Here is a 57,671-nt window from a genome sequence, read left to right as displayed (position 1 = left end):
TTACCTTTTTTGCTTGAGTCCCCGTTTCACCATCGAGTTGAAGCGGCAGCCCGACGACAATCTGTTCAACATTGTGGGCAGTAACCAATTGCTGTAACTCTGCTAGCAGCGCTTTTCTACTTTTGCGTCGAATAGTGCAGAGTGGATGGGCAGCTATGCCTAACTCATCGCTAATGGCAACACCAGTTCGTGCATCGCCAATGTCTAAACCAAGGATTATCGACATATTGATAAAACATAATTCGTAAGTTTAGGAGTGAACATAACCACCATTATCACTAGTAGTCACTTGCCGAAGCCGGTGTTGGTTCTAGCTTTTCATCGAGGTACTGAATATTTGGATGATAGCATTCATCGAATTTGATGTCAAGTCCAAACACATAAACGAATGAACCTGCGAATGAGTGACGAGAAAAGTGTTGATGCAGAATGGAATTTGGGTTAAAATGGCTAAAATCAGCGATTTTAGCCATTTTGGCGTCAGCTACTACCACCTTCTTCCGTAAAATGTCCGATAACTAATCTTATCGGACATTATATCCCCGCAAAATATCCGATAAGTGAAACGAATCACAAAACTACGGCGTTCTAACCCGCATAAACACTGAATTCTTAAAAAATATGTCCGATAAGGAGAGGTGAAATATGGACGATTTGTTACAGGATTACCGCGATTATCTATATGACCAAGATAAGTCCGAGCAGACTATCAAGGCGTACATGACAGATCTTAGCTCATTCTCACGTTGGTTCCAACAAACCACAGGAGAACCACTGAATCTTGAAAACATTACGCCGATGGAGATTATCGACTATAGAAATGCAATGCTGGACTGGGATAAGAAGCCATCGACCATTAATCGCAGTTTGATAAGTATTTCAAGCTTCTGCCAGTGGGCACAGCAAAACGACCTCATTGCCAGTAACCCCGCTGAAGGCATACGAAGTGTCGCGGAAGAACCGCTTGCCCCACGAGCTTTGGAACGTAAAGAGCAGCTAGCGTTATTGCGGGCGGTACGCAGATCAGGCAATTTGAGGGATTTAGCGATTATTACAATGCTGCTGCATACCGGCATACGCGTTGGAGAACTTTGCAATCTGAGAGTTTCTGATATTAGAATATCAACGAATAGTAATATGATTACAGTGCGTGAGGGTAAAGGAACGAAACGCCGCAATGTGCCCTTAAACTCAACTGCCATAGGTGTTCTGAAGGATTTTATAAAATCATTTGATAACAATGAAGAGGTCATCTATATAGCCGGATCTAATCCTGAAAGGGAGCGTTTTCTGTTTTACGGGCAGAAGCGGATGCCGCTGACAGATCGTGGCGTTCGATATGTGATACAGAAATATGCGTATAAAGCAAAAATAGACAATCTGTCTCCGCACGTATTTAGGCACACCTGTGCCAAAAATCTTATTGATGCTGGGCAGTCGATTGATAGAGTCGCAAAGATATTAGGGCATTCCAACATTAATACTACTTCAGTTTATACTATTCCTACAGAACGTGATTTGCATATTACCATGGAAAGCATTTCTCAGGATTAGTATTTTACATAATACTGCATGTTCTTTTTCTGCGGATAATTTCACTTTACATTCGTGCATTTCATTGGTATACTATATTTAGTGATGTAGATATTATTTTTAACGCAGCTTGCCCATGCCAATAATTGCGAGGATTCCAATGAAAGAATATCGCCAGTCTAAAGATTCACTAAAGAAGCAGATAAGCCTATTGCTACCTCTTGATATTTATGAGGGCACAAAACGGGATGCCCAGAAGTATAGCCGTTCTATGGCATATCATATCGTCGAAACACTTCGGGTTACGTTTGACAAATCCATACAGGAAGTACAAGCAGAACGCGAAGAAGCAGCTAAGATGACTATCCTAGAGCAGATGAAACAACAGGCAGAGGAGGCGGGCAGCCCAGAAGAATTCATCCAAGCGTTAGAAACGGTATTCAACCGGTTTGCAGAAAAGAAGCGCGCGGAAGATTTTACTGAAGCTTTCCAAGAAGATATCATCACCTTTGCTGCCATGATACTGGAAGCGGAAGAAGAAATCTAAAATGTAAGGATCAGAGACTATACTATAAGGAGAACTAAATATGGCAAAGTATCGTGCAGGAGTCATTGGTCTGGGCTGGATGGGAATGCTCTACGATATGGCGGAAAGAATCGGTGACTTTTTCAACATTGATGACGCTGATCGCCCTACGCCCGACCTGGAGATTCATCGCAAAATCTATCATCATGCTCACCCCGGGAAAGAAGGTCTACCCACTAGTTATGCGGAGGCGCTTTGGAATCGCCCGGAGGTAGATTTGGTTGCGGCAGCTGATCGCGACGAGAAACGGTTAATGGCATTTAAGGAACGATACGGTATAAATGCGCTCTACACTGATGCGGTCGAAATGCTGCGCACCGAACAACTGGATCTCGTCGCTGTTGCCACAAACGTAAAGGGACGAGCTGACCTAACCTGTTTGGCAGTCAAGAACGGCGCAAAGGGGATTGTAACAGCCAAGCCGATGGCGCACACGCTTGAGGAGGCTGACCGCATGGTAAACACGTGTGCCGATGCCAGTGTACCTCTCAACTGTGGTTCCATTTCAACGACGCATCCGTCGTTCGCGAAGGCAAAGGAATTGGCTACGAACGGTGCAATTGGCAAGCTCATTTCGATCGAAGCGCCGCGGCCTGGTGCACAACACCAGAGCTGGTCTTACTTTTTGGATAGCGATCCTGCGTGGGTTATCGGTATCGGTGATCAGGAGCGCCGTGGTACTGGCACGGATGAATTCAAAGGCCCCGGTGGTAGCGATGAATTCGCTGGTCAAGGGATGATGGTTACGGAAAGTGACTTGGCGGTTTATTTTCGACCGGGTGCACCGCATCTGCGCTTAACCGGCACGAGCGGTGAGATAGTTATTCCCACAATGGCGACAGGATTTAGGTTATGGCAAGATATCGAAACAGCTTCCGGCGTCAACAGGGTGGAGACACCGTGGCCCGATCCGCAGTTTGTTGGTCCCTACGGATCAATCTACGGACTGGCGGATGTCATAGATTGCATAGAAGGCAGGCTAGATGAGCCTAAAAACTCGGGCAGGAGGGTTGCCATAGCAATTGAGGTCGAAATCGCGCTAAAGCAGTCCGCTGCGCAGGGAGGTGTGCGGGTAGATTTACCCTTAACAGACAGATCTTTGGCGCTTAATTATGATTGGTTCCGCTAGGCTCCAAGAAAGGAAGGCTGAATTCCGATGATTTTTCGGGCTGGATTAGCAGGTCATCGCTCGCGTACGTATCTCTGACCAAAGAACCCACCAATACCGAGTAGTATCACCGCGATTACAACTTTCACCAGCCACAAACGGGATGTATAAAGTATAGAGACCAGCAGCAGAATTGCCACGAGCAGCACGAGGAGGGCCGTGTACAGCCTTTCAAATTGCTTGGCTTTCTTAGTGTCTTCCGAATTTCCCATTACACTTCCCTTTCACCAAAGCAGAATAAAGAGCAAGTAGCAGGCAATGGCAAGGTAAATAATCGCCCACAGTCCCGGACGTTGGAACCAGCGTAGCCCCGTTTTCGGCACCTCAAAAGGATATCTTGGTCGAATTGGTGCTTCCCGCAATGTTTTTTGAAGCCATGTACCTTCAAGCACTTTCAAACGACTCGCCATCAATTCTCGGAGATCCGTTGTTGGCTCGTTCTGAGCGTAGACTAAACCTTTTATTTGTTCTTCCTCGACGGGACCGCGCAACCAATCAATAACCTTTGAAGCAATCAGCATACTCCCCGCTGGCAGTATCAAATTCCACAGATAAGCCCACCAAGTGTTGGTATACCAAACAGGTAGTGCCCAACCCTTCGCGTCCGCTATAATCGCCGAGATACCGTAAATCAGGCCTATTGCAAGCCCGATGATGCCTGTCCCTCGATGTACCCGTGTAAAAACGCCCATCAGGATAACCGTCATGAGCGGCACCTGTATCGCTCCAGCCAAACGCAGATAGAACAGCACCATTCCACCTTTAAGAAACGGCACATATAGAAATCCAAGTAAAATGATAAAAGGAACCGTTATTCTACCGACGCGGGTATAGTGGGCATCGGAGCCAGTCTTTATGATGAAACGGGCGTAGATGTCCCGAACAAAGAGGCTTGAGATCCCAATGCCGATAGAATCGAAGGTTGAGTATCCTCCAGCTACTAGTCCGGCTAGTACCAAGCCGATTAGACCTGTCGGCAGATAGCTTTTGAGCATCAGGGGATAGGCTTGGTCACTCATCTCTAGTGTGGGGAAGTCCGCCCGTGCCAAGGGGCCTAAACTGACGTTAAACCACAGACACACCGCTGTCGCGACGCTAGCAACGAGAGCTGCCATCTTGAAATCCCATTCGGAACGTGCACCCAAAAATCGGATGGCTTCGTATTGATTAATCAGCACATACATCGTTAATACGACGATAAGCCCAAAGACCACCAAAACGGGAGGTACGCCGGGCGGAGAATATCCGCCTACATGTAGCAGGGTTTCGGGCAGTTGAGCATCTATTGTGGCAAGTTTCTGATTCAACCCTTTCCAGCCACCGGCACTCACCCACACCACACCCCAAAGGACAAAGGCTGCAACGATCATGCTAACGCTTTGCAGTGCGTCGGTGACAACTCCCGCTTTCAAACCACCCCGCACAATATACAGAATCGCAGTGAACGCAACGGCAACGACAATGAGCCAGCTCCAGCGCCTCTCAATATCCGCCACAATATTAAGGACCAGAAAGGTGGAAAAGAAGATGTTGCCCAACACATTGGTCCGAGATTGAATGTTGATCAGGACGGATAGAAATCGGGCTGCAGGACCGAACCGGAACTCAAGCCATTCCGCATTGGTAAAAACTCCGGATCGATACATTGGCACAATCACAAAAAAGCTCAGGACGAACCATCCGACGGCGATCCCTAGCCACCATTGGGACAACTGGGATAGCCCGAGTGTGTAGGAACCACCGACAATCGCCACATAATCGCCGCTATCTACCGCGGTCGAGAAAGCGGATAACCCAACGACCCACCAAGGTATAGATTTGGCTGCCAGATACCAGTCAAAACTCTCGCGCTGCCCTCTGAAGACAATGATTCCGTATAGGACAATGCCACCGTTGATTACTAGAACGAGCAGCCAATCAATTAGGGTCATAAGAGTTCCTCCGTCCTTCGATATTAACAGACAACTGCAGATGCAACCACGTTGGAAACCCGGCGGAGCAAACTCCCATTATCCACCATTTGATTTGTCAGAATCACACATAGTAGCTCTTGCTCGGGATCTGCCCATGCCACCGTGCCGGTTGCACCGGTGTGACCAAAGGTCGTGGGGGAGACTAGTTCGCCGAAGTAATTCCACGCCTTTGAAGCCGCCAATCCCCAACCTAACCCCCACGGTGCATTCAGCGTCTCGTTCTGATCCGTTGTCATGGCTTTCACTGCAGCCGGACTGAAAACACGTTTTCCAGCGTACCCACCACCATTGAGCATTGCCTGTAATAGGATTGCAAGGTCTGGTCCGGTGCTATGTATCCCGCCCCACGGATTGCCGAAATCGCGCCAATAAGCACTATTTGGTCCGAAACGCTGTTGGTCTTCGTTTTCTTCCATGGACGTCCCACACCATACTGTTTCGTGGATCTTAAATCGCCCAAGACCCAATGCGGTATCCCTCATTCCAAGTGGCTGGAAGATGTCTGCTTCTTCAAAATCTCGTAGCCGTTGTCCTGTAACCCGTTCTACAATCTCTGACGCTAGCAGGATGCCTTTGCTTTGGTAACTGAAATTTGTGTTAGGTGAGTAAAGCAGCGGTGTTTGAGCCGCACGGCGGACGAATTCGCTTAACGGCGCGTGGGCACGGCGTAACTCTGTATTTTCAGGGAGCATGTCCGGCATACCCGAAGTATGCGATAGCAGATACCGGACACGCACCTTATGGCGTTCACCACCCTGAAACTCCGGCAGATAGAGGGAGACCGGATCGTCGAGCGAAACCTGCCCCCGATCAACCAACAACATCAAGGCGCAAGCCGTAACCGGTTTGGTTATCGATGCTAACAGGAAAACTGAATCTGGCTTGACTAAATTTGAATCTGTGTTGGGTGTCAGATGCCCATAGCCTTTCGCGTGGACGATTGTTTGATTGCGTACCACAGTCAACGCCGCTGCGGTGATTCGCCGATTAGTAATTTCGGACTGGAGAATGTTTTCCGCCCGCAAGAGCACATCTTGTGACATTCCGACATCTGAGGCGGCTCCGATTTTGAGTCTATTATGGATTGTTGACATAGTTTACCCGATGGTTACCTTTCTTCAAGAGCACTAAGTATATTTGCAGCTGGTGATGGTCGACTATTGGATTCTGAGATGTTCTCGCCATACAGCTTCAACCCTGTCCGATTCTCTGGATTTTCGTGGAACGGTCGCCTACCATTTTCCCTCGACAACATAGGCTTCGCACTCACCGGGCCAAGGGGGCATCGTCACTGCAATCGCTGCCAAAGGTTCATCACCGAATGCTCGGAACTGGAAGTGAGTTCCCAGAGGGATTGTAATGCAGATACCGGCGTGCACCGGGATTACTTTTTCGCTCTGACCTTGTCTCCGCCACATTTCGCCGCAGCCACTGAGGAAATACCAGATTTCTTCAACGGTCCGATGCGTAACGGCACCTGATTTTTCTCCCGGTGCTAGTTCAAAATGAGCCATACTACCCGCTGCAAGCTCCAGTAAGACACGGACATTTGAGCCGTCCGGGGCGATAGCATCGGGGGTGTCCGGCAGGTATTTCGTACTAAAATCCTTCATGTTATCGTTTCCGCACCGACTAGGGGGATTGGCAAACAATCTTATCTACCCTTTAAAGCTAGTACGCATATCTCTCAATGAGTGCCTTGCTCTTGACCACTCCTACGTGATCGTCTGTTTGACCCTCGTACTCGATCCCGAAGGGATTGGTGTATCCGACCGCCTTAAAAATTTCCATGACACTCTTACAGTCAATTTCGTTCGACTCCCCATTTTCATCGAAACTGAGGAATTTCGCATGGGTTGCCCAACTATAAGGGGCGACCGCTCTCAAGTTCTCTACTTTATCGTCCTCGGGCCTCCAGTTGAGAAAGTCCGCTAGCACTCGGCAATATGCGCTATCCACCGCTTCCATAACCTGTACAATGTTATCCGGTGAGACAGATACACCGCCATGATTTTCCATCATTACACGGATGCCCGTATCTTCCCCAACGGATGCGAGCTCCCGGAAACTCTTGATGCACTGCCCAATCTCTGCCTGCGTTGCATTAGCACCGTGGCTCCCACCGCTGTTGGCACGAAAAGCATTGCATCCCAGTTTCTGGCAGATACCAAACCATTTCTTGTGGTTCTGTACTGCTTGCTCTCGCTCATCTTCGTCGAGGGCAGACAGGTTACCGTGACCATCAACCGCAATACTGAGCATCCTCACTCCAACACTGTCGGCTCGGCGACCGAGCTCATCGACATATGCATCGGCAATCCCACTTTCTGCCGGATTGTCCGGGTCCTCGTATCGAAAGAAAGGACTGTTTAGCTCCACTGCATGGATGCCGAATTCATCGCGTGACAGTTGTGGATAGTCGAGTAGGGAAAGTGGGTTCTCCTGATCTCTGAAACGTCGGTTAATACTCCAGCCTCCAAGAGAAATCTCCATAGTTAGACTCCTAATTTTTTTGAATTAAAAATATAATAGAAATAGATTTAGTTGATTAAAGCTAGCTTATAAAAGGGGAAAGTTGACCTATCGAGATGCCGCCCTGCCTTCGTATTTGCGGCGGAGACACGGAAAGATCCAGAACAGTCGAGGCTATTCTCGTCGCTGTTTGTCCACCATCAAGGATAATGCCGACTAGTGCGCCAAGTTCGGATTGGACTTCCTCGGCTGAAGTCGCTGGTGGTTCGTCGGATTTGTTTGCGCTAGTTGTTGCAATCGCACCGCCAAAACGCTGAAGAAGTGCAAGTGCTAGCGGGTGGTCTGGCATGCGGATACCAACTGTATCCCCGCCTGCCGTAACTTCGGGCGGCAGCGCCTTTGCTTCGACAATCAGCGTCAATCCTCCGGGCCAGAATCGTTCCGCAAGTTGAGAAAAGGTTGATGGCAGATTTTGAGCGACGCGTTCAACATCGTCGGTGGATCCAACCAAGATTGGAATCGGCTTGTCGATGGGTCTGCCTTTGATCTTATATAGCTTTCGCACGGCTTCCGGTTGAAAAGGATCTACACCGACGCCGTATACCGTATCGGTTGGAAACGCGACTACACCACCGCCATTCAAAGTCGCGATGGCTTGGTTGATGTGAAGATCATCGGATTGGTTCATAATTCTTGGAGGTTCGGGCACTAGAAGTTGAGATTGCGGAGATTAAATCTTACGTTTTATACAATAGCTGCAGATGCAAATGCGTTCAAGTCGAGGGCGTCTCTCAATCCATCCTGATATTTGTGATGGGCCACTCCGGCGATCATCGCACCGTTGTCGGTGCAGAGTTGAATGCGGGGATAGTAAACTTCGGCACCGATTTCCGTCCCCGCCTCACGCATTGATTCGCGCAGCTGGCGGTTCGCTGCGACGCCTCCTGTTAAAGTAATTGCCTTAAGGTTCTTTGCTTTCGCCGCCCGGATAGTTTTTCCCACAAGCACCTCCACAACCGCTGCCTGAAAGCTCGCCGCGATGTCCGCAATCGGTGGCAGAGTACCGGCTGCGGTCGCCTTTTCGACAAAAAATCGGACAGCAGTTTTGATTCCACTAAAACTAAATTGGTAGTTATCACGGTCAAGCATCGGACGCGGAAACTGGATTGCGTTGCTGTCACCCTCTTTCGCCAAATCATCAATTATCTTGCCGCCTGGGAAACCGAGTCCAAGATATTGGGCAACCTTATCGTATGCTTCGCCAGCTGCGTCATCTTGGGTTGTGCCGAGAATTTCATATTTCCAACCCTCTCGTACCTCGACCAAAAGGGTATGCCCACCTGAAACAGTGAGACAGACGTGCGGAAAAGGCAGCACTTCATGCTCCATAAAGTTTGCGTAGATATGTCCCTCAATGTGGTTAACCCCCAGAAGTGGTAGGTTATGGCAGTATGCGAGCGACTTTGCAGCAGCAACCCCGACGAGAAGTGCGCCAATCAAGCCGGGACGGTTTGTCACAGCGATTGCGTCAAGTTCATCGAACCGCAAGCCGGCTTCCGCCATTGATTGATCGACAATATAGTTTATCACTTCGACATGTTTGCGAGAGGCAATCTCAGGTACGATCCCACCATATTTTGCGTGGAGTTCTATCTGTGAAGCGACGATATTAGATCGGATTTCTCTACCGTCAGTGACAACTGCAGCAGCGGTTTCATCACACGAAGTCTCAATTCCAAGAATATCCATCTGAATTCCTTATGGTTGCCTACATATCTGTGGAAATCTCTTATAGTGTTTGTTCAAGGTTATCATATAACCGGCAAGTTTTCCAAGCAAAATCAGCACATTCACATCACTTCAGCTCAAAGTGGTCTAGGAGTAAACCTTTACCTCGCTAAACCAATTGTACCAATTTGCTGTACTATATCATCACCCTGGCTTGCGGAGATAACAAAGATATAAATCCCTGTGGCGAGTGTCTCATTATCCGCATTTTTGCCATTCCAACGGAATTGATGTGATCCAATCACCGCCTGTCGGACCTGTGTGTGAACTAGATCGCCAGCGACATTGAAGATTTCTAGTTCTGCCTCCTCGGCTAGTTGGAAGCCAGGGATTGTGTAGGAGAAGATTATTTCGTTGTGCTCTAGGCGCATCGGATTCGGAAAGGCGCGAACTCTTGCCAATTTTAGCTGCCCAGATCGCGTTTCAACCGCATTGACGGTCAAGAGATATGAATCTACTTCGCTGAAGCCAGATAGGGATTCAACTGAAATGAGATATGTATCAGTTTGCTCTGGCTGAAAAATAACCTGTAGTTCTGTTGTTTCAGCCCGCTCTGCGGTAGCGATGTACCGACCACTTTTATCAAGTATAGAGAATTGATAATCCACCGTCTCAGAATTAACAATCAGGGTAGCTACGATTGCCTGTCCCGGTATCGCATTAAATTGATAGAGATCTCTCACATCATTTTCATCGGCGATAAAGGACTCGTAGGTCTGGTCGAATTCAATGGGAAAAGCCTCGGTCAAAGCATCATTTGGCTCATAGGTATCTCCAAACGCAACAGAGATCGCTATTTCCTGTCCCTCGAAACCGATATTCGTGATAGAAATTTTCGAGATTGTTCCGTCATTGGCATTGCTGTTAGGACTGGTTGCCGGGGTAAAAGATGTTTCGTTGTCGTCAGCGGAATACGCCGCACCATCGGTAACCGTGCGAAGATCTATGGTATCCGGATCGCCGGGAGGGATACCAAAATGCCTCGGATCGTTCGGGTCTTCAAGCCAAATCTGACTTGCAGCGTCAACCACTCCGGAAGGACGTACGTCGGTTTCATCAATATGCCAGATGAGAATTCCGGATTCGGGCAAACGGGTGTCGAACAACGCTCCCGATTTCCGGTGCCGGTTCTCAATGAGGAAGAATTCTGTACTATCGCCAAATTCGCTAATTTTGTCGGGAATATCGACTTTGAAGAGTTTGTTGTCGTGTGGCGGCAACTCAAAACTAGGTATGGACAGGTTAGTCACATTCTCCTTGATCTCTACAGGTTGAATCCAACCGACGCGTCCGTTTTCCGGACGCGCATCGAAGTCCCATTTTAGGTAACCGCTGATATGGCTCGGTTGTAATCCATTTCCAATCCCATCAATAATTTCGCCCTGATAGGGGCCAAACTGCCCCATCAGTCCCCACTTATGGTCACGGGGACCGGTAAAATTACCACCATACACATCGGGGGCGCCAAAATCGTGGAAAAACTCGTGGAAGTAAATACCCAGATGGGGCTTATCGAAACTAGGTTCCTCACCGACTAGAACCGCCGTGCTTACCCATACGCCATCAAACTCTCTATTCACATTCTGCACCAAAATTGACCAGATATCATTCATCTCGGTGGTGGAGGCTTGATCATCTCCTGAGTGGATAACAAAAACGTGGTCAACTATACCGTCTCCGTCACGGTCATAGGCAGAAAAATCCACCATTTCATCTACCGCTGCACACGCTTCACGAACTAATTCTTGAGAGCGTCTGACGTTGATCTGACCTTCGCCATAATAACTCATCGCCTTCTGTGCGCGGATCCATTGATTGCCTTTCGGAACAACTCCTCCCATCGGCCCTGGCTGTATGTCCATCTGTCCGTAAGAAACTTCTCTGTAGTAAGTATGCAGCGAAACGCCTTCGTCCGCAAAGAGGTACTGATTGAACGCTGCACCCGGGCGTTGACCGGGTTGATCTGAGAAGTCGATTTTTATCGCCAGCACAAACTCGATGCCATCTTCTTGCAGCACGCTTTGTTCACGAACAAAACAGCAGCCCTGTAACGCATTGCGGAATTGATCCTCACTTGTGGGTGCCCTAGGTATCCAATCGTGTGTAGCAGGATTGTAACTGTAGAAGAGATAGGGGTTGGGTGGTGCAGCTGTACATGGAGGAATTAGAATAAACAGAGATATGATACCTAATAAACAAAATATGAAATATGCGACTCTATTTTCCAATCAATGCTTCCTTTCTTGAATGGCTAAATGCCACGCATAACTTTTTCAAGCTTATCATCGTAAATCTTTTATAGTTTAACATCCGCATCATTCGGTTTGCCCGTAAATTTTCTCGTGTCTCATTTCCTGTTTGACAAATCGCCTCATAAGTCCTTATAATTTCATATTCCTTTTCGACGATCTTGTAGGCCTGCATAATCCCACCATGTAAGGCTAATATGAACTGGAGCTGATTCAGGTTATGGTGAAAATTGGCGATATAGCGTTAGGAAAATTTCCGCTGTTATTAGCCCCGATGGAAGATGTAAGCGATCCGCCCTTTCGTGCAGTATGCAAGGTGAGTGGCGTGGATCTGATGTACACGGAATTTATCTCTTCCGAGGGACTAATCCGAAACGCTCGGCAAAGCGTCATGAAACTGGATATCTTTCAATCGGAACGTCCGATAGGCATTCAGATTTTCGGAAGTGATGTTGAGTCAATGAAAGCAGCGGTTGGGATTACTGAACATGTGAATCCAGATTTAATCGACATCAATTACGGCTGCCCTGTCAAGAAAATTACCTGCAAAGGCGCAGGTGCAGGGATACTGCGGGATGTTCCGAAAATGGTTAGGATGACCAGCGAAATAGTCAAATCGACGACGCTGCCTGTCACTGTAAAAACTCGGCTCGGTTGGGATGAAAAGACACAATACATCGTTGAGGTCGCGGAAAGATTACAAGATGTGGGGATCCAAGCGATTACGATTCATGGGCGAACCCGCGTACAGATGTATAAAGGCAGTGCGGACTGGACACTAATCGGAGAAATCAAAGACAACCCACGTATGACGATTCCCGTTTTTGGGAATGGGGATGTAGATTCTCCGCAGAAGGCACATAAGATGCGTCAAGCCTATGGTGTTGATGGGATCATGGTTGGACGAGCAGCTATCGGTTATCCATGGATTTTCAGAGAGATTAAACACTATTTTTCTACCGGACAACTGCTTGATCCACCTTCTATCAAAGAGCGATTGGGTGTCTTAAGACAGCATCTAGAACTCTCGATTAAATGGAAGGGAGCGCGGCATGGCATTTTAGAGATGAGAAAGCATTATAAGAACTATCTGAAGGGTATACCAAATGTCAAAGCATATCGAGAGAAATTAGTAACTCTTAAGAATTATGAAGAAATTGTCGAAGTCATAAATGATGTACAAAGGCACGTTGAATCTATGATGTTTACCTTCGGTCCCGCTGGACAAAGGCATCAAGAATTCACGAGGGCAGCTTTCTAATACAATTTTCCGCTATAGGTAAACATTATCGTCGTTATCAAAGTTATTCATAACGAAGGCACCTAAGTTGCCATTATGAACGAGAATTGCTGAAGAATTGATCTGGAGGTATCTAATTATATAATGTCTGACAACCAAGACGCAGGTGTGTCGATTGTTCCCATCGGTGGTTTAGGGGAGTTCGGCTTAAACATGATGGTGTACCAGTATGACGACGATATCGTCGTCGTGGATGCGGGCCTAATGTTTCCGGAAGCCGATATGCCCGGCGTAGATCTGGTTTTTCCAGATCTCACATATCTGCGTGAGAACCGAGATAAGATCAAGGGTATTATCATCACCCATGCACATGAAGACCATGTAGGCGGACTTGCCTTTTTTCTCCGCCAGATTAATGTACCCATTTATGGTACTGAATTAACGCTTGCTCTAGCCAAAGGGAGGCTACGCGAATATGGCGCCTTGGGAATGGCGCAGTTGAACGTGATAGATTCTGATGATACGGTGCAGCTGGGCTGTTTCAACCTTGAGTTTATTCACGTCGCACACAGCATCCCTGATACTGTTGCAGTCGCCATTCATACCCCCGTCGGAATCATCGTCCATGCCAGTGATTTCAAGTTCGATCAAACCCCCGGTGATAATCGCCTGACCGAAGTCCACAAACTCGCCGCACTCGGCGAGAAGGGTGTTCTACTGCTCATCTCTGACAGTACCAACGCAGACCGACCGGGCTTCACACCGTCCGAACGTTCAATCTATGCCGACTTGAGTGGGGTTTTTCAACGAACAGTAGGCGGGCTTTTCCTTGCCACCTTTTCGTCGAGCCTACATCGCGTCCAACAGTTCATAGACCTCGCGGTTGAACATCGGCGTTTAATAGCGGTCTCCGGACGTTCGATGATTAACAACATCCGGACAGCTTCAGAGTTGGGATATTTAGATGTCCCGCACAATATCCTGATTGATGCACGTGAAGCCAATCGTTTTGCGCCCCATGAGGTTGTTGTGCTCAGCACCGGTAGTCAGGGGGAGCCGAGATCCGGAATGGCACTCATTGCAAAGGATGACCACGCGTTTTTACATATTGAGCCGGGGGATACCGTTCTGATTTCTGCGAGAATTATCCCAGGCAACGAGCTATCTGTCCGTCACATGATTAATCACCTGCTGCGTCGGGGCGCGCATGTCCTACACGAAAGAAATGCCAATATTCACGTTTCAGGACACGGTGCCCAGGAAGATCTTAAATTGATGATGAACCTTGTTCGTCCTAAGTTTTTTATTCCAGCACACGGTGAATACAGCAATTTGGTGCAACACGCAGAACTTGCAGAGGACGTTGGAATTACTTCAGCCAATATTACCGTTGCCGAAGATGGTGACTTAATCTCTTTGACCCCAGAGTTCTGTGGTGTGCAGGGGAAGGTGCCGGCAGGGCGAGTTCTTGTGGATGGGAAGATTGATATGGGTGTTGAAAACATCGTGGTGCATGACCGTCAGCAACTGGCTCAAGATGGCATGGTCATTCCGATCGTGGTTCTCAACAGTAACAGTGGCGACGTTACCGCGGGGCCGGACATGGTTTCGAGAGGGTTTGTCCACATGGATGAATCCGAGGATTTAATGAACGAAGCCAAAGAGATTGTCATCCACGCAATCAACCACTTAAGTCCGGGGAGTAAGAGCGAAACAGAAACAGTACAGGAAGAAATTCGGGTGGTACTGCGGCGTTTCTTCAGGAAGAAAACAGATCGCCGTCCGATGGTCCTTCCTGTGGTGATGCGGGTTTGATAGCGTCCGTTCAGGTGTATGATAGATGAGATCAAGATTGGCGACAAAGCTTTTTCAACCGCTAAATTTGCGACGAGAAATAGGCGAACTACTACAGATCGAAAATGACTTGAGCCATCCACCGATCATCCGGGAGTTGCTCGACGATTAGCTGATGATAGGTAATACTCTTGATCTCTGTATAGACGACGTGCTTCGCAAAATCCACGGGTTCGCCATAGGCAACTGCCACCAACCTGTACGGGGCTTCGGAAATTTGCCGAATCTCAACCTGCCGAAAGAAAATCTCTTCGACCTCATGCCGAAAATTTAACTCATCTAGCCACGCTACCATCAGTTCTTCAAGGGATTCTGCGAATACCTCAATCTGCGTCTGTTTTGTTGTTCCGACCGTGCTAAGATCTGCGATAGATTCAAGTAGTCCTTGCGCTGCGTTGATGAATAGTTCCTCCAGTGTGCCTCCATAAGCGCGGATCCCGATATCGCCGGTATGCTCTAGATATTCGTATCTTTCCATTAACTCTTTTCCCTTGCAGAAACACTACGACAAATATCCTTCAATCAGAAGATCTGCCCCGATGTGGGAGGTTTTGACGCTACGGAGTTCAAAAGCCTCTGCCAAACGAGCGATGCCTGCACCCCCAATGGGACCCGGTGCATCGTTACCACCTATGAGTTTTGGCGCAACAAAGAACATCAGTTTATCAACGACTCCTGCTTGTAGGGCAGCGGCATTGACTTCTCCCCCACCTTCAATCAGCACACTTGTGATTTGCTTTCGACCAAGTTCTCGCATCAATGCCCTCAAACAGACTCGTCCTTCCTGCTCTTCGATGATGAGAACATCGGCACCTGCGGATTTCAAGGCTTCAATTTTTTCTTGGGGTGCGTTTTTTGTGACGGCGATTAGTGTGCCCGCATTACTATTTGGATTAAACACTTTTGCTCCCGGCGGCGTGCGACCACGTGAGTCAACAATAACACGGATAGGGTCCGCGTTCGTTCTGTCGGGTAGGCGCGTGGTCAGCGATGGGTTATCCTGCAGCACGGTCCCAACACCGACGAGAATCGCGTCAACCTCTGCACGAACCTCATGCCCTTTTGAACGCGATGCTTCTGAGGTAATCCACTGCGATTCGGCTGAAGCGGTGGCAATCTTTCCGTCTAGGCTGATTGCGGATTTGAGAATAACAAAGGGGCACTGGGTCGTGATGTACTTGATGAAGACTTCATTAAGTTGCTGTGATTCCTCCTCACAGATGCCCACCCGAACACGTATTCCCGCTTCCTCAAGTTGACGTAATCCCTTGCCAGCAACCTGTGGGTTCGGATCTTTCATCGAAACGCACACATTGGCTAGCTTCGCCCGAATGAGCGACTCGGTGCAGGGCGGCGTCCGTCCCCAATGACAACACGGCTCAAGCGTCACGTACATCGTCGCGCCCTCCGCAAGGTTTTGGGCTTGGTTCAGTGCATGAATCTCTGCGTGAGCATCTCCTGCTCTTTGGTGATAACCTTCGCCAACGATTTGACCATCCCTGACAATCACTGCACCGACCAGCGGATTCGGACTGGTGCGTCCACTTGCCTTCGATGCTAACGCTAAGGCGTGTTCCATAAATTTTCGATCTGTTGTTGACCATTGGCTGTGGTTAGGCATGGAGGTCTCTACCAATCTTCGGCTGGTACCGTAGGATCGCCACCGGGGTTCATTAATTCATACATTATATCACGACCCATTTTACAAAGCAAAAGGAACGAACAAGCATCAGCCAAATTTATCGCACATAACGGGACTCGGAAATGGTATAATTTAAGGAGGGGCCGCCGGTCAATCCACGAAAGCACTCATTCGTTTTGGTTGAAGAAATCTGGTAGTCGCGGATTAAGTAAGGTTGTGTTATCTATCCAAAACTACGATTGCTGTAGCGTTAAAAAATGAAATTACTTGAATCAATGCCACATTCGATTAGAACAAAAACGCGAGAGCTACTCCCCACGGGAGAGGAGGAGCTTATCCGTGTATCCACTGACCTGAATCAGGAAGGAAGGTTTGGGGAACAGTGGGTGGTTGTTACGGATAAACGTCTCCTGATTGTCCCAACGGCGAGGGTTGACGGCGTCATCGAGGTGCCGATTCAAGAGTTGATTCTTGTGCAAACCGAAGCCTTAGTTGGTGGAGGGCACCTCAGTATTGAACGGAAGGGTAAACCAACCATCATAGTTCCTTATTCTAGTTCTCTCGCGGAAAAGTTTTCTGAGGTCGCCCGAGGACTTGAGCAGCTTCGTAAGGAAGAACCATTCTTAATCAACCCACAACTTGAGCGCACACGATGCGGAGAGTGTGGTAGGCTTCTCCCTGAAAAGAACGGAATCTGTCCTAACTGTATCCGGCGGCTTGCCACGTTGCAGCGGATTGCTAGTTATCTAAAGCCTTACAGAGGGCATGCTATCCTGCTAGCAATTGTTTCCCTGATGGAGATGGGTACAACCGTGGTTCCCCCAATGCTGACTCGAGAAATAGTAGATAGTGTCCTAGTGCCAAAAGAGGGCAACACCAATACTATGTCTGAACGGCTAACCCTACTCGGTTTATTAGTCCTCGGTTTGGTTGGTATACGCGTGGTAAACTGGGGACTGCAATGGGCACACGGTTGGACGGTCAGTTGGTTGGGGGCGCGTATCACCGCTGATATCCGAAACCGGCTTTATCAGCAACTTGAATTGCTTTCGCTTCAATTCTACGACCGGCGGCAGGTTGGCGCGGTGATGTCCCGCGTGACGAGAGACGCAGGCAGGTTGCAGGAATTTCTGGTGGAGGGACTACCCTACTTGATCATAAGCGCATTGACGGTTGTCGGCATATTAGGTGTCTTGTTTTGGATGCATTGGCTGTTGGCGCTGCTTGTCTTAATACCTATCCCGTTTATGATGGGCTGGGGCGTTATGTTCTGGAAACGGATGCGGCTTTACTTCAACAAATGGGATCAGGCTTGGTCAGATCTTATGACAACGGTGAGTGAAGTATTATCCGGTATCCGTGTGGTAAAGGCCTTCGCCCAGGAGGCAAAAGAAATAGTCTCATTTGGAGTGAGAAATAAGAAAATCCGGCAACTCGCCATTCGGACGGAGATTAACTGGGAGATTTTCTTCGCCACGACAACCCTCTTGACTAGTTTTGGGATACTGATTGTGTGGCTTCTCGGCGGACGCGAGGTAATCAGAGATACACTGACATTAGGGACACTGTTGACGTTCTATGCCTACATGTGGATGCTCTATGATTCGATAGAGTGGTTTGGAGAAGTAAACAGTTGGATGACACGCGCATTTGCGGGTGCAGAACGCATTTTTGAGGTCATCGACACACCAGCTGAAGCATACAAAGACCCCACTGCACGCTCAATATCCAACATCAAGGGTCATGTTAGGTTCACAGATGTCACGTTTGGTTACGATAAGAGTAAACCTGTACTCCATGAGATTAACCTTGATGTTGTACCCGGTGAGATGGTCGGGCTTGTGGGTAGATCGGGGGTCGGCAAGACGACTACTGTAAACCTGATCTGTCGGTTCTACGATGTAGATCAAGGCATAATTGAGGTTGATGGTGTGCCAATCCAGAAGATCCGCCTTGAGGATTTGCGGAGTCAAATCGGCATCGTGCCGCAGGAACCATTCTTGTTCAGCGGTACTGTTGCAGAGAATATTAGCTATGGCAAACCCGGCGCTAGCTTTGAAGAGATTATGGACGCGGCTATCGCAGCGAATGCTCACAGCTTCATCGTTGCCAAGTCCGATGGCTATGACAGCCAAGTCGGGGAACGTGGCGGCGAGCTATCGGGTGGAGAGAAACAGCGTCTTGCTATCGCTCGCGCGATTCTCCACGACCCCAAAATTCTGATCCTTGATGAAGCAACTTCGTCCGTGGATGTCGAGACGGAGCAGCACATTCAGGACGCCATCGCCCGACTGACTGAAGGACGCACCACCTTCGCCATCGCCCATCGCCTATCCACGCTGCGGAATGCGGATCGGCTGGTCATACTTGAAGGAGGTCGCATTGTTGAGGTGGGAACACATAATGAGCTGATGGAGAAGAGGGGAATTTTTTACGAATTGGTGCAGCTGCAGCAGCAGACTTCAGAGATTATTGCAGTCAAGGCGTAACCGTCCCAGAAGATTGTGGGACTGGATCTCTAAATCCACGTCAAAATGGTGGTTAAAACAAGGAGACAGAAGTGGCGAAATATCGAGGCGCAGTCATAGGACTTGGGTGGATGGGCATGCTCTACGATTTGGCAGAACGTATAGGAGTATGGCACGTTGACGATATCGACCGTCCAACGCCTGAATTAGACATTCACCGCAAATTTTACTATCACAATCGGCATTTATCCAGAAAGTCGATGCCGACTAGCTACGCTGAGGCGCTGTCGGATCGGCCGGAAATAACACTGGTCGCTGCTGCTGAACGCGACCACCACCGGCTCGCAGTATTCGGGGAACGCTACGGTGTGGAAGCCTTATACGCCGACGCGAAGGAGATGTTGCGACAGGAAAAACCGGATATCGTTGCGATTTCTACTAATACCAAGGGACGAGCTGATCTGACCTGTTGCGCCGTGGAGAGCGGTGCAAAAGGCATTGTGACAGAGAAACCGATGGCTTGCACGCTTGAGGAGGCAGATCGGATGGTTAAGGCATGTGCCAATGCCGGTGTGCCTCTCTGTTGTGGGGCTATTTCGACCAGCCATCCCTCGTTTCGAACGGCAAAGGATTTGGTGACAAACGGTGCGATTGGAGAGGTGCTGTCCATTGAGGCAGAATCGGATAAAAATCTGTCCCAGCACCAAAACTGGTCGTATTTTGTCGATAGTAATCCCGCTTGGGTCATCGGTTTGGGGGACCTGCCCAAACGTAAGTCGGGCAGTAACGAATTTCGTGGCCAGGGCATGATGGTTACCGACACAGGGCTTGTTGTGCATTTCAGGAAGGGTGCTCCGGCGGTACGTATCACCGGTACAACGGGTGAACTTTTCCACCCAGAGCACTACTCCGACTGGACGCTGTTTCAGGAGATAGAAACCCCCACTGGACGGTACAAGATAGAAATGCCGTGGCCCGGTGCTAAGATGCAGGTGGGCGGTGGTTCAATCAACGGACTAGCCGATGTTATGGACTGCTTGGCGGGTGAGCTTGACGAACCAAAAAATTCGGGCAGACGGGTCGCTGTCGCGCTAGAAGTCGAGATTGCGATAAAATTATCTTCGGCTCAAGGTGGCCAGCAGATTGACCTGCCTCTAGGGGATCGCTCCCTCGGACTTGAGTACGACTGGCATAGATAGCAAAAGGACCAAGTTTTGATTCTTAGTAGATTGGCGCTTAAAACTGTGTTCATATTCACTGCGATTTGCTGGATTATACCTCCATTGAGTCTTGCCAAGGACGGAAAATGGAGCCAAAAAGCGGATATGCCGACCGCCAGATTTGCACTATCCACCAGTACAGTGGGAGAGAAGATTTATGCCATTGGAGGAAGAGTCGGAAACACGCTTCTATCTAGGACGGAAGAATATAATCCTCTGACAGACAGATGGATTAAGAAAACTGACATGCCTACCCGGCGAGAGGGATTTTCAACGAGTTCGGTGGCTAATCACATTTATGCGATCGGCGGGGGAAACCTTGGCGGGATGTTTGCTGTCGTCGAAGCATACGATTCTACGACGGACAGTTGGACGCGAAAAGCAGATATGCCTACCCCACGATGGGGGCTGTCTAGCAGCGCCGTCAACGGGAAAATCTATGCCATTGGGGGCGATAAAGTTGCGCTGACGACCGTCGAGGTGTACGATCCAACGACGAACACATGGGCGCGAGGAGCGGATATGCCTACGCCAAGGTGGGGGCTGTCAACTGCTGTGGTCAGTGGGAAAATTTACGCCATTGGGGGAACACCAAATGGGCTAGAAAGCCTTGGCACCGTCGAAGTCTACGACCCAGCGACAAATACTTGGGCACCGCGGCAAGGCATGCCCACGCCACGTTGGGGGTTTTCAGCCGCTGCTGTCAGCGGTAAGATTCTTGCCGTTGGAGGAACACAAAACGGCCGTGATGGACTTGGGAACGTGGAAGTCTATGATCCGGTGACAGATACCTGGACGAAGGCGCCGGATATGCCTACCGCAAGAGGAAACCTTGCTACTAGCGCTATCGACGGGAAGGTTTATGCTATCGGAGGCTCGCAGGGATTGCTGCGGCGAGCGCTTTCAACCGTAGAAGCGTATGATACGGGATTACCACCTCAAAGCGTCCAACCGAGACGAAAAATCACTACGATATGGGGCAGGCTGAAAATTGAAAAGTGAAACGAACACGCAACCTATACTTTCTCAGACGCCAATCAAGCCTGACAGGTATTGGTAAGCATCAGCGACGTATCGTGGCAGATTTTCTGGATCTTCGACCTCTAATTCTACAGCAAGTGGTCCGCAGTAGTCGATGGCGCGAAGTTCATGGACTAAGCCCGGCATATCGACTTCCCCGTCTCCAATCGGGACGGATTGAGAACCGAGGTGATCTTTCACATGGACGTTGTAGATTCGGTCGGGATACTTGCGGATAAGCGCTTTCCAGTCCACGCCTGCCACATGAAAATGCCCTGTATCAATTGTGATGCCGATTTGCTCTGTGGTGATATGTTCAAAGATTTCGTCGTAATCCGCTTCATTCTGAAATTGAGATTCCACGTGCGGCTCCAATGCCACTCTCACAGGGACATCAGCGATTGACTGAGCAAGTTTCTCAAGCCCAGCGATTGTGTTTCTCAAACCATCAGTTTGCCGCCTCCCACCTGAGAACACAAGCAGTGGACACTGTAGTTTCACGGCTGCTTGAACGTTGAGCAATAAGTCTGCGATTGAACTCTCTGCTGCGTCGACGGAATCGGTCGAAATTGCTGACGCATAAACCTCCGTCAATCCTTTCAGGCCTACTTCAGCTGCCTGAAGGCGCAGCCCTTCTGTATCCAACCACCGGATAAGCCCAGGTGTCCAAGTAATTGGTCCTGCCAACCCCCAGTAGGCATACCCCGCTTTCGGTGCGTGCTTCAACGTTTCTGAAATTTCATCCAACGGTGGATTGCGTAACGCACAGGTCGTACAAGATAGAATTATTTCGCTCATAAGCTCTCCTTGAATTGATTAGGTTTGTGCTGAAATTCTGATTTTGACTTGCCTGTTCACCTATTTCTGGCGTCGCTGATTTCCGTTGACACCACCCGACAAATCTGTATAATATTCGGCGACAAATATGCTAAAACCACTGAACCAATCTTAATGGAAACAAGGTTAAAACAGCGAAAACATGACACAGGCGAAAGCATTCGCACCCGGCAACCTCTCTTGCGTATTCAAGATCATTCCTCACCTAGAAGCAACCAAGATGCACTCGCTCGGCATGGGGTTTACCATTACAGAAGGCGTTGTTGTAACGGTTGCCCAGCATAGTAGCCAGACCACTGTCCAGTTTAACGGCAGCGAGATTCGTTTCCCTACCGTTGTATCCGTTGTCCAGAAACTGACATCTCAGCCGATGCGGATAGAAATCGATTCGCCCTTACCGCTCGGATGCGGTTTTGGACTAAGTGGAGCAGCTTCGCTCGCTACGACCTACGCACTTAACGCCTTACTAGAATTAGGCAAATCTGAGGAAGAATTGGCGATGACCGCCCATGTGGCGGAAGTGGAAAATCGAACAGGGTTAGGAGATGTATGCGCCCAATACCACGGTGGCTGTCTCGTTAAATTGAAGAGAGGTTATCCCCTTGCTGCGGAGCGACTGCCGATTCCAGCTCAACCCGTCTATTACCGATATTTTAGTTCTATCCAGACGAAAACCATCCTCGAAAGCGCCGAGCGGAGAGAGCGTATCAACAGAGCGGCAGATGAAACATTGCAGGCTTTAGAGATACTCACGAAAGCGGAGTCAGTTGACTTTAACGCCTGTATTCAATTGTCCAAACAATTCTCCCTCAATAGTGGATTATTAGAGGATACGCGCGTGCAAGAAACCATCCGTGAAATCGAGGATGCGGGCGGGATTGCGTCTATGATTATGTTGGGTAATGCAGTGTTTAGCACTCACCCTTTTGAAGGCGCGACCGAAACACAACTCTCTAGTGGTGAAAAAGGCAGGCTATTATGAGCGATGTTCCTGAAAGTCATCCCCGGTATGCATCGTTGAAGCTGAGGGATACAATAGTCGCCGGCGTAGAGAGTGGAGTGACCTCCATCCACGGATTGATGGCACATGGGCGTGGCGAAGCGTTTGACTACCTCATCGGAGAAAAAACACATCCCTTCGCTATGGATGCAATCCGCGCCGGGGCAGCCATCCTGCTGGACGCCGAACATCCCGTAATCTCCGTTAACGGTAATGTTGCGGCACTGGTGCCAGGTGAATTGGTGGCCTTCTCTAATGTCCTCAAAGCCCCGTTGGAGGTGAACATTTTCCACACCTCAAAAGAACGGGAGGTTGCGATACGAGAGCATCTCGAGAAGCATGGGGCGGTTCATGTATTGATGCCTACAACGGAGGCACAACTTTCGTTTATTGATTCAAATCGGAAGTTCGTCCATCCAGAAGGTATCTCTCGTGCCGATGTCGTGTTCGTTCCACTTGAGGATGGCGATCGCTGTGAAGCACTGCAGAAAATGGGTAAAACAGTGATAACGGTTGACCTCAACCCAATGTCGCGGACTGCCCAGGCGGCTGGTGTGACTATTGTGGACAATGTGGTGCGGGCTTTGCCGCTGCTAATTCAGGAGGTTCAAACCTTACAAAACGCCACGCTAACGGAATTAAAGAAAATCATCTCCCAATATACCAACGCCAAGAGCCTGCAAGCCGCAGTCCAATGCATTCGCCGAGAACGGTGACTACGCGGCAGTAACCTCCTCATTCGCGCGTTTGACGAGTGCGTTCATGTAGGCGATGGTATATGCTGTCCCACTTCGATCTCCCACCATAGATGGGATGTGGTCTGGAATCGCAACGCCCTTGAAGTTCACTTCGCGCATCACTTTCATCACTTGGTACATGTCCTGATATCCATTGTCCACAAAGGTCTCGACAAAGTGTGGCAGCGGTTGGTCTACATTTCGGAAATGCACCTTGAAGACCTTGCCCCATTCACCAAAGAAGCGCATGGACTCTAGGACATCCTTACCCATCAACTCGCCCCCCTCTAGCCAGCAGCCAACACAGAGACACATTCCAACGTTGGGACTGTCGGCGATTTCGAGCGCTCGTTTGTAGCCTTCAAAGCTGCTGAAGATACAGCGTGGGATGCCTGCTAGCTTTGGCACGGGTGGGTCATCAGGATGGATGCCTATCATCACTCCGGCTTCTTCCGCGACAGGAGCGGCTTCCTTGATGAAATGGGTGTAGTTGTCCCAAATTTCCTGTTCCGAATATTCGCGTCCGTGTGAGAGCGGCATCCGATAACTTTTGTCTCGCCAGTGTCCTTCTTCCGCTTTATCGAGGTCAAATCCCCTTGCGCTGGCACCACCACGGGTTGTTTCACGCTCCGTGCTCCAGATCCCATTTCCCATGTGAGCATAGGTGGTATATGGAATTCCGGCGCGACCAAGATCGCGGATATAGCGCTTGTACTGCTCGATCTTCGTATCGCGGTTGGGTAGGTTCAACACAATTGCATCCTGATTATGGACATCACTATTGCCGAAACCGTAAATCTTTAATCCGGCGTTCTCGAAAATCTCGCGGCGACTCATGAAATAGTCGTAATTGGCGTGTTCCCCATCTGTCCAGAGTACTACATATTCGACCCCCATCTGCTGGGTGAATTGTAGATCCTCCTCAGTTGGTTCTGGGGACATCTGTGCTGTTACTTTGATACCCGGCTCGATATTGTCCATTGGGTGTTTTGCCATGATTACATTCTCCTATAGTTGGAATCTAAAGTGAAAAACTGTCGGTGCGCTATTTTAGCAGAACGCGTAAACAGCGTCAACACAGATTGAAATTTTCGTTGGTGCCTTCAATCAAGATCCTAGAGAGGTACCAAACGCAACGCATTTTCATAGAAAATTTTCTTCCCTACCTCATCAGGCAGTTCAAGCCCTTGTAAAAACAGTTGGAGCGCCTGACCATGTTGATCGCGACCAAAAAGTAGGCGATCTGCATTATGGGTGAGAAATTCGCGCGCGTGGCCTATATCCCGCTGCAATGCGCCTAGTCCGGATCCAGCCGACAGGTCTGCGTAGAGGTTAGGGTAAATATCGAGAAGTCGTTGTACTTGACCACTAGGTGTAATCGGCCCACGCGGATATGTCGCTGGATCGCTGTCGGCATCGCCACTGATATATCGCCAGAAGCCGGGGGCATGACCAATGAAAGTCGTTTCCGGGCAGGCTTGCAAAGTGCGTTCTAGCGGAGCCGCGCCACCGCCATACCAGTAGGTTTGGTAAACCTGCCCACCGTTCTCGTTTGGCAGATAGGGAACATCCATATGTAGCACTACCGGGCACTTGAGTTCGCCGGCTCTGCGGAATAGTTCCAATGCACGTGGGTCATCCAATAACATTCGGTAGCTCCACTCTCCACAGACCCGCACCCCGTGCATGTGATAGGCGGCTTCGAAAAGCGCAGGGGCATCTCCCTCCGAGGGGCAGGGACAATATCCGGCAATAAAACGATCCGGATATGTATCTCGCGCTCCTAGTAGTTCCTCCAACGTAGCACCCGCATGCGTCCCGTCCGGTCGGACATTGCAGGGATTAAAAGCATGACAGCTGCCCGGCGCATCCTCCGCCGGTGGATGATACCAAGTTAGAAGCCAAGTTACGTCGATTCCGAATTCATCCATTTCGGCAATGACGCCAGCAGGATTGCGCCCGTGATAGTATGCGTGCTGGTGTGAGTCGATAATCATATTTTCCTCCGTCTACACTGGTTTAAGGTGGGAATGACATAAATACTTATATTGCGTCATTTTTTTTATTGTTCTAAAGAATAACCTATGTTAAGATGGTAACATAGTTGGCGTAAACTACCACCAAATTTTCCCACCGGTCCCTATTTCCATGGCGATTGGTCTTTTTAGGAAACAATCATGAGAATACTGATCCACTTTGCCTTCGACGTAGCGCAGATCGAAACCTTCCAACAGATTGCACACAAATACGGCGACCACGAAGTCTGTCACGCCACCAACGAAGAGGAAGCCCTCCAATTTGCCCCCGATACGGAGGTCATATTGGGGCTTTTTCTGCCCTCCGTGTGTGCGGTGGCTCCGAACCTACGCTGGATCCAATCCAACAGCGCAGGCATGGACAACTTTCTGTTTCCGGAAATCATCAAGAGAGATGATGTGACAGTTACCAACATGGCAGGGCTCTACGCAAGCCAAGGCGGCGAACACGCCTGGGCGTTGCTTTTGTCTCTTGCGCGAGGCATCCCACACGTCATGGGGAGTGATGGACGTCGTGCGTGGCAGATGCCAGCGGTTGAACTGACAGGCAGTACGCTTGGTATAATCGGTTTGGGCGGCTTTGGTATGGAGATGGTGCAGCGGGCTCGCGGTTACGATATGACAATCTTGGCTGTAGACCCGGTACGCCAGGACAAGCCGGACGAGGTCGCTGAGCTAAAATCTGCAACGCGGGAAAATCTGCACGAGTTACTTAGGCGTTCGGACGCGGTTCTCCTCGCTTGCCCCAAAACCCCGGAGACCTATCATCTGATTGGAAGCGTAGAACTCGCTGCTATGAAACAGACTGCCTACCTAGTCAACGTCACTCGCGGCGGTATTATTGACGAAGATGCCCTCGTTGACGCACTAAAGAATGGCGAAATTGCCGGTGCTGGCTTAGACGTGACAGAAATTGAACCACCCCCGCCGGAGAGTCCACTCTGGGATGCTCCTAATCTTATTATCACACCGCACAGGGCCGGTTCCTCGCAACATCGTCCGCGCAAAACTTTCGAATTTTTCTGCGAAAACTTGGAACGCTACCTGAAGGGGGAACCGCTGCGGAACGTTGTCGGTAAGAGACGTGGGTTCTAATTGTGGCTTATTTTAACAGGACCTCTTAAAGGCGGATCAATATCCATTCAGAGAAGTTGTTGTATCCTGTTTCCTTTTGACAGCGTTGCGATACGGTGCTATAATCGCAGCTATCAATTATGTTCTCATCCATGGAAACAAACGCATCGAACCAAAAGACTGGAGGTTACAATATGAAAGGGCAAAAAATCTTTTGTCCATCACCGGTGGTTCAAGGGTTAGTTATACTGGTTTTTGTGCTAGGGTGTGGCCTTAATGCCTTTGCACAAGAAGCAACAACAACCGAAGATACCCGATTGTTTGACACCGCCAAAATATGGATTTTCCTCGCCGTGCTCCTGTACTCAGCCACAGTAGTCTATTGTATCTACCATGCTCGAAGTGGGAAGGAACTGTTTATCCGTCGTATTCCCGGACTTGAAGCGGTAGATGAGGCAATTGGTCGAGCGACGGAGATGGGACGTTCGATTATGTACATCCTTGGCTTGGGAGGTGTCAGCAACGTTGCAACCATCGCGAGTATGAACATCCTCAGCCAAGTGGCACAGAAGACCGCGGATTATGAAACGCCGCTGCGAGTCCCGTGCAATGATCCTATTGTAATGAATGTAGTTCGGGAGATGGTGCGAACCGCTTATCTCAATGAAGGACGACCTGATGCCTATAATGAGGAGAACATCTTCTTCCTCACAGAAAGTCAATTCGCTTATGCTGCGGGTGTTGATGGAATGATGGTTCGGGAAGAGCCGGCGGCAGTTTTCCTGCAAGGTTCGTTTTTTGCTGAATCGTTGATTTTGGCGGAAACCGGCAATTCCATCGGGGCAATCCAGATCGCCGGAACCGACAAGGAGCACCAACTACCGTTCTTCATCGCCGCGTGTGACTATACACTGATTGGTGAAGAACTATACGCAGCTAGCGCGTACCTGTCTCGAGAACCGATGCTGCTCGGTAGTCTCAAGGGGCAAGATTACGGCAAGGTGATGATTTTTGGTGCTATCGTGATTGGCGTCATTCTCGAACTTTTCGGGATTACTTGGATGACGACCTTCTTCCAGCGAGTTAAGTAGCGTTTTACGTTTCAGGCTTCAGGAGGTGTTATGAGACGACAAGTTCCGTTAATCCTTTGTTTCGCATTTGGTATTGTGATGGCACTTACCGAATTTAGCCCGCACCCATTTTCTCAAGGGCTCAACAAGGAGGTCATCGATTGGGCATTGGTTATCGGTCCATTCGCACTTGTACTAGCTATCGCAACCTTGATACAGACCCACTGGGTCCGCATCCGTCGGCGCAGTGAATATTGGCAATATAGCTTTCTGGTCTTCATTGGAATGATCGTTATGGTTGCGATTGGCATTCCGTTTGGCCAAAGGCATCCGGCTTTTGTGTGGCTGTTTGAAAACGTGCAAGTGCCAATGGATGCAACGATGTTTTCACTTCTCGCATTTTTTATCGCCTCTGCTGCCTATCGTGCTTTTCGGGCCCGCACCCTTGAGGCGACCCTGCTACTTGCTGCGGCACTAGTTGTCATGGTTGGGAATGCCCCCGTTGGGGATCTCATCTGGAACACGATAATGCCATTTGGAGAGAACTTGCCTTCTGCAGCGCGGCAGTGGATTTTAGATAATCCGAATCTCTCCGCACGACGGGGTATTATTCTTGGCATCAGCCTCGGTGTGATTTCTCAGTCAATTCGTATCATCTTGGGTATTGAACGTTCATATCTCGGAGGCGTAGAAGGAGATTAAAAAATGATCGAAAAACTAATGAACATAGATCGGCGAATTGTCTTCATTTTGGTTGCATTGGCGGTAATTATTCCTTCCTTGCTGTCAGTCAGTTTTCCTATCACTGTTTCACAACCGACGCGTAGTACCTACGACTATATTGAAGCGCTGCCCGCCGGTTCAACCCTCATGATTGGATTTAACTACGGCCCCTCGTCGTTAGCGGAACTCCACCCGATGGCAAAAGCGGTGATACACCACTGTTTTCGGAACAAGATTCGGATTATTGGCATGACGCTTCTGGCGGAAGGGGCAACGTTGGGAGATGGAATGTTGTCGGAGACCGCCGCCGAAGCGGGAGCGGTTTATGGTGAAGATTACGTCTATTTGGGCTTTCGGCCGGGCGCAACGCAGGTGCTTCTAGGAATGGGTACGGCAATCGATTCCGTTTTTGAAGCCGATTATGCCGAAACCCAACTCGCGGAAATTCCCATGATGACGGATATCAAAAATTATGATCAGGTTGATCTGGTTCTCGACCTAGCATCGGGCAGCTCCACGGAATGGTGGATTGTTTATACAAACACAAGGTATAACCAGCAGATAGCCGCGGGTGTGACTGGGGTGATTGTGTCGCAGATGTACCCGTACTTACAGACAAAGCAGCTGATCGGTTTGATGCCCGGCCTCTTAGGCGCTGCAGAGTATGAAAAGCTAATTGGGAAACCCGCAAAAGGGACCGAAGGCATGAGCATCCAATCCTTCGCACATCTACTGGTTGTCGGGCTTGTGATTCTAGGTAATATCGCCTTCTTTATCCAACGGCGTCAAGCTGAATAAAACAGGAGGTTTCATACATGGCGGAATTGATTGGTACCTGGGTGGCTGCACTACTTACACTCTGCATCTTTAGTTTTCTGTATCGAGATAATCCGTTTTACCGATTTGCGGAACACCTGTTTGTGGGGGTCTCGGTGGGCTACGGTATTGTGCTTACAATCCACCAAGGTTTTATACCGTTCGCGTGGAAGCCCATTGCACAAGCTGTCACGCAGCAGCAGTGGGTTGGCTTGTTGAGGCTTATTCCAATCGGTATTGGCGCGTTATTCTTTACACGTCTTGCCCCGACACACGGGTGGTTAATTCGGTATCCAATTGCTATCCTCATCGGGGTAGGATCCGGTTTAGCAATTCCAAATGTAATGCGAGCTGACATCTTTCAGCAGGTGCATGGGACGTTGGCTCCATTTGCACAGATTCATGCGGGCGAGTTAGGTCCGTTTCAAATCTTTGGTGTCATTCTTATGCTTATCGGTGTGATGTCAACGTTGACCTACTTCTTCTTTTCTGTGGAGCATCGGGGCGTGGTTGGCGGCGTTTCAAAGATTGGTATTGTCTTTCTGATGATTGGCTTCGGTTCAGCATTTGGTAACACGGTGATGGGTCGTGTATCTCTGCTCATTCAACGGGTTGACTTCCTACTAGCCGATTGGTTACATCTGATTTAGCCTCTGAGGGACGGCATGTGGCATAAGAGGAGACAATAATGGGCATCAGAGCAGGTATTGTTGGACTCCAGAGTGTTTATTGGCCCCATGCCTTCGCGAATTGTCTGAGCAGTATTTCCAACGCCGAACTAGTGGCGTGCGCAGATTTGGACTATGATTCAAACCTGATTTCTACCTCCCTCGGGAAAACACCAGCAGAATTTGCTGAAGCGTATGGTCTCCAAGTGTATCATGACCCGGTCGAGATGATTCAAGAGAAGGAGTTGGATGCGGTTTGTATCTGTGCCAAGAACACCGAAGCGGTTCGTCTTGTCGAACAGGTTGCCCCTTTGGGTGTGGCTATCTACATCGCCAAGCCGATGGCGACTAGCGTCGATGCAGCGGAACGTATCGTAAAAGCGGTGCGGGAGCACGGAGTGATTGCCACCTCCGGCACAACGGAGCGCTTCGACGGGGGTATCCGCGAAGCATATCAGCGTTTCAAAAACGGGGCGATTGGCGAACTGATTTCGATTCGGGCGTTGCATCAACACGGAAACATAAATAGTTTTCCAAAGGATGATTGGTATTGGGAGGAAGCAGAAGGGGGACCAGAACTGTCTCTGATTTGGTATGCTGCCGATGTGATTAGATGGTTCGCAGGTTCAGAAGTAACAAGGGTTTATGCAGAATATGACAATTACCTTTCAGATCGCTCACCCTTTATGGACAATGGTAAGATTATCCTACGATTTGAGAATCGGGTCATGGGTTCGATTGACATCTATTTTTCCGTTGACGGTTTTAGGCTGCCCGCTTATGAGGTTGAGTTAGTCGGTACAACAGGTGCGATTCGGACGCAGCAAAGCGTGTATGAAGGAACGCTTTTCACAAAAGAGGGGGTCAGTAATTTTTACCGAATCCAAAATAACAACCTACTCGACGAAATGACCCATTGGGTGGAATGTTGCCAGAACAAAACAGACCCGGATTTGACCATTGAGGATGCCCAGCACGTGATTGAGTTATGTCTCGCCTGTCGCCAGTCTGCACAGGCGCATACGCCGGTTGCCCTACCCCTTAATTAATGGAGAATCAATCATGAGTCCGATATTTCACATCGATGCGCCGTCGCAAGAAAATCTTGAGGATTTTCATAGGGACGGCTACGTTGCGATACCCGAAGTTTTTACGGAGGAAGCGCTTTCGGCATTGACTGATGAGGTGCTCAACCTGGCTGGTGCCCGTGAATATCTCCGCACTTTGGAGGACCAAGACGGCAAGCCGAGCGATCCAACCGTATACTTCGTCAGACCGTGGAATGACAGGGGACCGTGGGCGGATCGACTGATCGACGCACCGCTTGTTACGGCGCTGCTCCAGGCGACTATCGGTCCCGATTATCACTTTTGCCATTCCGCGATGAACATCGCCCCTCGCGGCGTAGGACGGCTCGGTTTCCACCAAGACCACCACCATTGGCGCCATGAGAACCCGATAAACCTTGCCGAAAGGGATAAATGGTACATTCAGATACTCTACTACCCTAATGGGTTCACACGGGGCGACAGAAGCCTCTCAGTTATCCCGGGGAGTCATCGGGTTCCACCAACGGCGGATGTTACACAGGAAAGGCTTCTAGCGGGAGAATTTGACGAGGTTGCGGGTCGTAAACTTGCGGTGCGACACCTAGAACTTCCGCCGGGAAGCATGGTTTATCTTAACGCTCGGATGTTTCACGGTGTTGAACCGAAGTCGCTGGACTCCCCGCAGGCGTATCGACTTTTCCTAATCGACATTTTCAAGGAGATAGGACCACCACATCGCTACACCCAAGAAATTCCGGCGGAATGGATTGAACGCGCAGATCCCGCGCGTAAAAAGATGTTCTTGCGTGAAGCCTATACGCCAGAGTGTTGGCTCAGCTGATTCTGAGGAGAGGACCAAGAATTACATTTCTGCCACGGTGAAGAAATCGATGGACTCTAATTCCGCTTTTAACTCCTCTCGCTTCTCCACAGCGAATGGAAGTTGAGGCAGCCGCGGTTTCCCACAGTCGAAGCCCAACATGCACATCACCTCTTTGATCGCACCAAAGAAACCGAAGGAAAACAGCACACGGGTTATTTTATTGGCATACACTTGGAGTTCCTGCGCCTTAGCGATATTCCCGTTTCCGTAGTTGTTGTGTATCTCACGATAGATTCCGGGGTTATAATTGAGGGTTGAACCGATATTGCCGCACGCGCCCTGCATCGCAGCGTAAATACACTGCTCATCCATACCCGAAAAAATCCTCCAGTTATCTCTTCGCAGCTCTACAATCTCTCTAAATTCGTACATATTGGGTCCCGTGTACTTCGCACCGGCAACGGTCGGTATATCCATCAACCGCCGCATCAGCGCGACGGCGTCGGTGGGGCCACCGAATATGTACGTAAGCAGCGGTATTTCAGGTGCAGCAGCTCCAACTCGCTCGAAGTAAGTATAGAGACTTTCACTGTTCTGAAACATCGGTGGGATAACGCTGCTTATTCCCGCAGCTCCTGCCTCTTGTGCGTGTTGTGCTAACTGGACCGCATCACCGACAATCATGCTACCAACATGCGCAATGACAGGTGTGCGCCCATCTACTTGGTCAACCACGGTTTCAGTGACCAACTTTCGTTCTTCTGGCACCATGAATAGCCCTTCTCCGGTGCCTCCGCAGACGTAAAATCCTCCTACCCCTTTATCTAGCAAATACTCTACTAGCTCTTGTAACACCGGTACATTCACTTTATCTTCGGCAGTGAAAGGTGTGACCAAAGCGGGCCATGCACCACAAAAATTGAACATGAATTTCCTCCGCTATTTACGTTGATCTAGATGGAAATTAACCTATGAAGCCGCAATCGCGATTAATCTGTCCGGTGCATCGTTACCCCTCTGGGCTTCTCAAGGGCATCAATCCAAAGCCGGGACCATTCGTCATAATCGCGCAAAACACTCGCAGGATTGCTTGGAGAGCGTACTATGAATTCTGGGTAAGCTGTTCTGCCCGTGTGATGTCCCGTGGTCTGGTAGCGCAGATCCAGGGACCACCGGCATTTGTCCGAGACGTTGGGAACTGAACGGTGTGGCGTGAATTTATTCAATAGAACGACATCACCTTTGGAACACACGAGATCCATCGGTTCGACTGACGGTAGCACTTCAGGGCGGATCGTAACAGTCGCGGCTTCTTCTTTGAAGTGACTCAGATAACCAAGATCAAACACGCCGGGAAGCGCCTGCATACATCCCCTTTCGATCGTTGCATCTCCCAGAGGCAGCCAACAAGTTACGATGTTTGAAACTTCAGCCTCGGGCATCATCACGCCGGCATCTTGGTGCCAAGGAACGACGTGGAATGATGGCCCAGTGTGTCCATCGTATGCTGTCGGCGGTTTAGTCCGCGCATGTTGAATAGGATTACAGGTGATTTCTGGACCGACGAGTGATTCTACTGTATCAAGCAGATGCTTATTGTGCAGAAACTGAAACATCGCTTGACCGCGAGATATACTGATGTCGAGTCCATCACCCACCTCTTTGCACTGTTTATAGAGGAGCCCAAAGCGTATCTCGAAGGGAGCATCAGGATACGGTTCCTGAATTTTCCCCACAGTGTGTAGCTCACACGCACGTCTATCAACCCAAGCCTCAAGTTCGGCAATCACAGGATCTAACCCGGGTTCAGGTACGGCATTCTTGACGATTAATACCCCTTGAGTTCTGAATTCTTCAATTTGTTCACGTGTCAATTTCATCTGTCCGTTCCTTATTTCTTGTTGACGTAAACCAGAACTGTTAGAGGTCTGCATCGAATTAAAGCAGAACCAATAAGATATCAAGATGGTCTTTGTGTTGTCGATCGCACGTTCAAAATGCTTGGCCAAGTTGCAGGTAAAGGATGGGCTTAAATTCTTCCATTACCGGTAGCCCAATATCGACGCGGGCAGGTCCAAGTGGAGTATCTAACCGTACACCTGACCCTATTGCTATACGTGGAAGGTCTCCCTGGATATCCGAAAATTTATCCCATACATTACCTGTATCCAAAAATAGCGCACCACCGATGAACCTATAGATTGGAAAACGGAGTTCCGTGTTCAGAATGAATAACACATCCCCACGATGATTGCCGAATTCATCTTCCGGTCCAAGGCTCCGCTCCGGGTATCCCCTAACCGTATTTGATCCGCCGGCATAGAAACGCTCAAAGGAGATAATTTGCCGGTCACGGTTTCCTCTCAACCCTTTTTCATACCCAAGGCGAATTGCGCTGGCAAGGACAGCATCTCCCCAAAACTGCCAATAGTAGCGATGATCGGTTGTAAATTTGAAGAAACTGGTTTGCCCTTTGAGAAATCCACCGGCATACTCAATCGCAGCTTCATTAAACCAGCCGTTCTTGGGGTTCAGGAAATGATCTCGGCTGTCTCGATGGAATTCGATACCGAGACTACTCACCGTAGTCTGAATTTTAGGCGGGTCTTCACGATCGCGTAGATCTTGAGATTTGTACTGTACTGCAAGATTGCTGTATTGTCCAAGCCGTTTGGCAAGGTTTGCCGTTCCACCTCGCGCCCGTATATCTTCGTATTCCTCCAGATTATCGTTGAACAGACGGAATGTCCCTATTGTGGGTCCAATCAGTTTATCGAGGGGTGCCAGTTTGAACCACGGTTCAATCAACGTTATCTCATACAGATTACCTCTTGTCCCCCGACTAACTTTCCCACTAATTTTCATGTTACGTTTGAACAGGTTGTTGTGGGCAAGTCCTAATGTTCCACGAATACCCTCAGAGGAGATATATCCCCCGCTGACGCTGATTGCTCCTGGTTTTCGTACCTCAACGTTTACGTCAACATCAATAATTTCCGTATTTTCCTCATATCGGTCGGGCACCTTAATTTCGACCTCGGTAAAGAGACCGGTAGTCGATAAACATCGTCGAGATTCTGCAAATAAACGCTCCTCGTTAAACACTGCTCCTTCAACCAAACTGAGATTTTCAAATTCGCGCTGCAAAACATGCAGTTTGATTTTCCCATCCCCATCGAATTTGAATTTGCCAAACTTGGCTTGAACCCCCTCAGAAATCTGATAGGTGAGCGTGCGGCTTTCTGGATTATAGTGATGGCTGATATGTGCATAGATATATCCCTCCTGACTGTAGAGGGATTCGAGATAGCGCTCATCATCGCTCGTTATATCATCGCTGTAATGTTTCCCAGCTTGCGCGTCTAGTTTTGTGTATAATTCAGTCGTTTCAAAGATTGTCGCGCCTTCGATTGCAACCTGGTCTACGATTTTCTGTTCCCCTTCGTTAATTTTTATATGCAAAATGAGCTTATTATCTTTATCGATCTCCGGGGCATCACTCGCGACCCGAACATCTGGATAACCACGGTTCTTGTAAAAGAGTTCCAGTGCATGCTTGTCTATTTCAAGTGTTGCTGGGTTATAAATACCTTTGGAGAATAGCCATCCAAATCCGGGGACTACAAATCGACTGCGAGGCTGGGTTTCCATCAGATCTAGCAAGACTGTATCTGAAAATTCCGTATTCCCATCGAAATTTATATTCCGAATTCGCGGGGCTTGTCCCAATTGAATCTCGAAATAGATAACTTCTTCTTGTCCCGATATTCTTTCAACCTTGTGGCTCACTATCGGTTCGTAATACCCTTTCCCTTGATAGATTTGAAGAATTTGTTGTTCTGTACTTTTAAGAATCGTCTCCGAAAAACTATCCCGTTTGAACAGACCCAGAGTTTCCTCAAGCTCCGATTCGTCAATACCGTCGCCAATAAATTCGATTCTGATCTTTTTCCCCTCGATAATTTTGTAATTAAGGATAATTGTACCAGTTGAGTCATTGTAGACTGGGTCGGGTATGACTTTTACAGTCAAATACTCATTTTTCCGATATAACTCTCGAAGGCGATTGGTATCGGCATCAACGGATTGCTTGCGGTAGATTTCACCTTTTTTGCTTTTAGTGTTTTTTTCTAACTTCTCAATATCAATTGATTTGACACCCTCAAACCGGATGGCCTGAATAAGCGCTTGGTTACCCTCGTAGATATTATATGACAAATCCATCTGATGTGAGGAGTCGGGATTAGGAGAGGCGCTCAGACGAATTTCTGTCTGAAAATATCCGTAATCTTTGTATAAATCAAGAATTCTACGCCGATCATCTTCTGCGATCTCCATGGAATATTCCTTTTTTGGGTGAGAGACCACTACGCCTAGGAGCAGATCATCGCTTAGACTGTTCCCCTTAAACGCAATTTTTCCAATTCGTACCTTGCTAGTGAGATCGAACGTCAATCGGACCCCATCTTGTATAGGCATCTCGATTGCTGTAACCTGAGAAAAGAGACCAGTTGTATATATCCCTTCAATGCTTTTGCGGATTTGATAAGGCGACGCGGTATTTCCAATTTGGACCCGCGTCTTACGCGTCACATCCGCATACAGCGAACCTGAATTGAGGATTGCACCATCTAGCCTGTACTGGATTTCAACAACGGGGAGACTCCCAGATCGGCTCCAAGCGGAGTTGAGGGCAACAGCGGAGAAGATAAGCATCACATGAAACGCTACCGGAAAAAGGCAGGACATGAAAGATGGATTAGAGGGAAGTTGATTCGGTGGTTTATGAATTCGCTGATCTGTTCGTGTATCCATTCGTAGATCTCCACCTCCTTCCGTTCCTCGCAACTCAGTCAGTACGGTAGGATTGACGCCATGGAATTTGGTTTTTCAACGATTCCGGAACAACGGGATTGTAGGCAGATTTTGGAACGGTGGATTACAGATTACGCTTTTCATTATTGAGGCAGACGACACGCTTGAGGCTATCGATTAAAGAAACAACACTTCAGTGAACGCGATCAACTGCCGTAAATTTCTGCAAAAGACTGATCAGGTATTCAACTTACACTAAACGGGGCAACAGAGACTGTGATTCAGATTTGACAACTGTTATTTCTCACTCAACTTGGGCAAGGAGCCGTCTCAACTCTCCTTTAACTATCTCATGTGTCTCAGTTTGTTTTAGGTATTGATCAAGTTCGTATACCAATTGTGGATTGACCAATGCGGTCACCTTAATTTGGTTCATCAGCGGTTCTTTTCGAAGCAGTTGAACAATGCGTAGTCGATCTTCTGCGTTCCCAATTTCACCCGAAATCAGTGCTTTAATGAGCTGGGGGGTCAACCCCTTTGTCAACTTCTTCTGGGCATGGATTCGCAGTGCTTCCGAAGATGCCTGTTTTGCAGCGTTATCTGCTGTGCCTGTGAGGACGCTGGTGAGGGCTGCGACCGCTTGTGCATCCGGCTGCCTTTGAAATGCTTGCGCTGCATAGGTAACGACCTGATCATCGGTGTCTTTAAGCACTTTAAGGAGTTGCCCAACCGGGTAATTGCTAAGGTGTGTCATCGCCCGTGCAGAGGCACGACGTACATTCACATCATCGTCAGTCAATCCCTTAATGATTGCCGTTGCATATTCATGCTTTCCGAGCCTATAGAGCGTGACACTTATTTCCATCTGCAGTCCGGCATCATCGGTATCGTTGCGAGTTGTCTCCAGATCGTCAAGTCCCTGCGGTTCGCCGATCCGTCCGATAAGGCGTACGAGCGCAACTTTGACCTCTGTGGTTATGTCAGCGTTCTGAATAGCGTCAACCATTAAGCTAATACCACCACTTCCAATTTGATACATCATCTCTACGATGTCGCCATGTAGGTTTAGAAAATCAGCCTGACCTAGGGCAGCGATCAGGACAGGAAGCGCGTCTACACCTTTGTCTACCACGACTTGCATCGCATCTTTCTGGAGGCGAGAACGCCTAACCAAAATTTGGAGGAGGTACTCGATTTCCTCATTTCCTAGCGCAGCTAACCGCTGTGTCCGTTCGCTCTTGAACTCAGCTTCCAGTCCTTGTACCTGTGCGGCTTCTGTTGAGAGACCGTGCGTGTATGCGAGAACTAACAAAGCGTGAGCCGGAGCCTTGTCTAGCTCATCTATTTCCGCTTTCTTCAGATGCTTAATCGCATCAACTGCTAGCCCTGAATTTAGCAGTTGTTGCCGTCCAACTTTCAAATGGTCAATTTTCTGTTTTGGTTCGCATCCAATTAGCAAGATTAATAGTATTAGTCCTGCCCAAAGCGCCGTTCTTAGTGTAGTGACGAATTTCTGCATGGTTCCCGAGAAATCCTTTGCACGGTTCAAGATGGCAGAATCTGCTTGAGGAATAGCAGGTATGGTTGTTACATGTTTCTTCATAAAGTTTTGTTCTCCTGATTTTTTTTGATTTCTTTAGGGTGATGGTTTCGCACTGACATCACCATCTAGCCTATAGATAGTGGGACGCCAAAGATGCGATCAAACATTCAAAGACCAGGCATAAGAAAACGTCATTGTAACAGCGAGATGTTACGAGATTATGGCAATTCTGTTAGGTTTTTGTATCATGGGTGTCTATCACCAACCATTTTGCAGAGTGCATTTTGCGTTGTGATGCAACCAGTACGATAAGAGTTGGACACATCTAAAATCGCCGTTCTAGCTTGAGGTCTATGCCGTATTTTCCACGCTCATTCCGTTCTCCTTTGATATAAATGTGTCGATCAATCTGATATTCAACCTCAATGCGAGGTTCTGTGTGAAGTTGAAAGGTAGATGAGTAGGTCAACGAAAGGTGTTCCGAGAGTTCCTTCGTCAAAAGAAATCGCGACTGTTCAAAATTGTCCGGACTCACGTCGAAATGAGTTTTGCTAAAGCCGGTTGCTTTTGCAAGTGTTCTACCTAAAATCCCTTGAACGAAATCGGCTGGCGTATAGCCTTCAGAGTCGAGCGGATTCGCGCCACCGAAAGTTAAAATAGACAGGATTTGCTGTTGAGTCAGGTCGTAATGTTCGCCGGTGCCTTTTCTGAGAACCTCCGCTCGAAACTCCGGATTATGTTTATCCCTAAGATAACCATTAAAATGCATTTCAACTCTGAGGTCCCTCGTATGGACTTCCCCGTCTGTAGTTGGAACCTGGACGGTCCGAATTGGTTCGATCGTCTCGGCGGTAATTTGATACGACGGGTTAAATTCTAGCGCATTTTTGTTTTCTACATACGACCCCTCTCTAATCTCGAATTTGTGAGCACCGGAGAGAGATAATTCACCTTCTAACAGATCCACCCTCCCGCTAAAAATCGGTTTCTGAATGGGGCCGACGAGTTCACCGTTGATAGATGTTTCGATTTCAATTTCTCCGATATATGTGACAACCTCTCCCAGATTTGATTCTACCCAAAAGTTGTTCGGAGCGATGACATCAAGATCTAGCTGAAGATCGCGCACGATGGGATAATCAAACCAGACTTCAAACTGCACCTCGGCCGTCTTATCAAGCAGATCCTGAACCAACTGCCTCCAGTCTTGCTCGTATAGCCCCCTCTTGACACGAATCGAACCCCTTAACGGTGGAAGTTGAAGATTTCCATCTGTCGTGATATTTCCTCTCATTTGTAAATTGATCCGCTGACACTCAACTTCGTAAAGTCCCGGTTTCCTAAACGTGGTTCCCTCACTCAATTCAGCGACGAGATCTATATGGCGTACATCGAACCAGTTAGACTGTATCATACCGCTAATCTCAAAGGTGCCACCATTCAGATCACCTGTTATACGTTGGATGCTCACACCTTTCTCAGTCAAATTGAGATGCGCTGTTCCATTTGCCAAACTGATATGTGATTTCGGCAGTTCAAACGCAACCCCTCTCAAATTTGCGGATCCTTTAAGCATCGGTGAATCAAATTGACCGCCAAGCGTAGCATTAACGACACCCGTGCCTTGGGTAAAAGCAAACTGGGGAAAAATAAGGGATAGGAATTCTGAATCTTCGATGGCTATATCTAATCCGCCCTCAATATCTTCTGGCAACGGTTCTGCTTTGAATTCTACTAGAGATAGATAAAATGGAATTAACACGGACAGCGTAGCGCGATTTTTCCCAATAGACACCTGGGCATCACTGCCTTGCCTACCACTAACTCGAATCTTTCGATTTTCGTATGTGATATTACCGGTAAATTGATCAACCTCTGCCTGGTTTATCCGTAGTTCCGGAGTTTCCCAAGCGAAGGAGATTTTCGGGTCCGCATCCGTTCCACGTATATCAAGCGAAGCGTTGAGGGAGCCCCGTACAGCGTAAGCTGCAGGGAGGAACCCCGAAATGAATCCGAGATCCAGATTCTGCATTTCAACATGAAAGAGTAATTTTTTTCCAAGCTCCCAACTTCCAAATCCCATCACTCGAAGGCGTTTTGCATCGCCTACCGTTAACTCTTGGTCTTCCAGACTAAATCCTTCTTCCAAGCTGAGTTTCTGGTTTGCCAGCTTGATTTCAATTGGTCTAGGGTTCCGGATCTTATAGTCTAAGCCTTCGATCAGAATATTCTGGATATTTAGCTGGCCCGTTACATATTTAATCACATTTGGTGGATTGAATGGCTTGATGAATTGCGGGATCCACGCGGTTTTGCCGGGGATGACGAACTGGTTTATCGGGATTTTTAAACTAGCTTCCGCCGTAATATATCCGTCCAACACTTCAGCCGGTATCGCCTCTGTCCCAATTACTTCCGGAGGTAAGAACCCGGACACGGTAGGATTAAGTAACCGTGACTGATCTCCAACAAAGTCGGCAATTCTCGCTTTATGTGCTGTGAACCGGCTAATCTCAAAATCAGTTGCGATGATACCCGCCAACGCGCAATTGATTTCCGTTGTATATTCTCCTTGACCGACCTGAAAACTGAGCGTGCTGATACGGATTTGCCCTCTATCCGCCTGTAACTCAAACGTCCCGTTTGAAATAGGTGTATCAAAGTTTGCGAACTTCACCGTGCCCTGTTGAGCCGAAAATGTACCCTGCGGATAAGGCGACGCGGTTGTACCTTGTATTCTGAGATCTATGTCAGCAACCCCATTGGTGTGTTCAATCACCGGATGGAGCAGTAAGCCTAGGGGCGCCAATGAAATCTGTTGTCCTTGGAGTTTCAAGTCAATGGGCAGATCTAGGAATCGGTCCTTAAGGGGTAGCGGCTGAAAGGCAAGATCAATTGGAATTGTGCCAGACATTTCCAACTGCTTGTCTACCCCAGCGATGCGCTGCGTATTGTAGATGGAAAGCAATTTTTCTTTATAATTAGCTCTTCCACTGTCTTTAAGGTTGGCATTTCCAACGTAACCATCCGACTCCCATTCTGCGGTTATAATTGGATTCGTAAGATTACCACGGACACGGATTTGGCTTGTAAGGAAACCATCAAACTTGAGAAAAGATCGCTCGAACAGAGTTAGCGTTATCGCCGGCATAAGTATACCATAAGGCACTCGATCGATTCCTAAGTGGAGGTTCAGATTTCCATCGAGGCCCATAGTGCCTCTCGCGTTAAGCCAAGCGATATTGTCCTCACCTATCTGGGCGGGCGCAAGTATCAGTTGTCCGTTTCTGAAATGACCCCAAATATTATCGATATTGTGTAAGTGACGGTTGTTGATCTCGACACGCAGATTACCGCACATGAGGGTTGCTGATATTTGGTCGGGGTGATAACCGCTGCCCTGTAACTCAAGTGCTATATCAGCTCTACCTCCTATATCGTGGAGTTCACGTTTCATGATATAGTTCAGAGGAGTAACGAGATTTACATCCGCCCCATTGACGTCCAGCTGAAACTTGACTGAATCGCTTTGTTCCAGAACGTCTATAAATGACGTCAGGCGTAACCCCTTATCTGTTTTGGGCAAACTCCAAACTCCTGATGCGTGATACCGTCCACCATCGAACTGCCAATCGGCGGATTTCAGAGTTATAGTGATTAAATCATGTGATACTTTCTGCCCAGCCGAGACCTGAAGCGCAACTTTCAAGTCTTCAATAGGCTGGGGTAGATCCACGAGTTGTAGTGTCTTTTGCGTCGCATTAATTGAGGCGATCAACTCCGGCTGAGCCAGACTGCCAGTAATTTGTGCATCCAGATCGAACAGGATTAAATGATTGTTTAGGTACTCCGGTAAATTCTGAAAGGCGCGCGTATCTAACCTAAAATTTGGACAGGAAGCACGGAGGCTAAGGCGTGAAGATGGCAAAGATTTGAGATCGATTTGTAGTTTCCCTTGCACTTCAATGGGATTGCCAAGTAGGAGCAGATCAAAAGATTCAACGTTAAGGCTCCCGTCCTTATAGACGAGACCGCCCACAGTTTCATGAATTGGTATTTGTCCGATAGGGGTTTGAAGCACTAGATCTGGAATGTTCCAATTCAGCGCTAACTGTGGCGCTTCATAGGTTCCAGCCCCCGTGAATTTGTAACTGGCGTTTCCTGAAAGGAGTGGCGGTAGTCCCAACAGGTACGACAATCCCTCAAGCGGAAACCCATCGGATTCTACATTGAAACTGAATGTATTGGTAGTCTCAGAATCGCGATGTGATGGAGGGGATTCTGGCCCGCCCGGAATAGGGAAAAAACCTTCCGCACTCAGGAATGGGCTGCCATCATGTGTATCAGCAAGGACCAAAGATTGAATATGCCAAAGGTCATCCACAAAGGCAACGCGAATTGGAGCCGGATTAGTCAACTGACGACCATTAACATCCAGCGCAGCCTCGGGCAGGGACATCTGGAACTTAAATTTCGACAAATCCTCTAACATTCCTTCAATTTCAACGCTACCATCGGCTGTACCTGTGAAATAATCCGCCACATTAAAGATGCGTAGGAATGGAAGCAGATCGACTCCCCGACCATCAACAACAATCTGATAAGGGCTGCCTATAACTGATTCCAGGACTCCGCGAATCTGACAGGTATCATTAAAACCCATACCTTCAAAATTGAGAGCGTTGTTTCTGTAGCTGCCAGTTATGTAAACATCCTCTAGTGGATTGCCTGCGTAGGTAACATTTGAGAAGTCGAACGTTACATTCACGAGTGGATCCGCCGCGTTTGCTTGACCGTTCGCTGTTACAACCAAATCGGCATCCAACAGGAAATCGGTCATTCCGCGTGCAATCGCAATCTCTGCTAGTCGCATGGACTCACTTTGAAAGTCGATTACATAGTCCTGATTTGGGGCAAGCTGTGCGTTGAGGACGCCTTTTTGGCCGCGGGTTAACAATTCAAAATCTGGGATTTTCACGAGATAATTCTCAATCTCTAGCGGCAGGGTTAACGGATCAAGCGCCAGATCCCATGCTTTAGCGTTCTCAATCTGAAGGGTCCCGCGACCATTAAGCCGTGCTAAAGTTCCATCCAGCACCAACTCACCGGTCACAATGCCTTCAATTGGATAATCATCGCCTGCTAGCCTCACATAGTCTGCGATCTGGAGTGGCTGAGCACGCACCTTGAGATCTATCGGCGTATCTCCCTCCATATGAGCAACCCCATCGGCCATCAATTCGCTTTCCCCTTTGACAAGGCGTATCGAGTTCAGGAGCACCTTATTTTGGGTATAATGAAAATCTGTTGTCAGCACCCCAATTGGCACCTCATACAACGTTGCTTCTGGAACCCTGAGAAGACCTTGCAGCGAATAAAGAGAAATGTTTCCTGCACCGGCGCTACTTTTCCCGGTAAGCGTGCCTTCGCCAGCAAGGTCCGGCACTTGCAAGATTCGCGAGAATTTACCGATGTCAATTCTCGTGATATTCAGGTCCATATCGTGCGGACCGGTTAAGCCGGGAGTTCCATTGATTTCGATCTGGGCAGCGTCAAAGTTCGCTGAAATAGACAGCTGTTCATTGCTGAGTTGATAACGTGCTTCCGAACGGAGGATTGGCACGCCGTTTAACATAGCATTATCCAGCTGCAGGTTTCCATCAAGGTTGATTTTGTGGAGATCTGTGCCGTTACCGCTAAATTGGACTTTACCATCCAAATCTGCCTTTAGGTCCAAGAGAGTTTGGGGGAAATCTATAATGGGTAACAGTTGCTCGGTGCGAATCGAGTTAAGTTGTAACCAACCTTCGTAGGCGAGGCGTTGCGAATCCTCTTGTTGCGAATCGTCTTTGGTAGGCTGAAGGTCAACTTCTGCCGCCCCTGTCAGCTGTCCGGAGGCGAACAGGGCATCAATATTGGTAACTTTAACGCCACGCGGTGTGAACTCCGCTTGGAGAGTGAAATTCTCAAATTCAAGTGCATTTAACTGGACAATGGGAAGGCTAATTCCAATAGTCCCGACAACTTCCGAAAGTGGGCCACTGGCTTCCACAGCTACTTCTGCCACCCCTTCAATTTCCCCCGGAGCAGACAGAATTTCTTGTACGTCACGGAGGTCGAGGGTTATTTGGATTTGTGTCTTGATTTGGGGAGGTTGTTTGCCAAGAGCATTTGCCTCACCAGCGACGGTCAGCAGAGAATTTCCTAGCGCCAAGCGTAATGAGTGCAATGCACCCCGATTCTTCTGTAATGCAAATTCAGTTCTAAATTCATCGATCTTCGTTTCAACACCGTTCAGTTCAAAACGTCCATCTCGCACCTCCAGATGCCCGCCATACTTCCAGTTGCTCAAAGGACCGTCAACACGACTACGACTGTAAATCCCCCTTATCGCAACTCTGAGGGCGCTGCTCTCATCTTCAAAATTGATAATTCCACCTTCAATACTGATATCTTCGATATTCATATCAGAGATTAGCAGTTGAAGCGGAAAATTCACGCCCGTGCCGGATTCGCGTTTCGGGATTAGCTTGGCTAAATTGATAGTTCGGTCTGCCCCGGTGCGTGTATTAATCTGGGGATGGATAAAATGCAGTTGAGTGATGAGGAATTTCCCCCGCGCCAAACTCCATAATCGATATCTTATCCGTATTTCATCTAGAGCAATTAGCGGAGGATTTTCTGGGTTCTCGTCTGCGATCTCAATGTTCTTGATATTCAAGCCGGTGAACACATTTCCAGAAATCTCGTCAATGGTGACCGAGTGTTTCAACTGTTTCTGCAGTTGAGACTCTAACACTAGGCGCACCCGGTTAAGTATATAGGAAGAACGCAAAAACAGAAAGCCTCCAAGGATTACAGCCCCTCCAAGACAGGCAAATAGGATTAAGCGTTTGTATCGTTTGCGCATAGAATTTATCTCAACCTTTTTATTTTTGACAAGGTTTCAACGCCAGAAAACGCCAAAAGCGGATGTCGGGATTCGCTCCAATTTATACCATAGCAAATTTGGGATGTCAACATCAGAAAAATATAGGAAGAAGAGGCGAGGATTCAGATTTCACGCAGCAACTGCTTCAGCAGGCAGTACATACTGCATAGTTAAGAACTGAATCGCAAAGTGGAAGGAGAGGGGAGTAGAAGGCTATTTTTAATCTAATTCTGGATACTCGTGCTCAGCGTCGACAACAGCAGACTTTTTTCAGATTATAGGATTTGAAGACAATTTCAATCAGTCAGGACCTATTGCTATTGAGTGTTGTTAAGGACAACTGCTGGTTCGGATTATGATACAACCATATTTCCATGTTCTTCTTCACATCAGCCCACTCGTTGTCTAATAGTGAATACCATGCAGTATCCCGATTTCGACCTTTCACGATCATGTGTTGTTTGAAGATACCTTCAAACTGAAAACCGAGACGGAGGGCGGCGAGTCGCGATCGCTTATTCAGGGAATCACATTTCCACTCCACGCGACGGTATTTCAGCCTATCGAATGCCTCACAGAGCATTAGATATATACATTCCGTATTTACGTTTGATCTTTGAGCATTGAGCGAATACCAAATGTGTCCTAACTCGAGTCGTCGCATATCGGAGATGATGTTTAGAAAACCCACCATCCCCACCCGGCGCTTCGATTCGCGATGATGTACCGTGAAAAAGAGTGGATCTTTCGATTTTGCACTAACTTCAAGCCACTGTCGCATACCCTGTACACTGTCAAAGGGACCATAACTCATGTAGGTCCATATCTGCTCCTTCATGTCCGAGCCGTGGGTGCAGCTGTAGAGTTCTTGAGCATCAGCTTGCGGATTGATCGGTGACAGTACAATAAACCGACCCTTGTAGTCCGTCTGTCCGGGCACATCAACATGGGTAGCTGGGCTAACAACTGTTCCGAGTGCGGAACATAAACGGGACATAGTCGGCCTACTTCCAGTCGCTATCCGGGAGAATTAAATGTTGGGATATTTTCAGGTGATATAGGGTTCGGTGTGTTAACAACACAGAATTATCTTAAAGATCCTGGAAATATGGCGTATGGTTCTCCGATATCAGATTAGCAACAAGTAATCAAATAACCAGCATTAGAAAGAAAAATCTGCTGGTTGAATCAACTAGACCTAGTTTTACCACCGAGAACCGAGAAATGACTGAATAAACTCTAGGACGCGATTTATACTGGGCAAAATTAACGACTATTCACCGACTTTATACATTGCAACTTATATGCGCTACTACACCGCATCTTGCACGGCTACATAGCAAACGACATTACCCAATCAATGGTTAGAGTTAAATATATGCTGTTTCAGTCGATATCGCCGGTATTTTGTATCAATTCACGCAAGATGGCTGAGAGCATCGTGGTATTTTCAAGCGCTCAAGAGCCCCTTTAACGTCCCAAAGTATTCAACAACATGCTGAGCTCTTCTTTAACCATATCGTTCTGTTCTACGTTTGCAGAATAAAGATAGAGGTCAAGTTCAATATTACTATCATACGTTCTTGGTGCGTTCTTAATCTGCTTTATAAGTGCATCTTTTTTGAGGACTAAGACAATTCGTATCCTCTCTTTTGGATCGCTCACAGTCGGTAACGCTTGAATGAGTTGCCGTGCAATCCCTTGTCCAAAATCTTGACTAGCATGAACGATTAAAGCTTTTCCGGCTGCTTCTCTAGCGGACTCGTCTGTATCAGCTACCAGAATTTCAATGAGCCGATCGATAGCTTTTTCAGTTGGATATTGTTTAAGCGTTTGGGCTGCGTACATACGCACTCGGGGATCGAGATCCTTGAGCGCGTTAACAATTTCATCTACCGGCGGATCGTCAAGTTTTAACATCGCTTGCGCAGCTGCACGCCGCACCTCAACATCGTTATCGTTTAACCCATTGATGATTTCTGTTCTATACTCTTGCTTGCCAAGGTTATAAAGCGCGATGTTGATTTCCATTCTCAGCCCCGGGGTACTCCCGCTTTGGACTGCCTCTAGAGCAGGAATAGCGCGCGGATCGTTTATCCGCCCAATCAACTGCGTCAGTGTCATTTTCATCTCTGGGGAGGTTTCGGCATTCTTGAGTGCAGCGGTTAAGTGGTCTATAGCTTCGGACCCGATTTGATATAGGATCTCAATCAAGTCGGGTCTAAGGACCATATACCTTCTAGTGCCAAGATATTCGAGTAATACAGGAGCAGCATCTGCTCCTTTATCGACCAAGATCTGTATAGTTGCGTCTTGTGTACGATGTCTTTCAGCCAGCAGTTGCAGTATTTTCTTCATTTCAGTGCTGCTTAATGTTGCAATCCTTTCCTCCCGTGCTTGTTTATACTCGGCTTCCAATCCCGGAATTTCAGCTTCTTGAGTTTTAGCATCCCCGGTAAAGATGGCATATGAGTAGGCAATCAATAACAATGCCCGTGGTTCCACTTTTTCCGCCTCGGTTTTGGCTTCCTCAATTTCCGCTCTTTTCAGGTGGTTAACGGCCTCGATTGCTAAACCGGCATTGAGCAGCTTATTTTTCCCGACTTCAAGTTGTGTAATAGGTTGTTCTTGCTCACACCCGACACTAACCGCCAAAATAAGAAATATCAGTAGGGTTGAAAACTTTTTCATATCTAACTCTTTTTCTCCTCTTTCATTTAAGGGATTTATTGGGTAGAACGTCCTTCTCAGCGCATATATCTTTTGCGTGGAAGTTAAGTTTACAAAATATTCGTGTTTCTGTCAAGAGAATTATCAGCAAAAATTTCAGCGTTAGTAGCTGATATTTGCTCCGGTTATAATGGCAGGTAAGGTTCTGGATTTCATTTGCCTTTTGTCATACGGTGTGCTACAATACGATTTTATGTTAGGTTTGACAAATCAGCAGGAGTTGATGGATGCGCGTTGAGAACAACAATCAATGTTTTGCATGTGGTAAGGAAAACCCTTTTGGATTGCAGGTTAATCCAGATATCTCCCCCGATGGAACGCGGGTCAAGATTGAGTGCACACCCCCCGGTCATTTTCAAGGCTGGGCAAATGTAATCCACGGCGGAATCTTGAGTACACTCCTCGATGAAGCGATTACCTATGTGGGTATCGCGAGCTTTGATGGACCTGCGGTAACGGCGCAGCTTGAGGTCCGATTCAAGAAACCTGCAATGGCGGGCGATAAACTGGTTGTTACCGCCAATCTAGTTAAGTTGGGAAAGCGTCTCATCGAAGTTGAAGCACACATCGATTCAGAAGATGGAGTTCGAATCGTCGAGGGAAACGGAAAGGTGATCAAAGTTGCTGGTGCTTTTTGACACATACGGACTGTGGTGTGATCCTATGTTTGGCAATAGTTTTACGTACCGGTAGTAAAACGCCAGCCTTCTTTGAACGAAACCAAGGCTACATTCAAGAGAGGAGGGCACGTATAATCCTCCTAACCGTATCAGATCTATAATGACCCGTCAATATATCGTCCAATTTGATTCAGCCGAATTACCAAGGATTGACACCGATTTCTTAGTGATTGGTACCGGGAGCGCCGGGCTAAACGCAGCGATGGAAGCCAGCCAGCACGGTGATGTCCTACTAATTACTAAGGAAGCGATAAAAGAAGATAATCACCCCGATGCTAAAGGTGGAATTTCTGCCATCATGAGTGAAGAGATTACGCCCGCTTCCCATGTTGAAGCAACTCTCAAAGCGGGTCTTGGCCTCTGCAATCAGCCTGCTGTCGAGGTGATGGTTGAAAAGGGTATTCAACAGGTGTCAGAATTGATTCAGGCACGAACACATTGTGACAAAGAGGAGGAAACGACATTAGCCGATTACTTCAAAGGCCAGAAGAATGTGCGGGTAATCGAACAAGCCTTTGTAGTCGACTTGATGACGCAAGGGGATAGATGCTATGGGGTCGTTAGCCTTATTAACGACGCGCTTCACTGCATTTTTGCCAAAGCTACCATCCTCGCCTCAGGCGGGCTTGGAAACATCTTTCAATGTACGTCGAACCCTGCGATTGCAACAGGCGATGGTTACGCGGCAGCTTGGCGGGCGGGCTGTGAGATGATGGACATGGAGTTTATCCAATTTCATCCGACGACTCTGTTCCTGATGGACGCATCGCACTGTTTGATTGGTACAGGGGCACGTGAGGCTGGGGGTATTTTAATTAATTCGCGCGGGGAACGGTTCATGGCAAGATACCACGAAATGGAGGAACTGGCGCCGTGTAATGTCGTAGCTCGTGCGATTTGGAATGAGATGGAATTAACCGGAAGCCCATGTGTCTATCTAGATATAACCCACCTATCATCTGATTTTATACGAGGTCGCTTTTCCAATATCTATCAGTTTTGCCATCAGTTTGGAATTGATATTACCACCGATGTTATTCCTGTCAGATCCGCCGCACATTTCATGATGGGCGGTGTTTGCACGAATCTAAACGCAGAGACATCCGTCCGTGGGCTATATGCGTGTGGTGAGGTTGCCTGTACCGGCGTTCACGGGGCAAGTCCACTGGCACACAATCCTTTATTTGAATGTATTGTGTTTGGTACGCGCGCCGGGAGGAAAGCTGTGGAATATGCACGCTCGATCCAATCTGGCAGCTATGCGAACCTCCGTATTTCCTCTGCTGATGACTTTACTCTCTCTCAAACAGCATCTCCCGACGCTGCGATTGAAGCGGTACAGGAGTTCGTGCAAGAGATGATGTGGCAGCAGGTGGGGCCTGTTAGAGATAGTAAAGATTTAGAGGCAACATTCGATGAATTGAAAGCGCTAAAACTGAATTCCCATTGGCACAATATCGAGGAATTTGAGTTTCAAAATATGCACGATGTTGCGGCATTGATAACGGAAGCAGCAGTTCTGCGCACTGAGAGTCGCGGCGCACATTATCGAGAGGATTTTCCTAAACAATACGATGTAAAATGGAAAAAGCATATTGTCCTTCAACAGGGCAAACCAGCGAGAATTGTGGCGTGACACACGTAGGGACGCGATTTCTGCCGCCCAAACTACAGGAGCTATTAACCTGTTCCCACGATTTGACCTCAGAGGAGGAATATAGCGATGCAGAAACCCCGACTGATTTATTATAACGATGCCCATCATTTCAACGCAAAGCGGATAGAACCGCCGGCTTCCATCCCTAAACTCCAATGGCCCGTCGATGAGGTACTTGGCACCGGTGTCGATCTCTTAGTGTTAGGACTTGGATACGCTGATGTGTACTTCCATAACAGCAACGTTGGGCGTGTTGTGGGGCAGATGAAGGAGGTTTGGGAAAATTACATCGACTGGCGAATTATGCGAATGGTGGAGGAAGCCAAAAAGATGGGTACTGACCAAGTAGAGGAGGTCATCAAACGCGGACGTGAAATGGGGTTGACCGTATTTCCTTCCCTGAAGTTACAGGCAAGTTCACCGCCGGGGAGCGAGCGGTGCGGTTTGCTGAAATGGAACCATGGTGCCGAGGTGTGCATCGGAGAGGCAGGAAGGGCGGAATGGTGTTATGATTTTGCGCATGAGTTAGTGCAACAGGATAAACTTGCTGTGCTCAGGGAGATGCTGCAGGACTATGAGGCTGATGGGATCGAGTTGGACTTTATGTTCGATTCATATTATTTCAAGCAGGCGGAGATTGAGAAAAACATTTCGTTGATGAATGGCTTCGTGGCGGAAATTCGGGAGATGGCAAACGCTATTGGAACTCGACAGGGAAGAGAGATTCCCGTTATGGCGCGCGTTGATCTTGAGAAAGAGAAAAACCTGTCGATGGGACTGGATGTGGAAACATGGCTCAAGGAGGGTAGCATCGATTATGTGGTCGGACAAGATCCGTATGTGCTGACCGAGACGCAGCCGAAACCTCGGTGGCTGCCCGATGCTGCTAATGCAGCCGGTGCCGCAGCCTACTACCGGCCACCCCGCCGCGTCTATGATGAACGGGTTGGTCTGCCAAGTATTGAAATGTACAATGCGCTCGCACAGACACTCAGCTGGGATGGCTGGGCTGGGTTGTATGACGGCTATCTGTCTTGGCCGTTCAGCGAAAGGGAATACCAGATTCTGCGAGAGGTCGCTTATCCTGAAGTTCATGCACGGAGCGATAAGCGTTATCTACTCCAACCACGAGAGGGAGAGCCGGACAAACCAACAACCACACCGGAGCGTCAGCTGCCATTGGAACTTAAGGAAGGGGAAACCGCTGCTGTCAACATCTGGGTTGCCGATGACCTTGAAAGCGCCAAGAACGACAGCGAGCTGCGCAAACCGATCCTCACTCTTCGCTTTTCCTTCTTCTGTATTGAGGATGATATTGAATTCCGCTTCAATGGCATGGCACTGCCGTGGGAGGAAGCAGAAATTACTGACGAGCGTGCCTTGACCATACCGGTAAGACTCGCGGGTTCGATGCACCTCCAAGCACCCCTCGGTATGTCCGCTCACTGGTTCCGGTACAAACTGGAACTGGATAACATTAAACGAGGAGAAAATACGCTCGAAATCACAGCTAAGCATTTCACAGAGACAGCAGGTTTTACCCGTAGTCTCAATGGTGTCGAGATACAGACGCGTTATAAGGACTTTCTCCGCCCGGAAGGATTGGAGGTAGAACGGATTGCACCGGCGGGTGGCTAGCAGCGCAATTATTGCTATTATGGCCTTCTACGACGCTACAGCGCACAGAAGAAAGCCTTAAAACCCGGCTTATTCAAAACTTGAATTCGGCAGATTCAATATAGAGATTCAATCGAGAAGACACAAAAACCTTGCATTTCAACAGGGCATATGATATGTTTAATGGGCTGCACTACGAAGAGAGGAGGTGGTTCAATTGGCTCGAGTTTGCCATGTTTGTGGAAAAAAACCGATGGCAGGTAATAAAATTGCCCGAACCCGTGGGCAGATCAGTAAGCGTTCAAAACATAGACAACTACCAAACCTACAGCGGGTCCGCATTCAAACAGAAAGTGGGAGTCAGCGCGTCCGTGTATGCGTGCGATGCCTCCGCACCGGGAAAATTATAAAATCGATTTCTGGTGGGGCACAAGTTGCCTATGGCAATTGAAAGTGTCGTGTGGGGATAGGTAATGTCAGATTTTGACGCTCGTTATAGGTTCCTGCGTTTGTCAGACGAAAAAGACGTAATCCGGGAGATACTCCGCACTCCTTTTAAGTAGCGAATTGACTCCATAATAGCTTCTAGCTGTTCGATTCCATTAACCTCTAGAGTGAATTGATCATGGCCGGTCTCCTTATTGAACCTGTGAGAACCGACTGTATCTATATTTACTTTGTATTGAGCGATTAATGTTGTTATCTCTGCTAACATTCCGGGGCGGTTGTCACACTCAACGGTGATTGGTGCTGGATAAGTGACATTCTCAACTGCTGTCCATTCAATATCAAAAATTCGTTCTGGCTCATTAATAATCCGGGGGCAGTCCGCGCGATGAACGGAAATGCCACGTCCCCGCGTGAGATACCCGATGATTTCATCTCCCGGAATAGGATGACAACACTTCATAATACGCGCCAGATCTAAATCAATACCTTCCATTTCAATTGATGGCGCAGATTGCGGTGGGCGCGTTGTTCTTTCCTGTTTCTCAGCGATCGGAGGCGGCTCAGGGTTCAATAAGTTGGCGACATGTGTTGCCGACTCCTTGCCATTCCCAATCTGTCTAAACAGCTCGTCAACTAGAGGTAGTTGCGCCTTCTTTTTCGAAACTAGTTTTTCTGCTATGTCAAGTAATTCTACCGATTTGAGATAGTCTTTCAAGTTCAGTTGGCGCTGTCGCATCTCAAGTTCGAGCAGTCTCTTGCCCAAATCAATCGCCTGTGCACGGTTTTGTTCGTTGAGCCAAGACTGGATTTTATTCCGTGCCCGCGCAGTGTTGACCCATCGCAACCAGTCACGGCTTGGATGTCCATTCGGTCGAGTCTGTATTTTTACCCGATCCCCGTTCTGCAACCGATATTTAAAAGGAACGATCGCGCCATTAACTTCGGCCCCGGAACAGGTCTGTCCAATATCAGTGTGTATCTTGTATGCGAAGTCGATTGGTGTTGATCCGGCTGGCAAGCTGTGGAGATCCCCTTTGGGCGTAAAGACGAAAACCTCATCTGGGAACAACTCACCTTTCATAGAACGGATAAATTGGAACGGATCCTTGAATTCCTGAATCTCTGCAAGCATTTCTCTGAACCAAGCAAAAATCCTTTCGTTATCTGCTTCCGACGGCATCCCGTCCTTATACCGCCAATGCGCAGCAATCCCATATTCAGCGATCTGGTGCATTTCATGGGTCCGAATCTGAATTTCTACAGGCTGCCCGCGGTCTAAAATTGTTGTGTGCAAAGACCGATAGCCGTTCGCTTTGGGAAGACCGATAAAATCCTTGAATTGTTCAGGAATATGGTTCCATTTGTTGTGTAGAATTCCAAGCACTGCATAACAGTCTCCGATGCTATTGACGAGCACGCGAAGTCCGAATAGATCGCGAATCTGATCAAACGGCACCCCTCTCTGATGAATCTTCTGATAGATACTGTACAGATGTTTGGGGCGACCGTAGACCCTCGCCTTGATCCCCATTAGATCCAACTCCTGTTGGACAACATCAACCATCCACTTCGTATACGCTTCCCGTTCACCTAACTTCGCCGCCAGCAGATCAGCAATCTCTCTGTATTCGGTAGCGTGCAGATATTTGAACGCCAAATCCTCAAGCCTGCTCTTAATCCGCGCAATACCCAACCGGTGGGCGAGCGGCGCATAAACCTCAAAAGTTTGCTTGGCAATACGCTCCTGTTTATGTGGTGGCAATGAGGCAAGTGTTTGCATATTGTGCAACCGATCCGCCAACTTAATCAGGATAACGCGGGTATCTTTGGCTGTTGCAAGAAGCAGCCTCAAGTAATTTTCCGCCTGCCTTTGTTGAACCCCGCCCTTGAACTTATATTTACTGATATTGGTCACGCCTTCAACCAATTCGGTAATTGTGTTTCCAAACTGATCCACAAGTTCGTCACGGGTGGCCGCTGTATCCTCAAGTACGTCATGTAGCAGCCCGGCGCAGATGGTATCCGTGTCCAGTTTCAACTCAACTAACGTCTTGGCTGTCTCAAAGCAGTGCGAGAAATAAGCGTCGCCGGATATCCGCATTTGACCATGATGACAGGTTTGGCTAAATTTATAGCTTCTTCGCAACAGATCACAATCTGCATCGGGGTTATATACTTGGATTTGACGAATTAGATAGTTGACACTCATACGACACTCTCTCCCAAATCTGTTTAACATTCTGCCGCACTTGAAATTCCGAAAACCACTGGCTCGTTTGTTTTATCTGTTCACCGTTAAGATAGGTTTCGGATTCATGAAGTTGACGCTTCTTTGATGGTGGTGGTAGGAGCCGAATTTCTTGTTCTGAAAAATTTGGATATTGCTTTAAAAGTCGCAATTCTTCAAGAATTGAAATGCCGTTTTTAATAGCAGGCACCGGGATTGAATCGGTATGAGCACCCGCTATGACGGCTTCAAGAGTAACTGGACGTCCGTTATCTGGACTGAGTGCTTGTATGCATTTATAGAGTTTTTGAAGGATCTGTTTATCTGGATATTCCCAAGAGATACATTTCCACATCCATTCCATATCCTTGGCTTGATAAATAAGGTGGATATATGTCGTATCGGGATACTTGAATGCCGGTTGACATCGATTAAAGAAAGTCAGGTGTTGAGGGGTTGGGTGGCAAAAAACTATGTGAGTGATGTGAGGCAGGGGCGTCAACGTGCAATCTGAAGCAATTGCAAGTAATTTTTCCCGTGCCAATTTATCTACGACTTCCGCTTTGTCGGCTTCAGACATCTCGGCTTCGCACCGCCCAATCTTTTCTGTTGAGCCAACCATCGCGAAGAGTTGGTCCAACGCTTTCTCGTCCCGTACATAGAGCAATGTTGGTTCTTCCTGTGCGAGGAGCTTACGCAGGTAATCCTGTTTGTTGTCCAAAACTCTGTGGTCAACAATTTTAACCGGGCTTTTTTCCTCCTCTGTTGGAAACATCCTCCCAACGGTGCTTCGTTCAACCGTGTGGATGTACAGATCTGCAATCTTCAGTTGAACGCCACGGTTATTATTCCATTCGTTAATCTCTGGTTCAAAAGCCAAGTCTAATCGAATGTTCTTATTCTTCAGCGCGATGAAGTGATCTGCCATCCCCCACCCAACGGCTTCAAGGGTTTGTCCTCCAGCCGTTACGAACAGTTTAAGATGGTTCTTTTCCTTGCCCATTACCGTTGGTGGTCTTTGAAGCCGCAGATTGCGCAGCGCAAGGCGCGGCGGTGAATTCTGCTCGCCAAACGGCTCAAGCAGCTGTAATTCCTCTACGGCTTGCAGCGTCAAATAGGAGGACTGGGCTTCAAGATCCAATTTTAGCCTAGGGATCAGATCTTCCTCGGAGAGATGTTCACACGCATACTGATCAAATCGGGCAGCAAATTCATCAATGTTCTGCGTTTTGATCGTTAACCCTGCTGCCGCCTGATGTCCACCATGTTTGACTAATAAATCGTCACATGCGTTTAAGCTGTCAGCGAGATTCATGCCCTCAATGCAGCGTCCCGAACCGTGCGCTTCGTCCCCATCAATTGCGAGTATAAACACAGGACGGTAATACCGTTCAAGAATCCGTGATGCAACAATCCCAACAACTCCCCGGTGCCAATCTTCGTGACCGACAACCAACCCTTTCTTCTTTTTATGGTCATCGTCCTTTTCAATTCTAGCAATCGCCTGCTCGCGAATTTTGTTCTCTACTTCTCTCCGCTGGTGGTTGTGGTCATCGAGTTTCTTCGCAATTGGTATTATTTCATCGTACGACTCACCCGTGAGTAACTCGACCACCTTACCCGCTGTTTCCATCCGTCCTGCAGCATTAATTCGGGGTCCTAAGATAAAACCCAGCGTCTGTCCAACAATCTGCTTACCATCGCCATGGTTTGCGACATCACAGAGTGCTTTGATTCCTGGTCGCTCCCGTTTGTTGATTTCGGCTAAACCAAGACTTGTAAGGACTCGATTTTCTCCTACTAGCGGAGCGATGTCTACAACCGTACCGAGTGCAACCAGATCCAGTTGAGATAGTAGAAATGGATCTAGATCACCACCGCCCATCAATCCGTGTGCCAACTTGAACGCCAAGCCGACCCCGGCAAGTCCATCAAAAGGATATTCGCTCTCTGGCATTTTAGGCGTGATTACGCCAGCTGCAGGAGGTAGTGAACCCGGTGGTGGCTGATGGTGATCTGTGATGATGACATCTATACCGAGCGTGTTGGCAAACTCTACTTCCTCAATCGAGGTAATGCCACAGTCAACGGTAATTAACAGATCGCAGCCAGCCTCCCTCAACTTTTGAATGGCTTCCTTGTTGAGTCCGTAACCTTCCTCGAAACGATTGGGAATATAAGGTTTCACCGGAAAGTCAAGATGGCGGAAGGTGCTTATCAGCAACGAAGTCGCTGTGGTGCCATCTACGTCATAGTCTCCAAAGATCCAGATCTGTTCCCCACGCTTCATCGCTGAACGGATGCGCTCCACTGCCTGCTCCATCCCGTGCAGTAGAAATGGGGAGTGCAGCTGATCAAGGGTTGGATACAGATACGCATGTGCTGCGTCTTCCGTTTCAATTCCCCGATTGATGAGAAGCTGCGCCACTAGTTGTGAAATCCCAAGCCTCACTGCCAGCCGGGAACTTTTTTCGATGTCTGGCGTCAGAGGTTCCCAGATCTTTTGCTGCTGTCTTTTCATGGTAGTTATACTATCACGAATCTCCTTTCACGTCAAGAAGAGATTGAGGTTGAAGAATTGGCAATGTCAAGGTGCCCTCCACCTCTTTTCAGAATGGTCGTTAGGCGTTAGAAAAAAATACTAGCAGTCCCAGATACACACTAGCAATCTCTTGGTTCCATTGACCCAATCCTTGAAGGACTGAGAATTAGCGAGCTATGAGACGTTAGCGGTGTGAGGATCCATTCATCAAACATCTCGGAGCGTATCTCCCCGAATCTGACAACTCTTTCTTAATGGATGACAAGGCTAGCGATGATGAACGCGCTGAAAAAACTGGAGGTAAGAAAAAAATGTCAATTTAAGTTGACAATTCACTTGCCCCCATTTTTTTTTAAGGTGTTATGCTGCTTGGTTTTGTCAGGGATAAGAGTGAGAAAGGCTTTTGATATATGATAAAATACCTCCCCACCTA

The 57,671-nt window shown here is 48.2% G+C and carries 45 protein-coding genes (1 of these 45 running past the window's edge); 22 read left to right on the top strand and 23 right to left on the bottom strand.

Annotation, left to right across the window (positions count from 1 at the left end):
- A protein-coding gene (ruvX, locus tag J4G02_00225; GenBank protein MCE2393021.1) for a Holliday junction resolvase RuvX crosses the window boundary here: on the bottom strand, positions 1-226 show its 5' portion. Its footprint begins 224 nt before the window's first position; 226 of the gene's 450 nt are visible here — the first part of the coding sequence; it begins with the start codon at positions 224-226; its stop codon lies beyond the left edge, outside the window.
- A gap of 52 nt (positions 227-278) precedes the next feature.
- Complete coding sequence (locus tag J4G02_00220) at positions 279-473, bottom strand: hypothetical protein (protein ID MCE2393020.1); 195 nt, start codon at positions 471-473, stop codon at positions 279-281.
- A gap of 172 nt (positions 474-645) precedes the next feature.
- On the opposite strand from J4G02_00220, the gene J4G02_00215 reads away from it, so the two are divergent.
- The 3 genes from J4G02_00215 to J4G02_00205 all read left to right on the top strand — a co-directional run bounded on the left by J4G02_00215 (position 646) and on the right by J4G02_00205 (position 3,248).
- Positions 646-1,554 (top strand): tyrosine-type recombinase/integrase, encoded by a 909-nt coding sequence (locus tag J4G02_00215; GenBank protein ID MCE2393019.1) that lies wholly within the window; start codon positions 646-648, stop codon positions 1,552-1,554.
- A 139-nt stretch (positions 1,555-1,693) separates the two neighbouring features.
- On the top strand, positions 1,694-2,080 hold the full coding sequence (locus tag J4G02_00210) for a hypothetical protein (GenBank protein MCE2393018.1): 387 nt from the start codon (positions 1,694-1,696) through the stop codon (positions 2,078-2,080).
- Between the two features lie 40 nt (positions 2,081-2,120).
- On the top strand, positions 2,121-3,248 hold the full coding sequence (locus tag J4G02_00205; GenBank protein ID MCE2393017.1) for a Gfo/Idh/MocA family oxidoreductase: 1,128 nt from the start codon (positions 2,121-2,123) through the stop codon (positions 3,246-3,248).
- 263 nt (positions 3,249-3,511) lie between these two features.
- Here the strand turns inward: J4G02_00205 and J4G02_00200 are convergent, their stop codons facing one another.
- The 7 genes from J4G02_00200 to J4G02_00170 all read right to left on the bottom strand — a co-directional run bounded on the left by J4G02_00200 (position 3,512) and on the right by J4G02_00170 (position 11,538).
- Positions 3,512-5,218: a hypothetical protein gene (locus J4G02_00200; protein ID MCE2393016.1), complete on the bottom strand. Its 1,707-nt coding sequence runs from the start codon at positions 5,216-5,218 to the stop codon at positions 3,512-3,514.
- 23 nt (positions 5,219-5,241) lie between these two features.
- Positions 5,242-6,354 carry a beta-lactamase family protein gene (locus J4G02_00195; protein ID MCE2393015.1) on the bottom strand — a complete coding sequence of 371 codons (1,113 nt, stop codon included), beginning with the start codon at positions 6,352-6,354 and terminating at the stop codon, positions 5,242-5,244.
- 138 nt (positions 6,355-6,492) lie between these two features.
- Positions 6,493-6,873: a cupin domain-containing protein gene (locus tag J4G02_00190; protein MCE2393014.1), complete on the bottom strand. Its 381-nt coding sequence runs from the start codon at positions 6,871-6,873 to the stop codon at positions 6,493-6,495.
- A gap of 58 nt (positions 6,874-6,931) precedes the next feature.
- Entirely contained in the window at positions 6,932-7,753 is an 822-nt protein-coding gene (locus tag J4G02_00185; GenBank protein ID MCE2393013.1) for a sugar phosphate isomerase/epimerase, read from the bottom strand.
- Positions 7,754-7,814: 61 nt separating this feature from the next.
- Complete coding sequence (locus tag J4G02_00180) at positions 7,815-8,420, bottom strand: threonylcarbamoyl-AMP synthase (GenBank protein MCE2393012.1); 606 nt, start codon at positions 8,418-8,420, stop codon at positions 7,815-7,817.
- A gap of 56 nt (positions 8,421-8,476) precedes the next feature.
- Positions 8,477-9,481, bottom strand: a complete 1,005-nt coding sequence (gene tsaD / locus J4G02_00175; GenBank protein MCE2393011.1) for a tRNA (adenosine(37)-N6)-threonylcarbamoyltransferase complex transferase subunit TsaD — start codon at positions 9,479-9,481, stop codon at positions 8,477-8,479.
- Positions 9,482-9,621: 140 nt separating this feature from the next.
- Positions 9,622-11,538, bottom strand: coding sequence for a M6 family metalloprotease domain-containing protein (locus tag J4G02_00170; GenBank protein MCE2393010.1), 1,917 nt, complete (start codon positions 11,536-11,538; stop codon positions 9,622-9,624).
- A gap of 451 nt (positions 11,539-11,989) precedes the next feature.
- Here J4G02_00170 and dusB point away from each other — a divergent pair, with 451 nt between their 5' ends.
- The gene (dusB, locus tag J4G02_00165; GenBank protein ID MCE2393009.1) at positions 11,990-13,030 is read left to right on the top strand and encodes a tRNA dihydrouridine synthase DusB; all 1,041 of its coding nucleotides are present in this window, start codon (positions 11,990-11,992) and stop codon (positions 13,028-13,030) included.
- A 123-nt stretch (positions 13,031-13,153) separates the two neighbouring features.
- Entirely contained in the window at positions 13,154-14,824 is a 1,671-nt protein-coding gene (locus J4G02_00160; protein MCE2393008.1) for a ribonuclease J, read from the top strand.
- Positions 14,825-14,915: 91 nt separating this feature from the next.
- Here J4G02_00160 and J4G02_00155 read toward each other — a convergent pair whose 3' ends face one another.
- A complete protein-coding gene (locus tag J4G02_00155; GenBank protein MCE2393007.1) occupies positions 14,916-15,341 on the bottom strand; it encodes an archease in 426 nt (141 codons plus the stop codon).
- A 24-nt stretch (positions 15,342-15,365) separates the two neighbouring features.
- A complete protein-coding gene (gene ribD, locus J4G02_00150) occupies positions 15,366-16,484 on the bottom strand; it encodes a bifunctional diaminohydroxyphosphoribosylaminopyrimidine deaminase/5-amino-6-(5-phosphoribosylamino)uracil reductase RibD (protein ID MCE2393006.1) in 1,119 nt (372 codons plus the stop codon).
- Between the two features lie 278 nt (positions 16,485-16,762).
- On the opposite strand from ribD, the gene J4G02_00145 reads away from it, so the two are divergent.
- From J4G02_00145 to J4G02_00135, 3 genes are all read left to right on the top strand, one after another.
- Complete coding sequence (locus J4G02_00145) at positions 16,763-18,994, top strand: ABC transporter ATP-binding protein (protein MCE2393005.1); 2,232 nt, start codon at positions 16,763-16,765, stop codon at positions 18,992-18,994.
- Between the two features lie 71 nt (positions 18,995-19,065).
- A complete protein-coding gene (locus J4G02_00140; protein ID MCE2393004.1) occupies positions 19,066-20,172 on the top strand; it encodes a Gfo/Idh/MocA family oxidoreductase in 1,107 nt (368 codons plus the stop codon).
- An 84-nt stretch (positions 20,173-20,256) separates the two neighbouring features.
- The gene (locus J4G02_00135) at positions 20,257-21,195 is read left to right on the top strand and encodes a hypothetical protein (GenBank protein MCE2393003.1); all 939 of its coding nucleotides are present in this window, start codon (positions 20,257-20,259) and stop codon (positions 21,193-21,195) included.
- Positions 21,196-21,219: 24 nt separating this feature from the next.
- Here the strand turns inward: J4G02_00135 and J4G02_00130 are convergent, their stop codons facing one another.
- A complete protein-coding gene (locus tag J4G02_00130) occupies positions 21,220-22,011 on the bottom strand; it encodes a sugar phosphate isomerase/epimerase (protein MCE2393002.1) in 792 nt (263 codons plus the stop codon).
- Positions 22,012-22,192: 181 nt separating this feature from the next.
- Between J4G02_00130 and J4G02_00125 the strand changes: the two genes are divergently transcribed.
- The gene (locus tag J4G02_00125) at positions 22,193-23,032 is read left to right on the top strand and encodes a sugar kinase (GenBank protein ID MCE2393001.1); all 840 of its coding nucleotides are present in this window, start codon (positions 22,193-22,195) and stop codon (positions 23,030-23,032) included.
- Positions 23,029-23,766: a phosphopantothenate/pantothenate synthetase gene (locus tag J4G02_00120; protein MCE2393000.1), complete on the top strand. Its 738-nt coding sequence runs from the start codon at positions 23,029-23,031 to the stop codon at positions 23,764-23,766. Before J4G02_00125 ends, J4G02_00120 begins: the two co-directional genes overlap by 4 nt.
- On the opposite strand, the gene J4G02_00115 is transcribed toward J4G02_00120, so the two are convergent.
- Positions 23,767-24,783, bottom strand: a complete 1,017-nt coding sequence (locus J4G02_00115) for a mannonate dehydratase (protein MCE2392999.1) — start codon at positions 24,781-24,783, stop codon at positions 23,767-23,769. It lies immediately after the preceding gene.
- Positions 24,784-24,902: 119 nt separating this feature from the next.
- Positions 24,903-25,784 carry an amidohydrolase family protein gene (locus J4G02_00110; protein ID MCE2392998.1) on the bottom strand — a complete coding sequence of 294 codons (882 nt, stop codon included), beginning with the start codon at positions 25,782-25,784 and terminating at the stop codon, positions 24,903-24,905.
- 180 nt (positions 25,785-25,964) lie between these two features.
- Between J4G02_00110 and J4G02_00105 the strand changes: the two genes are divergently transcribed.
- The 7 genes from J4G02_00105 (at position 25,965) to J4G02_00075 (ending at position 32,064) form a co-directional block, all read left to right on the top strand.
- Positions 25,965-26,918: a D-2-hydroxyacid dehydrogenase gene (locus tag J4G02_00105; protein MCE2392997.1), complete on the top strand. Its 954-nt coding sequence runs from the start codon at positions 25,965-25,967 to the stop codon at positions 26,916-26,918.
- Positions 26,919-27,091: 173 nt separating this feature from the next.
- A complete protein-coding gene (locus J4G02_00100; GenBank protein ID MCE2392996.1) occupies positions 27,092-27,988 on the top strand; it encodes a hypothetical protein in 897 nt (298 codons plus the stop codon).
- Positions 27,989-28,018: 30 nt separating this feature from the next.
- Positions 28,019-28,669 carry a hypothetical protein gene (locus J4G02_00095; protein ID MCE2392995.1) on the top strand — a complete coding sequence of 217 codons (651 nt, stop codon included), beginning with the start codon at positions 28,019-28,021 and terminating at the stop codon, positions 28,667-28,669.
- 3 nt (positions 28,670-28,672) lie between these two features.
- Complete coding sequence (locus J4G02_00090) at positions 28,673-29,488, top strand: hypothetical protein (GenBank protein MCE2392994.1); 816 nt, start codon at positions 28,673-28,675, stop codon at positions 29,486-29,488.
- Between the two features lie 17 nt (positions 29,489-29,505).
- Entirely contained in the window at positions 29,506-30,156 is a 651-nt protein-coding gene (locus tag J4G02_00085) for a hypothetical protein (protein MCE2392993.1), read from the top strand.
- Between the two features lie 38 nt (positions 30,157-30,194).
- Positions 30,195-31,223 (top strand): Gfo/Idh/MocA family oxidoreductase, encoded by a 1,029-nt coding sequence (locus J4G02_00080; protein MCE2392992.1) that lies wholly within the window; start codon positions 30,195-30,197, stop codon positions 31,221-31,223.
- 13 nt (positions 31,224-31,236) lie between these two features.
- A complete protein-coding gene (locus tag J4G02_00075) occupies positions 31,237-32,064 on the top strand; it encodes a phytanoyl-CoA dioxygenase family protein (protein ID MCE2392991.1) in 828 nt (275 codons plus the stop codon).
- A 21-nt stretch (positions 32,065-32,085) separates the two neighbouring features.
- Here J4G02_00075 and J4G02_00070 read toward each other — a convergent pair whose 3' ends face one another.
- From J4G02_00070 to J4G02_00040, 7 genes are all read right to left on the bottom strand, one after another.
- Positions 32,086-32,973 (bottom strand): dihydrodipicolinate synthase family protein, encoded by an 888-nt coding sequence (locus tag J4G02_00070; GenBank protein ID MCE2392990.1) that lies wholly within the window; start codon positions 32,971-32,973, stop codon positions 32,086-32,088.
- Positions 32,974-33,035: 62 nt separating this feature from the next.
- Positions 33,036-33,926 carry a phytanoyl-CoA dioxygenase family protein gene (locus tag J4G02_00065; GenBank protein ID MCE2392989.1) on the bottom strand — a complete coding sequence of 297 codons (891 nt, stop codon included), beginning with the start codon at positions 33,924-33,926 and terminating at the stop codon, positions 33,036-33,038.
- Positions 33,927-34,038: 112 nt separating this feature from the next.
- Positions 34,039-36,861 (bottom strand): outer membrane protein assembly factor BamA, encoded by a 2,823-nt coding sequence (gene bamA, locus J4G02_00060; GenBank protein MCE2392988.1) that lies wholly within the window; start codon positions 36,859-36,861, stop codon positions 34,039-34,041.
- Between the two features lie 304 nt (positions 36,862-37,165).
- A complete protein-coding gene (locus J4G02_00055) occupies positions 37,166-38,464 on the bottom strand; it encodes a HEAT repeat domain-containing protein (GenBank protein MCE2392987.1) in 1,299 nt (432 codons plus the stop codon).
- 265 nt (positions 38,465-38,729) lie between these two features.
- Entirely contained in the window at positions 38,730-45,314 is a 6,585-nt protein-coding gene (locus tag J4G02_00050; GenBank protein MCE2392986.1) for a translocation/assembly module TamB domain-containing protein, read from the bottom strand.
- A 325-nt stretch (positions 45,315-45,639) separates the two neighbouring features.
- Entirely contained in the window at positions 45,640-46,332 is a 693-nt protein-coding gene (locus tag J4G02_00045; protein MCE2392985.1) for a GNAT family N-acetyltransferase, read from the bottom strand.
- Between the two features lie 473 nt (positions 46,333-46,805).
- Positions 46,806-48,026, bottom strand: a complete 1,221-nt coding sequence (locus tag J4G02_00040; GenBank protein ID MCE2392984.1) for a HEAT repeat domain-containing protein — start codon at positions 48,024-48,026, stop codon at positions 46,806-46,808.
- A 67-nt stretch (positions 48,027-48,093) separates the two neighbouring features.
- Between J4G02_00040 and J4G02_00035 the strand changes: the two genes are divergently transcribed.
- The 5 genes from J4G02_00035 (at position 48,094) to rpmB (ending at position 52,470) form a co-directional block, all read left to right on the top strand.
- Positions 48,094-48,171 carry a hypothetical protein gene (locus J4G02_00035; GenBank protein ID MCE2392983.1) on the top strand — a complete coding sequence of 26 codons (78 nt, stop codon included), beginning with the start codon at positions 48,094-48,096 and terminating at the stop codon, positions 48,169-48,171.
- 121 nt (positions 48,172-48,292) lie between these two features.
- Positions 48,293-48,703, top strand: a complete 411-nt coding sequence (locus tag J4G02_00030; protein ID MCE2392982.1) for a PaaI family thioesterase — start codon at positions 48,293-48,295, stop codon at positions 48,701-48,703.
- Positions 48,704-48,845: 142 nt separating this feature from the next.
- A complete protein-coding gene (locus J4G02_00025; protein MCE2392981.1) occupies positions 48,846-50,381 on the top strand; it encodes an FAD-binding protein in 1,536 nt (511 codons plus the stop codon).
- An 87-nt stretch (positions 50,382-50,468) separates the two neighbouring features.
- A complete protein-coding gene (locus tag J4G02_00020) occupies positions 50,469-52,040 on the top strand; it encodes a hypothetical protein (protein MCE2392980.1) in 1,572 nt (523 codons plus the stop codon).
- A 196-nt stretch (positions 52,041-52,236) separates the two neighbouring features.
- A complete protein-coding gene (rpmB, locus tag J4G02_00015) occupies positions 52,237-52,470 on the top strand; it encodes a 50S ribosomal protein L28 (GenBank protein MCE2392979.1) in 234 nt (77 codons plus the stop codon).
- 42 nt (positions 52,471-52,512) lie between these two features.
- On the opposite strand, the gene J4G02_00010 is transcribed toward rpmB, so the two are convergent.
- Both J4G02_00010 and recJ read right to left on the bottom strand, forming a co-directional pair.
- Positions 52,513-54,678, bottom strand: coding sequence for a bifunctional (p)ppGpp synthetase/guanosine-3',5'-bis(diphosphate) 3'-pyrophosphohydrolase (locus J4G02_00010; protein MCE2392978.1), 2,166 nt, complete (start codon positions 54,676-54,678; stop codon positions 52,513-52,515).
- Entirely contained in the window at positions 54,638-57,217 is a 2,580-nt protein-coding gene (gene recJ / locus J4G02_00005; protein ID MCE2392977.1) for a single-stranded-DNA-specific exonuclease RecJ, read from the bottom strand. The genes J4G02_00010 and recJ overlap by 41 nt, the downstream gene beginning before the upstream one ends.
- Between the last annotated feature and the right edge of the window lie 454 nt (positions 57,218-57,671).

Source organism: Candidatus Poribacteria bacterium, assembly GCA_021295755.1.
GTDB lineage: Bacteria > Poribacteria > WGA-4E > WGA-4E > PCPOR2b > PCPOR2b.
Note: the sequence above shows the minus strand (reverse complement) of the source record. Positions and strands in the feature narration are given on the sequence as shown.

What these genes read in the sequence shown, in the direction of transcription:
- J4G02_00220 (MCE2393020.1), bottom strand. Translation starts at nt 473, where the DNA reads ATGGCTAAAATCGCTGATTTTAGCCATTTTAACCCAAATTCCATTCTG.
- J4G02_00215 (MCE2393019.1), top strand. Translation starts at nt 646, where the DNA reads ATGGACGATTTGTTACAGGATTACCGCGATTATCTATATGACCAAGAT.
- J4G02_00210 (MCE2393018.1), top strand. Translation starts at nt 1,694, where the DNA reads ATGAAAGAATATCGCCAGTCTAAAGATTCACTAAAGAAGCAGATAAGC.
- J4G02_00205 (MCE2393017.1), top strand. Translation starts at nt 2,121, where the DNA reads ATGGCAAAGTATCGTGCAGGAGTCATTGGTCTGGGCTGGATGGGAATG.
- J4G02_00200 (MCE2393016.1), bottom strand. Translation starts at nt 5,218, where the DNA reads ATGACCCTAATTGATTGGCTGCTCGTTCTAGTAATCAACGGTGGCATT.
- J4G02_00195 (MCE2393015.1), bottom strand. Translation starts at nt 6,354, where the DNA reads ATGTCAACAATCCATAATAGACTCAAAATCGGAGCCGCCTCAGATGTC.
- J4G02_00190 (MCE2393014.1), bottom strand. Translation starts at nt 6,873, where the DNA reads ATGAAGGATTTTAGTACGAAATACCTGCCGGACACCCCCGATGCTATC.
- J4G02_00185 (MCE2393013.1), bottom strand. Translation starts at nt 7,753, where the DNA reads ATGGAGATTTCTCTTGGAGGCTGGAGTATTAACCGACGTTTCAGAGAT.
- J4G02_00180 (MCE2393012.1), bottom strand. Translation starts at nt 8,420, where the DNA reads ATGAACCAATCCGATGATCTTCACATCAACCAAGCCATCGCGACTTTG.
- tsaD (MCE2393011.1), bottom strand. Translation starts at nt 9,481, where the DNA reads ATGGATATTCTTGGAATTGAGACTTCGTGTGATGAAACCGCTGCTGCA.
- dusB (MCE2393009.1), top strand. Translation starts at nt 11,990, where the DNA reads ATGGTGAAAATTGGCGATATAGCGTTAGGAAAATTTCCGCTGTTATTA.
- J4G02_00160 (MCE2393008.1), top strand. Translation starts at nt 13,154, where the DNA reads ATGTCTGACAACCAAGACGCAGGTGTGTCGATTGTTCCCATCGGTGGT.
- J4G02_00155 (MCE2393007.1), bottom strand. Translation starts at nt 15,341, where the DNA reads ATGGAAAGATACGAATATCTAGAGCATACCGGCGATATCGGGATCCGC.
- ribD (MCE2393006.1), bottom strand. Translation starts at nt 16,484, where the DNA reads ATGCCTAACCACAGCCAATGGTCAACAACAGATCGAAAATTTATGGAA.
- J4G02_00145 (MCE2393005.1), top strand. Translation starts at nt 16,763, where the DNA reads ATGAAATTACTTGAATCAATGCCACATTCGATTAGAACAAAAACGCGA.
- J4G02_00130 (MCE2393002.1), bottom strand. Translation starts at nt 22,011, where the DNA reads ATGAGCGAAATAATTCTATCTTGTACGACCTGTGCGTTACGCAATCCA.
- J4G02_00125 (MCE2393001.1), top strand. Translation starts at nt 22,193, where the DNA reads ATGACACAGGCGAAAGCATTCGCACCCGGCAACCTCTCTTGCGTATTC.
- J4G02_00120 (MCE2393000.1), top strand. Translation starts at nt 23,029, where the DNA reads ATGAGCGATGTTCCTGAAAGTCATCCCCGGTATGCATCGTTGAAGCTG.
- J4G02_00115 (MCE2392999.1), bottom strand. Translation starts at nt 24,783, where the DNA reads ATGGCAAAACACCCAATGGACAATATCGAGCCGGGTATCAAAGTAACA.
- J4G02_00110 (MCE2392998.1), bottom strand. Translation starts at nt 25,784, where the DNA reads ATGATTATCGACTCACACCAGCACGCATACTATCACGGGCGCAATCCT.
- J4G02_00105 (MCE2392997.1), top strand. Translation starts at nt 25,965, where the DNA reads ATGAGAATACTGATCCACTTTGCCTTCGACGTAGCGCAGATCGAAACC.
- J4G02_00100 (MCE2392996.1), top strand. Translation starts at nt 27,092, where the DNA reads ATGAAAGGGCAAAAAATCTTTTGTCCATCACCGGTGGTTCAAGGGTTA.
- J4G02_00095 (MCE2392995.1), top strand. Translation starts at nt 28,019, where the DNA reads ATGAGACGACAAGTTCCGTTAATCCTTTGTTTCGCATTTGGTATTGTG.
- J4G02_00090 (MCE2392994.1), top strand. Translation starts at nt 28,673, where the DNA reads ATGATCGAAAAACTAATGAACATAGATCGGCGAATTGTCTTCATTTTG.
- J4G02_00085 (MCE2392993.1), top strand. Translation starts at nt 29,506, where the DNA reads ATGGCGGAATTGATTGGTACCTGGGTGGCTGCACTACTTACACTCTGC.
- J4G02_00080 (MCE2392992.1), top strand. Translation starts at nt 30,195, where the DNA reads ATGGGCATCAGAGCAGGTATTGTTGGACTCCAGAGTGTTTATTGGCCC.
- J4G02_00075 (MCE2392991.1), top strand. Translation starts at nt 31,237, where the DNA reads ATGAGTCCGATATTTCACATCGATGCGCCGTCGCAAGAAAATCTTGAG.
- J4G02_00070 (MCE2392990.1), bottom strand. Translation starts at nt 32,973, where the DNA reads ATGTTCAATTTTTGTGGTGCATGGCCCGCTTTGGTCACACCTTTCACT.
- J4G02_00065 (MCE2392989.1), bottom strand. Translation starts at nt 33,926, where the DNA reads ATGAAATTGACACGTGAACAAATTGAAGAATTCAGAACTCAAGGGGTA.
- bamA (MCE2392988.1), bottom strand. Translation starts at nt 36,861, where the DNA reads ATGGATACACGAACAGATCAGCGAATTCATAAACCACCGAATCAACTT.
- J4G02_00055 (MCE2392987.1), bottom strand. Translation starts at nt 38,464, where the DNA reads ATGAAGAAACATGTAACAACCATACCTGCTATTCCTCAAGCAGATTCT.
- J4G02_00050 (MCE2392986.1), bottom strand. Translation starts at nt 45,314, where the DNA reads ATGCGCAAACGATACAAACGCTTAATCCTATTTGCCTGTCTTGGAGGG.
- J4G02_00045 (MCE2392985.1), bottom strand. Translation starts at nt 46,332, where the DNA reads ATGTCCCGTTTATGTTCCGCACTCGGAACAGTTGTTAGCCCAGCTACC.
- J4G02_00040 (MCE2392984.1), bottom strand. Translation starts at nt 48,026, where the DNA reads ATGAAAAAGTTTTCAACCCTACTGATATTTCTTATTTTGGCGGTTAGT.
- J4G02_00030 (MCE2392982.1), top strand. Translation starts at nt 48,293, where the DNA reads ATGCGCGTTGAGAACAACAATCAATGTTTTGCATGTGGTAAGGAAAAC.
- J4G02_00025 (MCE2392981.1), top strand. Translation starts at nt 48,846, where the DNA reads ATGACCCGTCAATATATCGTCCAATTTGATTCAGCCGAATTACCAAGG.
- J4G02_00020 (MCE2392980.1), top strand. Translation starts at nt 50,469, where the DNA reads ATGCAGAAACCCCGACTGATTTATTATAACGATGCCCATCATTTCAAC.
- J4G02_00010 (MCE2392978.1), bottom strand. Translation starts at nt 54,678, where the DNA reads ATGAGTGTCAACTATCTAATTCGTCAAATCCAAGTATATAACCCCGAT.
- recJ (MCE2392977.1), bottom strand. Translation starts at nt 57,217, where the DNA reads ATGAAAAGACAGCAGCAAAAGATCTGGGAACCTCTGACGCCAGACATC.